The following is a 57,671-nucleotide window of genomic DNA, read 5'->3' on the forward strand; positions in this document are numbered from 1 at the left end:
TGTTTAAGTTGCGGAACGAGGCATTCAATAAGCAATAAATTTGGCGTGATCACCGCCATATCTTCGGTGAGTATTTCAACCAATTAAAATGACACCTATCCTAATTTTTGCACTTTTCGGACAAATTGAGATGACATCCATCCTAAATTCTCTATCTTGAGCATCCTGATCAAAAAATATTAAACGATAGAGGAGCATTGGGATCGTGGATGGCACGGACGGCTGCGAAAGTTAGTAGTGCTTAATTTCAATACTAATCCACTTTGCAAAACGTATTAAATTTTCGATTCACATGTTTAGTTAAAAGTTGTTTGTTTGCGGTCTGAATTGCAGACTCGAATATCAAGTTAGGATAATATATTAGCTCGATTTATAAGTAGGTAGTGTTATGGATAAGCTTAAAAGCGTCGACTTGTTACTGGGCCAAGCTATCGAAACGGTAGTTGATACTTCAAAACTAATTGAAGATTCTAGTTCATTGGATACGCGGAAAAATATGGTTGATATTGGCACAGCAATTCACTCTTTGTGGGAAATAAGAACTCGTATCTATGAGATAGACCCTTCGTTAACTCCGGATGTAGTAAACGACTTCAAATCCAACGAATTAGACTTTAACCGACTGGATGAATTAGCTTCCAAAGCTGAGGGGTTTGAAGGGAATGGTGATTTGGATAGTGCTCGAAATTATTATATGAAATTACTAAAAGAATCATCGCTAAACCATTTCAGATTGTTAGCTGAAGCAGGTTTGTATAGGACCACTGCGACCAATAAATAGTGAAATTGTTTACATCGGTTAATCAGCCACTTAGAACTTTTCGTTACAACTGATTTGCTATAGATTCTATATGAATATTTTGGTCTGTGTACCGAATGATTGAAGCTACAAGTCGGTTATCAAAGTGGTGAGTATCGAAACCTCGACTGACAAACCATGAACGAAGCGCTTGTTTCCGAGACATAATACCTCATATGACGTTTACCTTGCGGGCCACCATACGGAGGATGATAGTTGTAAAAGACTCCTATTCAGTGGAATTGGCCTCTAAGCTGTATTAGTGTGATTACCAAGGGATTCTGTCGGTCTAATTACCGAGCGACTTTGCCGTAGTGACCTTAGCAAGTAATACCTATTTGGGCAATCTGATCGAAACAAAAAAACGAAACACAGATCAATAATTGTCTTATTCGAAGGTATCTACCACTGCTAAAGCACTCGTTCGTATGATTTAGGAATTTGTATCAAGAGCGCAACAAGCGTCCGTGTCAGAATTCGGAGCTGCTAATTTTTTTCAACACCTTGATTGTTTCCATGTGACTAGACTCCATCTAAGCAATCCCTTATTCTTGAGTTTCTTTTACTAAACAAGCATTTAAATAAGGACATTGAATGACCAAGTATTTCTGCACGATTTTTTTTATTGTCACGGCTTCCTTTAGTGCGTATGCGGATTCATTTAAAGAAAATGCTGTTGAGCGGCATTTACCTTTTCAAAAAATACCAATTTCATCTTCTGTGTTAAATGAAACCGTTGATATCTATGTTCAATTGCCTTTCAAGTATGAAAGTGAATTCAATCAAAACTATCGTTATCCTGTTCTTTACACTTTAGATGCACCTGTAGGGTTGCCTCTTGTATCAGGCGTTCTTGCCCCGCTGAATGGCTACAATAGCGCCCCTCAAATGATCATCGTTGGGATCTCTACTTCCAACAGAGGCAGAGATTTTACACCAACATCTGATCCAAATTACGAAGAGCATAGCGGCGGGGCAGATAAGTATTTAACGTTTATTGAACAAGACGTTATCCCATACATCGAGAAACACTATCGGACAGAAAAATTTAGAATACTCTCTGGGCATTCATACGGCGGGCTGCTTGTGTCACATAGTTTTCATAAAAGGCCAAACTTGTTCCAAGCGCACTTTGCCAATAGTCCCTCTGTGTTCTGGGAGAGCGGAAAAACCGTTAGCGATCTCATTAAGTTCGTAAAAACGAATCCCATGCACAAAAATTTTCTATACATGAATATAGGGAATGAAGGTAACCCAGAATCAGATTCCCCAGAAGGTTTTCAGATGCTCTCAGGGATTCAAAAGATAGAGAGAGAACTTGCGAATTTAAATACACCGAACCTGCGTTACAAATTTGAATACTTTCGAGAAGAGCCTCATCAGAATACACCGATTTACGGGACAATTGGGGCACTCAGAGGTTTGTACCCTCAGTGGTCTATTCCATATGAAACATCAGTTGAAGGCTACGAAAGTGTCCTAGCGCACTTCAAAAAGCTATCAACCCTATATGGGTATCAAATTGAACCAAAATCCTGGCAAATGTATGATGAAGGCATAGGACAACTCACCTACTTAGAAAATCCTGCTGAAGCAATTAAGTATTTTAGCTACAACATCAGTCAGGAGCCATCTGCATATAGCTCTAGGCTTCATATCGTTGACGCCTTTGTAAAACTTGGTAAAAAACAAGAAGCGTTAAAACATTTAAACATTTTGTTGCGCAGAGATGATTTAAGTGATGAGGAACGTCAACAATTGACCGAGAAAAAGTCGAATGTAAATTTGATGTAAGTTTAACCAAAATAGCGTTGACACCCATCCTAACTGTTACGGAAATTATCAATTAGATCATGATGGCAAGTGAGTTTTATAAATAATGAATCACGTAAAAACTGAGCTACATTAGCAAGATGAAAGTAAAAAGAGAAAGTCAGTAGGTCGATGGCAATTGTACTGCTTTGTTTATTATATAGAAGGGCTGTGTACACGATGCATTGAGAAGGGGAAGCCCTTTTAACCTAAATAAAAGCCACTCAAGTACCCGTAATCCCGTCCAAAACGCCAATTAAAACAACACCAAATTCCCGCTTTATATTCTGCATAAAATACAGTAATCAATTGAACCGAAATAGGAACTCAGCTATGGTTTATCCATCAATAAAAATAAATTAAAACGAGTTATTCTACAGTCTCGTTAAGCACACATGGAGGTTTCGTGAATCTTAATCAAGTTACATTGCCAGTTAAACACATGAATAAAGCGACTGAGTTTTATTTAAAACTAGGTTTTACCCAAATTGTCGATACTCCCCATTATGCCCGTTTCGAATGTCCTGACGGAAACTCAACCTTTTCACTTTTATTAGAAACTGGTAGTTTTTTAAATGGCGTAGTAATCTATTTTGAGCATGAAAAACTTGATCAGTGGGTATCTGATTTAAAATCTATTGGCATCGAGTTTTATCAAGAGCCAACAGATCAAAGTTATCTGTGGCGTGAAGCAATATTGCACGATCCATCTGGTAATAAAATCAAACTGTATTGGGCGGGAGAAAACAGGCTTAATCCACCATGGCGAGTAGATAAACGTGCCTATCAAGCACTTCAAAAGCAATAAAAAAACAGTTGGTTAAGTTCCGTGCATCTTCATATTTTAACCAACTATTTTTGTCCGATCATGTGGACGTTAAGGCTGTGGAATTACTCTTTTTTAAGAAAAACAGCCTGTTTATGGGTTCCAAATAATACCTAATGCTTTAATAGCGCTTAGAGTTAATTACAGGATCTCGTTTTTAATTGAATTTGGCTGTTGGAGTTATTTTACAGTCTTGTTAGTTGCCAAGGATAATAATGAGAACATTTCAGCTTTTAGGTTTTATACTTGCGATTGTTGGGTTTATTTTAGGCTACGTGATGCTAGCCCCAATTGATGGTGAAGCATCCGACGCTTCAGCAGGAGGAACAGGCATAGGCATTATGTTTATGGTGTTACCTATACTTGGTTGGTCTGCGTTAATATTAGTGCCCTCTTCAGTAGCATTGTTCAACCATAAAGTAAGAGAACGCAGTTATTTCAGAGGCAATTTTTGGCTAAACCTTTGGAAAGTAAACCTAGTTATTTCTTTTGGATATATTGCCGTTGTTCTATATTTTGCTTACATATGGTTTAAGGGCAGCATTGGCAATTAATAAGACTTTAAATGCCTAATACCTTTAATTCATTCTTACCTACTAACATCTAACCCAAACTAAGGACTAATAACCATCAGGTTTAACACCATTAGCATTAAACCTGACAGTCAAACTCCCCAGCCAACGTTAATTAGTCGGCATTAAATAAATCTCGCGTACGCTGTTGCGCTGGTTTGCTTCAATGGTAAACAGTACGGCGTCGGCTACATCTTGTGGGTCGAGTTTGTCGGGTTTAGCTTCATCAAAAAACGGGGTGTTTACCATGCCTGGTGCGATGGTAGTGCATCGACCGTTCCACTCGCTCATTTCCTCTGCTAAGTTTTGTCCAAAGCCATAAGCAAACCATTTAGTTGCACCGTAAATAGAGCCACCAATTGGCTTACGACCAGCGGCAGAGCTGGTTAATATAAAGTGACCTTTATTTTGGCGTAAATGCGGCAGGGTTAATTTTGCAGTCCACAGTAGGGCTTTAATATTTATATCAATCATAGTTGACCACTCATCGGGGTCACCTTTTTCGGTGCCAGCGGTTGAAACGCCCATACCCGCGTTAGCAAAGGCTACGTCTAATCGGCCAAACTTTTCAATGCCTTTGGTAACCACGCTTTCAAGCGCAGTAAAGTCGGTTGCATCTGCGGCTACGCTCAGTGCGTTATCTGATCCTAGTTCGACAACAAGTTGGTTAAGTTGCTCTTCTCTACGGGCGGTTAATATAACTTTATGACCGTTGTTTACTAAGGTTTTTGCCGTTGCTTCACCAATGCCACTAGAAGCGCCGGTTATGAGTACTATTTTTTCTTTTGCCATATATAACCTCTTTAATGAACGTTAAAAACTTAAAATCACCATAACAATAAACGATTAACCTACATTGAATAGTCACTATAAATTAGCGATAAATAGCTGTGTTTTGTACTTCAATCATCATGTTTTTTAGGCCGTTATTAAAATTGAAATAAGTGATTAAAAAAGATAGGTTTAAATTTTTTATTCTATATACTCGCGCCACTTCTTTTGAAGTCGGTTTTATTAGATTTAACCATTATTTTGCTGAGTGTCAGCAACATTTATCGGAACAAACATGAAAGATAAACTTTTAGCGTTTTGGCAAAGCCATTCAGAAACAATCATCACTTTAGGGTACAAAGTGATTTTAGCGTTGGTGATTTTAATTGCGAGTGCCTTAATTGCACGCTCGGTTAAAAAAGCGATTAAAAACGCTAAATCGCCATTAAAAAAAGTGGATAGTACGCTGCTTCCTCTTTTATCGAGTATTGCTGGTTATTTAGTTTATATAATTGGCGGGCTATTTATTTTAGATATTTTTGGCGTAAACACGGCCAGTTTAATTGCGCTAATGGGTGCTGCTGGTTTAGCGATTGGTTTAGCCCTTAAAAATACGCTGAGCAATATTGCTGCGGGTATTATGCTGCTAATACTCAGACCTTTTAAAATAGGCGACTTTGTTGATGCCAGTGGCACGTTTGGTACTGTGAGTGAAATAAACCTATTTACCACTATTTTTAAAACCACCGACGGCCTTTATATTGCATCCCCTAACGGCAAAGTATGGGGTGGAAATATTAAAAACTTTACCCGTAATGGCAAAAGACGAATGGATATAGTGGTGGGTATTTCGTATGCCGACTCTATTGACGTTGGCTTAAATGTACTTAAAGAATTAGCCGCATCAGAGAGCCGATTACTCGCAGAGCCTGCCCCTAAAGTAATGGTGACATCAATAGGCGAAAGCGCAGTAAACATTCAATTACGTGCGTGGGCTGTTAATGGTGATTATTGGCAAACCGTGTGGGATTTAAATAAGCGCGTTAAAGAAGCTATTGAAGGTGCTGGGCTGAGTATTCCATTTCCGCAGCGTACGCTGCATATATCTGAGTCGATGGCCTCAGCAATAACTGTAAGTAATACCAACCCGTAATAATGCTTAATCAATTTGAGGAATTAAATCTGACGCTAACTGCGTTAAAAATTTCTAATATACGACTGCATGGATGCAGAAAGTAGAGCAATGCAGGAGCAATTAGTAATGACAACTAAATAACGAAATTTTTCCTTGTTATCAACATGATTGCCTTACCTCAAAATAGACCACTTAATTAAGCGAATTGGTATAAGGACGCTTAAATTTTATATTAAGTTTGGTGATAAATTAGTATGACGTTTATTTTAATTGCTACAGATAGATCAGGAAATCTACTTTTTTAAGATAAAGCAATATTACAGCTAATAAAGGCATAAAAAGTTAACCCTATATGGGTAAACGAAAGTGAATTTATACACTTTATTATATGACGAGTTTGGTGATATTAACGATTCAATAATACATGAATCGTATTGCATTTAAATCACATAGCTTTATTTATAAATGTTTTTATTCAATGGTATAGAGTTAAACTAGCAGGCCATTGATACCACCAAAACTATTACCGTATCGGTTCCAACCTAGGCCGAATGCGTTTGCTATGTCTAAATATACATTCGACATTCCTGCGTTATTCGCATTAATTGCAATACCTCTATTAATTGCATTACCCGCACCGCCTGCTAGGTATACTCCGGGGTTTTCTTGCTGGTGATTTCCGCCGCCCACCTCTGACATGACTAGTATTAAAGTGTTGTCGAGTAAGGTTCCACCATAAGCGGTATCGGGTCGAGCAGCGAGTTGATCCATTAAGTAACTGACCATTATATTATACCAGCGCGTTTGAGCACTAAATAAATTGGACTCGTTGTGCGAACTAACATGCGAGCGGGTTTCATTCCAGTAAAGTCGTGCACCACTGCCAAATTCGCCCATATAAGGGCGAATACTTGGAAAGTTAATTTGCAAAGATTCATCTTGTGCGCCCATAAATTGAAAACCTGCAGTACGTGTTACATTGGCTTGAAATGCCATTGCGATATTACGCATTTGTGCTCGAGCAACGGCTTCAGCTTCCTCATTTATACCGCTCATACCTACGTTAGGGCGGCTAAAACCAGTGCCATCGCCAATGTCGAGTGAACTATTTAATACATTTTTATAGTAGTCAAGAGATGCTTCGTGTGTGAGTAGCTTACCTTGCTGTTTTATATTTAAAGTGTTGTTTTTTAATAGATCAAGGTTTTCGTGAAGCGACTCTATTACTCTTTGACGACGTAAGTCGACAGGTGATAAGCCGTCTTGATTATCACTGTTAACAACATCAGCGAGTAGATTGTCATAGATCATTTGTGGATTATCGGGCACGTCAATTTTGTTGCGATTAATATTGGTAAACGGCATGTATTCGGAGCCTTTAGCCTTACTTGACCAACAGCCAACGTGTAGATTGTTGGTTAAGTTACCGCCCAGTGCATTACCTATTTCACTGTCAAATGAAGGGGCACCATCTACACCACCAGAAAAAATACCACGACACGCTTCTGGGTGGCCTGAGCTACCACCTTGGCCTGCATAGGTTAGATTTTTGATGGGAACTAAGTTGTTTATATGCTTGTTTAATGAACTCAGTGGGCTGGTGTCTAAACTGCTGGCACTTAATCCTCCAATATCATATGAATGCCATTTATCACGGACACACCCATTAGGGTAAAATACCATAATAAAGCGTCTAGCTTCACCGGCAGCAGCAAAGACTTTAGGTGCGAACGCAAATTGGCTAGCAAAGGCTGTGGTAAGCCCCGCTTTGGCTAGTATGCGGAGAAAATCACGACGTTGCATTTTATTTTTTAAAAACTTCATTTTGATGCCCGCTCCATTATTTGCGTAAGGTGTAGTTTTTGGTTTGAGTAAACTGGATCATCAGATCGAGTAACGTTGCGTTTGGGTCATCTTTAAATAGCTGGCCTAATACTTGTACTGTGCAGGTGTCCTCGCTGGTTTCGCGTTGACCACGTGTATAGCGATACCACTGACGTGCGTAACACGATTTACCGTGCGCGCTGTCCGCGATTAATTCAGCAAGTTCATCAATGCCTTGATAGGGAACTACAGGTTCGCTGGCTGATAGGAAAGTTTCAGCTGAGAATAAACTGCCAATGTAACCTGATGAGTCAATAAATTTAACTTGCCCATCGCCAGTGGTTTCGGTTGTGGTATAAACTCCGATCTCGTTGTAGTTTTCAAATCCGAACCCTATCCCGTCAATGTATTGGTGGCACGACTGACAATCATTTTGTAAATGAGCGGTTTCAAATCGTTCTCGTACCGTTAAACTTGGGTCGTCTTGTGGCTTTAATACTGCCCCAATAGGTGGCGGTGGGAAGTCTTGACACATGAGATTACGGCGAACAAATAGTCCTCGTTTCACTGGATGCGTTTTTTCTGATGCAGATTGCAAAGTTAAAATCCCAGCATGGCCTAATATGCCTCGACGTTCACTGTTACCTGCATCTACCTCGTTACTTTCGCCAGTGCCATCGTTGTAATTGACTTGCTGCCATTGGTCGCCACCAGGCCACTGCAAGCCATAATGTTCTGCTAATTGCTGGGTCATAAAGCTATAATCTGCTGTGAGTAATTCGCGATATTGCCCTCCACCAAATACAGTACGACGCACAAATTCAATGGTCTCTTGTTTCATATCTGCTTTTAAGCTGTCGCTAAGTGTCGACGTTTTAATATCCTTGTCTAGGTCTAGCCAGCCTGTAATAAAACGTTCGAAAGCTGTTTCTGCACGAGCATCTTGTAGCATGTTGCCAAGTGTTGCGGCAATTTGCGTAGGGGTACTGAGTTCGCCTGCATCAGCCTTTGCCATTAGTTCGGGGCTTGGTGTTGTTGCCCAGTATGTATACGATAGCAAGGTGGCGATTTCGTAATCAGTTAGTTCAAAATAACCAGCGCCATTGCTCTCGCCTACTTCTGAGCGATATAACATTGCTGGGGCTGATAGTATTGCTGACAACACGCCTATATTGCCATGCTCATTATAAACCGAGGTCAAGTCGGTTAATTCCGTTGGCGTTAACGGACGACGAAATGCGCGTTTTCCAAAGTCATTAATAAAACAGCTGATATCGTTACAATTTAAAGTCAAACTATAAATATTATCGACCATCATAGCGGCTGTTTCTGCTGCAACAACGTAGCCTTTTGCGTAATCATTGGTAAATAAAGTATTGGCACTGGTTTTGAAACCGTTTACTGGAATATCCGCAGGGATACGACCAGAGGTGACATCTACGTTGTTTTCCAAGGCGAATAAATCACGAATTGAATTGTTGTATTCTAAAGTCGATAGCAAACGATAGCTGCGATTTTGAGGAATTAAGTCATCTAAGTCAGTTGAATTACATATGTTAGTTGGGGCCGTGTAAGCTTCGGCTAAAATTAAGCTCGCGGTAGATGTGGCACAGTCACCAGTACAAGCTGCTGCATTACCGAATGGCATATTGTTTTCGATATAAGCCGTTAAGCTGTTTAAGTCATAACGATTAATAGCATTAAGTAAGGACTTTCCTCCGATATTTTGAGCGCCATCACTGCCGTGACAACCTGCGCACCCTTGATTATTATAAAACGTACGTCCCGTTAGATAAGGGTCGCTTACGCTATTAAATACAGCTAACAAGGTGTATGACAATGCATCACCCACTACTAATTGCGTATTCTCTTGACTTGGGTTGACTAAGTAAGCGACACCAGAACCTTCCCAGCCAGAAAATTCAAGCCCAGTGGCTGCGGCGTCTGCATTGATATTGACGACTGTACCGGTGGCAAAGAGCTTACCTGATAAATTGGCACTGTTATTTAAAGTAACCGTGCCATTACCGACCTGAACTTGGCTCCCTGTTTCAACTCCATTACTGGTAGGTGCGGCGGTTAACCATGTATCGTCGTACCACATTGGGCTGGCAATATTAGCCGTTAAATCAGCTGTTTGATTTACTCCGTTATTGCTGAATATTATATTAATATTCCCATTACTGTTTGCCCATGTGGCTGGGAGTGTTAAGCGCAGCCATGTATCACCAAATAAGTTGGCAGACGTATTTAACTCGTTTCCCGGCCAATCTGCTGATCGAGTTGTTAATGTCGCATTTTCATTAGACCAAATATAAGCACTTGGTGTATCCCAATTACTTGGCACATTAAAGTAAACATATTGCCCAGCACCTTGGTTAACAACTGTTACGCTCGCTGTTTGTGTTTGATAGGTTGCAGTAACAATGGCAGTACCTGCCGTATTACCCGCAGTCATTAGCCCTGTTGAGCTGACACTGACAATAGATTCGTCACTGGTTAACCAGTTTGCGGCTAAGGTGATGCCTTCATTTTCGCCATTCGTGTAAGCTACAGCTGCTAATTGCTGGCTTTCACCCGCAATTAGGTTTGGAAGGGGTGTACTTATAATCGAAATTTGATCTATTGGATCGGCGTTTTTTGTGGTTGTATTCGTGGTCACCGCGATACTATCAGTATTCGTGCCACTGGCAATTAGCTGATAATAATAGGTTGTGTTGCTCGTTAGGCCGTTATCAAAAAATTCATTGCTGTTTTGGCTTAATGTTATTATTGGGCTAAAGGGGCCTGCGTTATTAATTGAGCGACTAAGGATGTAGCTTTGTTCGTCATCTGCTACATCATTCCACGTTAAGATGATTGAGTTTGACCCAGTTGAAGTGGCACTAAAATTGGTGGGTTGATTTGGCGCACCAAGCACCGTTATATCAATGCTTCCTATTTGTCCCATATAGTCAGCCCAAACAGTTGTATTACCTGCGTTACCGGCCGTTGAGGTGACAATTGGTTCACTCCCTAAAGGGTTAAGTATCTCAGTATTACTTGATGACCATGTAACAGGGTTGGTTGGTATGCTTTCAAATCCATTATCGTACATTGCATATGTGGAGAGTGTGACGCGGCTGTTTGGTACAATAGCAGTTTCGTCAATGGGCTCATCCAGTGCTACGATTAAGCCTGTTTGTGTTGCACTTTGTCCGTCTATCCAATCTGCAATTAGTTGGGCTGCAAGTGGATTCGTTAATGTGCTTCCTTTAGGCATGCGGTTGGCATCGTCTGTTTGATAGATATGTAATAAACTAGCGCTATGGTTAAAAGGTAACATGCGATAAACATCGGAACGTTTAACATTCATAATATCCATTTTGTTAACTGGCGTATCGTAATTTAAATCCATTAGGCTGCCATCATGACAGTGAGCACAGTTGGTATCTAAATAAGCACGCGCTCTTTTGTCTAAGTTAGCACTCGTATTTTGTGGATCTGGGTACGCAGTAAAGCTGTCTGCGCTAGCAATAGGGGGACCAAACAAGGCGAGTTGATTAAAAAGATTGATTTGATTAGCAACCACGCCTTGATAATTAAAATCACGATTTAATTGCGCAGTGCTTATTGCAAGCGGTTCTTTACTGCCAGTACCTAAATGGCATGAGGTACATTCAGCGCCTGATCTTACTTGGCGTATTATGTTACGCAGTGAGCCATTATAAAATTGCTCAACCGTTTCGTTAAACGCTTGTGTGACTAAATTGGCATCAGTACCTTGTGCGTTCCAGCGGTAATTTGCCGATGCCCAGTTGCCTGCATTTTGCTTAAATAAAACAGAGGTTTCAAAGGGGGTCGATCTTGTCGTACTGTCTTCAGTTGATTCTATCTGGGTCGGCAAAGATAGGTGTTTAACCAATACGCTGCCAATGGGTAAATTCCAAATATCATCAGGGTTAAATTCGACCACACTCTCATTAGGAATAGCAACAAAATGACGGGCTATTAAGCCGTCGAACCAACCGTCAGAGTTTACATCGTATTCTATCACGCCATGGACCGGGTATTGATGAATTAAATCGGCAAATAATCCCGTTTTTGATAGTTTATTAGGAATAACAGCTGCTTGCGCATCGCTGTCAACCATTCGGTAAATAATTGATAATCCGCCGTACTCTGCGCCATGCGAAGTGACAAATATAGCCTCGCCACTCATATCGGTGCCAAAAGATGAAATATTACCCGCAAAGGCATCGCTCACTAGCTGGTTTGTGTCGCCTTGAACAGCAGACCAAATCTTTTTACTGACATAATCACCGTATATGAAACGCCCATTTAGCGCGGGGAATGCAGTGCCACGGTAAACGAATCCGCCAATAATAGAGACTGATCCTGTATCATGTGCATAACCACCAACAGGTGCAATTAAATCATTACTGCATGTTCGTGTGTTATTTGGATCTCCCCCATCACTCCCTCTGTGATTAAGCCCTTCACAAATAGGCCAGCCATAGTTACCACCCGCTTCAATAATATTGATTTCTTCAAATCCAGCTTGCCCAACCTCGGTTTGCCACAGTAAGTAAGGTGCTTCACTGTCAAAGCTAAATCGCCAAGGGTTGCGGTGACCATATGACCAGATTTCGTCACGCACATTAGCATCATCTATAAATGGATTGTCGGATGGGATATCGTAATACAATCCTTTGATGTTAGGTGTTTCGCGCATAATAAGGCGAATAAAGCTGCCACGTAAATTAGTGGTTTGTTGTGAGCTATTATTGGTTCTTGGATCGGGTTGAGTAGGTGTAATGGCTGTATCACCGTATGCACCATCGCCAATACTCATATAAAATTCACCTGTTACGGGGTGAAATTGCATCATACTGCCTTTATGATCAGGACCAGGCTGCGGTATGCGTAATACCTCAACACGAGCACTTACTTGTGTTGGATTACTAGCATCATTTAAAGTAATTCGCTCTAGTACGCCATCACCAAAGGCGCCGTTATCACTTTCTGTATCGCTATTACCTTCTATATAATAAATATAAGCAAAACGATTACTTGCAAAATTAGGGTGAAATGCAATCGCAAGTAAACCTTGTTCGTGATAATCGCGGACCTCACTACTAATGTCGATGAGTGTATTTACTTGCGCGCTAGTCACGTTTGAATTGTTAGGGAAAACAAATACCTTACCTGACTTATCGACCACATAAATTAAGTCATTTAGACCGTCATTGGTCACCATAACCGGCGAGCTAAAGGCGTCATTTAGTGCAGGAAAAGCGAATTCGTATTTATAATTACCAGACGATACATTTCCTGTAAGTGGGAAATTTAGGGGAGCTGAGAGTTTAGGCCTTTCTGGCATACCTTGCGTGACATTTACGACTGTTAGGTTAAATGAATCTTGATTACCATTAGCCAAGGTAACAGTCACATTGAATGTCCCTGTTGTACTTAGTGTTGGCGTAATGACACTTGCCCCTGTTAAAGTGCCAGTCCACGCTGTACTTTGCCAGCTTGCGTTATCAATATTACCCAATGAATCAGCACTTTCAGCAACTGTTAACGCTATTTTTGTATTCACATTGACGCTGCGATCGCCGCCCGCATGGACGTTTGAAGTGATCAACATGCCACATGAGGCTAAGCTCATCCATTCATTATTTTTATAACAGGCATTGGGCGTAATCATGGCTAAATCGTTAGTTTGGCCATTACCAATGCCATTATTAAAAATAACGTTCATTGAAGTTAATTCAACCATTGGATCGTAGCAGACATAGTCGCCGACTTGTGTCATTGCTTCACCTGGCCAGTTAAAATTATCCAGTGTGTCAGCAGGTGTCGAGTCCCACATGTAAATAGTGGGGGTTTGATAATTAGCCGTATTATCGTAGCAAATACTCGTTGCGGTGACCGTTTGTGTATTTTTGGGAATAACGGTGACCACTATTGTATCACTGCTGGTTGCGCCTTGATTATCAGTTACGGTTAAAGTAATCGTATAACTTCCCGGCGTGTTGTAAACAGCTAAAGGAGATATTCCCGTTAACTGATTACTCCAATTGTAGTTTGTAATATTACCATCGGGATCAAATGATGCACTGGCACTAAGTGTGAATGTAATGCCTTCAATTACTTCAATATCTTCTCCTGCATTGGCAGTCGGAGCAATGTTAGGGAGTGGACTCGAGACCGCTAGTGCACAATCAGCGAGCGATTTCCAAGTCCCACTTTGCCAACAATTATTAGGGCTATTCATTAATAAATCAGGCGTTTGTGGATTACCGTCATTACTAAAAATGAGGTTAATACCGTCTATAGGAACCCCTGGGTCATAACAATAAAAACTGCCCTCAATAAACATCTCGTGGCCTGGCCAATTGGTATTGTTAACGGAACCAGTCGGTATTGAGTTCCATAAATGAAGCGTTGGGTTGTTGTATTTATTTGGATTATCAAAACAAATTGCGGTGGGGTTAACTGCGGCCAAAAGTGGTTTCGAAACGAAAAGAATACATAGAGATAATAGGAAAAAAAGTGTATTTAAGGCCAAAAAATAATTAAAAGAGGTAAAGCAACGACATCGCTCAACCTGACGACAGCTCTCACTAATATTATTTGTAGACATTATTACCACCTGCTTAAGACTATTAACTTTCGATAGTTAACAATATCACAACATATTTATTTACAAAAATGAGCGATCAAAGCAAAAGCAGATAAAAGTAATGAAGAGTTATTCAATTTAATTTGAGTTATATTTGTTTTAAAACATGGTGTTAATTATTATTTTTACGTTATTGATATGCTTTTTATTGCTCGAGAATTAACTTTTTATGCGTAATCTTAAAGCAAATTGAGGTAAGGTATATTCTTTATTAAAACGTTGAAAACAATCGCCTTTTGTTTTTCTTGAGCTGTAATATATTTTATGCATACGTATTCACTTGGTTAACATTAAATATTCATTAAATTAACGTTGCAGGATCGTGGCTACTTCGGTGCTATTTTATGTTGGGAGTCTTAACTTGTTAAACTTTAGAAGTGTTATCTCATTTCCTTCACTGTTTCATAAAATGAATAAAGAGCCGTTATTATCTGAGTTGAAGTAACCGTGAAACTAAATTGCTTTGTGATTTTATTCTATATCGACAGAGTATGTTTATTTTTAGAGTTAAAATTGATTCAATGTAGGGACGCTCTAATTGCGGCGAAAGGTCTGTAATTTAGTGAACTTTATGATACCAATTTTATTACAAATATGGTCATTTTAACGTGTTAGACAACTCATTAAATACTTTAAATCATTCATATATAACAATCAACTACCAGAGTTTAGGTCATTGTTAATACGCTGTTTTATAGCGCTATAATGGGCCGCTAATTTCATAAAGTTAGCATAACTGATCTTGCGTTATTCCATCTCACAAGGGATTAAGTGAAAATCGGGTAATAAAGAGCTAATCGCCCCTAGAACGAACCCAAAGGCACCGCATGTTTGGCATTTATACTGCGTTATTACCTCTTTATGAGGAATAACTACTCGAAATAGGCGTGGCCTACTAAACACCAAACACGTTACTGCAATTTAATTTCGAAAGAGCTTTCTCAGTTTAAATTACGATTGATTAACCTTCTAATTGAAAGTCGTACACTGAACCTAAATTTAGTAGCTGTGTAAGCTCATCAAGTGCTTGGTAGCTTTCGGTGAGTAGCGCTGAGTCTGCAAAGTCACTTGCGCCTAATTTGTCGCGGTAGTTACGTTTTGCCCAGTCACACAGTTGTGTGTATTTGGTATCAGTTAAAATAACCTCTGGGTTTACTGCAGCAAGTTCTTGATCGTTAAGAGCTACACGTAAGCGCAAGCAAGCTGGGCCGCCGCCATTTTGCATACTTTGGCGTAAATCAAAAAACTGTACTTGGTTTACTGGGTTATCAGCCATAATCATTTCTTCAATGTAGGCGTTAACTGCGCTGTTGCGTTTACATTCTTGTGGTGCCACTAACAGCATTGAACCATCTTCAAGGCTCACAAGCTGGCTATTAAATAAGTAACTACTTACGGCATCGGTAATGCTTACTTTATCGGTAGGTACTTCAATAATATAAAATTCTTTATTGCCCACATACGCTTCGCGAATATCTTGCAGTGCCAAAGCTTGGTTTAAAAATGCTTGCTGGTGGCACAGTAATACATTGGCGTTACCTACTGCAATTACATCGTTATGAAACACGCCTTGATCTATTACGTCTGGATTTTGCTGTAGTAAAATTTGGCTTGAATCTTTTAAGTTATGTAAACGGCAAATTGCTTCTGAGGCTTCGAGTGTTTGCCTTGCAGGAAACTTAGCTGGTTTTGGTAATTGGCTGTTAAACGCGCTGGCACCAAATACAAACATTTCAAGGCCTTGCTCGCCGTGGCTGTCACAAAAACGAGTATGGTTTGCTGCACCTTCGTCGCCAAAAAAGCCTTGGTCGGGTAAATGGGTATGGTGCGCAAAGTATTTGTCGTTATTAAACATCGCTTTTAATAAGCGCGTAGTGGTTGCAGGCTCTAATGAACGATGAAACTTATTATTTAAATTAGCTGAAGTAAAGTGTACTTTGCCGTCGGTTGTATCAGGAGATGGCGATACCGTAGCGGCATTGGCTGTCCACATTGCAGACGCTGAATAACACGCGCGTAATAAAATAGGATCTGCTTTAAATGCTTTATGAATTACTTGTGCATCGTTACCGGTAAAGCCTAAGCGGCGCAGTACGTTTAAGTCGGGGCGCGCATGAGGGGCAAATACACCTTGAGTTAGGCCTTTGTCGTGCATGGCTTTCATTTTTTCAAGGCCTTGAAGCACAGCCTCTTGAGGATTTGAAAAGCTTGCTGCGTTATTTAACGAGGCAACATTACCATACGATAAACCAGCGTAGTTGTGAGTAGGGCCAACTAAGCCATCAAAATTAACTTCCAAAGCGTGCATACACGTTCCAACTAAAATTTTTCAATAGGGTGCAACAATACAACGCAATAGGGTTGCTTGCAAAGTTATAAACGCAGTGTTTTTACTAATTTTTTCGATGTTTTTAAATGTGGAGTTTATTACAAGGGGGTTGTTTTTATATTGAACGATTAATTTGAAGTTTAATTAAAATGTACACATAAATTGCATAGTGTGCAAAAGCTTAGCCTAAAGTAGATTTTTACATTTAAGCTTTATGCCAAGCCTTTACACAATACGATGTTACTTAACATAGACGCGCTCTTTGTCAGCGGTGGTATGGGTATTTGTTGGATCATTAACTTGCCAAACGCTAATGTCTAAACGCCATAAAAGGTAAAGGGTATGGTATAAGTTGAACATGGTTTTTCCTTAGTATTTTCACTGAACACATCAGTTTATAGGAAGAAGTATGCCAACATTAACTTGAATATTTTATGAATAGAAATCAGGTATTTAGTATTTAAGTGTAAATACGTACTAAAGCATTAGCACCAAAGCGGTGATGTATTTTTAAAATGTGCACCAGTGTGGTGTGTTTTTAACAAAAAGCCCTGCAACTATTGGGTCACTTAAATGTGCAAGGCTTTTTAAAAAATGTAGTCACTTAATAAGTAAATTAGCGGCCTACTTTTCCTTTTACTAAAGGCTCGAACGACATTACTTTAAACTTACCGTGGCTTTGATTTTTGCCATTATTAAGTACAGGCGAATTATGTAAATCGTCAACGGTAAAGTATATTTTATGATCAGCCCCGTAACTAAAGCCATCAGGCCAGCTCAAACGTTCGTCTTTAAATAATACTTCGTAGTTGCCAGTGGGTTTAACTACGCCAATTGCGCCATTGGTTATGTCGGTTACATATACGTTACCGCCGCCATCAACAATAATACCGTCTGAAATTGGCTTAGTGCCGTAACGCGTAACTTTGTCTTCAAGCGCTTTAGCCCAAAGGCTCTCGTTATTTATATCGCTGGTGGCAATGCGGTAAACCGACGTGCCCGACATTGAGCCAAAGTAAAGCCAGTCTTCGTTAGGGTCAAGCGTAATAGGGTTAACACCTAAGCGGGCAGGTTGTCCGCCAAGGCTCATTGTGCGCCCATCAATAACCATATCGATATTTTCGGCTGTGGTGTAATGGCTATTTTGTAATACTCTGCGTGCTACACCTGTTTTAAGGTTTACCGTAATAATAGCGGCTTGGCTGCCTTGGGCTGTGTCGGCAATGTATACAACGCCATGCTTATTATCGATGACTAAATCGTTTAAAAACGAGGTGTCGGTAATGGTCGGTTTAGCCAGATAAATAATTTTGTGCAGTTGCTCTTTGTTTGTATCCCAACCTACTAAGCGCCCAGCGTGATCGGGCCCTGAAGTGTCGAGCATCCATAACACGCCATCGCTTGATACGTTTATGCCAAGTACGTCGTAAAAACCTTTACCGTTATTGTACGCGTATGCCCACTCTTCATTAGGGTAGGGTTTAGTTGTACCATCGCTTAAAAGCTCCATAATTTTTTGCTTTTGGCCAAAAAAGCCATGCACAGATAAAAACTTTCTACCTGATGGGGTAATAGCAATGTTGCCCGGTGGGTGCTGCGCATCAAATGTGGCTACTGTTTTTAAATCAGCATTTTGGCCAGCGGTGTTAGCAGTTACGGCGCTGCTACCTAAAAGTGCCGTGCTACACGCCGCTGCTAATAGTAATTTTTTAATATGAGTCATTTTTAAAACCTTTTAAAACACGTTTATTGTTTAAAAATTAAGAGCCTAATCGGCTAAGTCGTTTACTACTAAATCGAGCAGCTGCATTAACTGCTTCGCTTGTGTTGCATCTACACTATCAAATTTACATAAAATATTTTTAGGAATATCTACTGCTTTTAACTTAAGTGATTGGCCATGCTGGGTTAGCTGCACTAGGCGTTTGCGTTTGTCGTGCTCATCTTTAATAACAGCCAGTAATGATTTGTCGCTCATTTTTTTGAGTATTTGGGTCATAGCACCGCCGTCTATCGCGGTTTTATCTATTAGCTCTGCAATTGTTATTTCGTCTTGCTCCCACAGCGCCATCATTACTACGTATTGCGGGTAAGTTAAATTTAGCTCGTTTAAAGGCTCGCGATACGCACGCGCAATGCTGTTAGATGCCATGTATAACCGATGGCATAACTGATTTTTTAACTTTAATTGCTCAAATGGCATAACGTTATCCTTTATTTCGATACATGCTATTTTAATTTGCATGCAAAGTATTTGCAATCTCTAATTACTTGTTCTATTATTTTGCACACAAACTAAATTAATTACTAAACTTTGGAGTTCATTATGAATGTATTACAAAACGTAGCTTACACTGCAAAAGCAACTGCAACTGGCGGCCGTGAAGGCGTAGCTAAATCTGATGATGGTCGTTTAGATGTAAATTTATCAACACCTAAAGGTTTAGGTGGAGACGACGGACAAGGCACTAACCCAGAGCAATTATTTGCCGCAGGTTATGCAGCATGTTTTATTGGTGCACTTAAATTTGTAGCAGGTAGTGAAAAAATAGACTTACCAAGCGACACGCATATTGACTCACAAGTATCTATTGGCGCGATTGAAGGCGGTTTTGGTATTGCAGTAAAACTTGCTGTATCACTAGGTGATATGGATAAAGCTGCAGCGCAAACGCTTGTAGATAAAGCACACCAAGTATGCCCATATTCAAACGCAACACGTGGCAATATTGAAGTAGAGCTTTCAGTTATTTAATAACTAAATAAAGAAAAGTTATAAAAGCACACAACGACAATTAGTCGTTGTGTGCTTTTTTGCGTTTAAGGCATAAAAATTAAATATACGATAAATCGTATATTCACTATTCCATATATTGTTATTTTGTTTTATTGTGTATGCATAAGCACAGTGAGGACAGTATGGAACAATTCAACCCACTTCAATTTTATAAATGCCTAGCGGACGATACGCGTTTAAAAGCAATGTTGCTTATTAGCGACCAAGAAGAGCTATGTGTATGCGAACTGGTTGCTGCACTTGAGCTAAGCCAACCTAAAGTGTCTCGCCATTTAGCACAGTTAAGACAATGCGGATTATTGAGCGACCGTAAACAAAATCAATGGGTTTATTACAGTATTAATAAAGCCCTGCCAGAGTGGGCTAAAAATGTATTAACGCAAACGCTTACTGCTAACCCTTCATTTTATGAAAATGATTTAACGCGCTTAAACGCTATGGGTAATCGCCCTGAACGTATTACTAGCTGCTGTAACTAACTAATAAATTAACTTATTAAAGGTATTTAATTATGACTATTAAAGTAGGTATTAACGGTTTTGGCCGTATGGGGCGTTTAACTCTGCGTGCAGCAGTTGATTTGCCAGAAATAGAGTTTATTAAAGTAAATGATGTAGCGGGCGATGCTAAAACCCACGCACATTTAATTGAGTTTGACTCAGTACATGGGCGCTTAGCACAACAGGTTTCTAGTGATGATAATAGCTTTTGCGTGGGTAAGCACACGATTGCAGTTACCAACAACAAAACCATAAACGAAACTGATTGGTCAGATTGCGATGTAGTAATAGAGGCCAGCGGTAAAATGAAAACCACCGAGCTGTTAAATCAATATTTAGCACAAGGTGTTAAGCGTGTTGTGGTAACAGCACCTGTAAAAGAAGACGGTATTTTAAATGTAGTAATGGGTGTAAACGATGATCTTTATAACTCCGATGAGCATAAAATTGTTACCGCTGCCTCGTGTACGACTAATTGTTTAGCGCCAATAGTAAAGGTTTTGCAAGAAAAAGTAGGCATTAAACACGGCTCAATGACTACTATTCACGACATTACTAATACTCAAACAATTATTGATGCACCTCATAAAGATTTACGCCGTGCGCGTTCGTGCGGTACAAGTTTAATACCTACTACAACCGGTAGTGCAACGGCTATTACGCATATTTTCCCTGAGCTAAAAGGTAAACTAAACGGTCATGCCGTGCGTGTACCTCTTACTAACGCATCAATTACCGATTGTGTTTTTGAACTTGAGCGAGGTGTTACACAAGACGAAGTAAACACGTGGTTTAAAAACGCTGCAAATAACGAGCTAAAAGACATTTTAGGCTACGAAGAAAAGCCGCTTGTATCTATAGATTACAAAACAGATCCGCGCAGCTGCACTATTGATGCGCTTTCAACCATGGTAATTAACAACACTCAGCTAAAATTATACGCTTGGTATGATAACGAGTGGGGTTATGCAAACCGTACCGCTGAGCTAATGCTTAAAGTTGCACAGAGTGATTTGGTTTAATCTCGTTTAAAAAGGTTTAACGCTATGCTTGCGCAGTTGGCTAATTTACCAAGTTCTATAAAGCAATATTTAATAATTACCGGTAACTATTGGGCATTTACTTTAACTGATGGTGCACTACGCATGTTGGTGGTGCTGTATTTTCATCAGTTGGGTTATGGTGCATTTGCGATAGCCATGTTGTTTTTGTTTTATGAAATATTTGGGGTGATCACCAATTTAGTAGGTGGTTGGCTTGGCGCGCATTTAGGGTTGAACAAAACCATGAATGTAGGGCTTGGGCTACAACTTGTCGCTTTAGCCATGCTTTGTGTGCCAGGGGATTGGCTAACCGTTGCCTATGTTATGGCAGCGCAAGCACTGAGTGGCATAGCTAAAGACTTAAATAAAATAAGTGCAAAGAGCGCCATTAAGTATTTAGTACCGCAAGACGATGCAGGGCAAAACCAATTATATAAATGGATTGCCATACTTACCGGCTCTAAAAATGCTTTAAAAGGGGTGGGCTTTTTTTTAGGCGGCTTATTACTAACTGTATTTGGTTTTGTGGGAGCATTAATAAGTCTAATTATTTTACTTAGTGTTGCGTGGGTTATTAGTTTAATTTTTTTAAAAGGCGATATTGGTAAAGCTAAAAACAAACCTAAGTTTAAAGAATTATTTTCTAAATCGCGGGCAATTAACTTACTTAGCGCAGCGCGTTTATGCTTGTTTGCAGCGCGCGATGTATGGTTTGTAGTTGCACTACCTGTTTACTTAGCCGCTCAGTTTAACTGGGATCATTGGTGGGTCAGCGGCTTTATGGCTTTGTGGGTAATTGCTTATGGGCTGGTGCAATCGCAAGCACCGCGAATAACTGGGCAAGGTGATTCAACTTCACATTCGGTCAAAAAAGCATACTGGTGGGTTGCTTTATTAAGTGGTGTAACTGGCATTTTGGCGTTGTTGATGCAATTGGATATAGCGGTACATTTTACGCTTGTAATAGGCTTACTTATTTTTGGTGGAGTATTTGCTGTAAATTCATCGCTGCACAGTTACTTAATAGTAAGTTTTGCTAAAAATGATGGGGTGTCACTCGACGTAGGCTTTTATTATATGGCCAATGCGATAGGGCGTTTGCTTGGTACGGTGCTTTCTGGTTGGGTTTTTCAAGTATATGGGCTTAGTGCGTGTTTATGGGTAAGTGTTTGTTTGTTAATAATGGCGACAATTACGACGGGATACCTGAAAAAGCAGTAAAAACCCAATTAATTGTATTAAATTCAAATTGTTTGATGATATTCATAGCTTCATTTTTTAAAACTACTAAACTATAGCTGTAGATTTAATCAAAAGGTGTATGGAATGCGGGAAATATCGTTAGCAAAAAAGTTACTCTGGCTTACCGTCGGGAGTATATTTATTACAGTATTGGTGCTTTCTAGTGTTTTATGGTGGCAATTATCATCAAGCAATGAGCAGTTAGCGAGCAAATCTGAAGAGTATATCGTTGCTGAGGTTGAAGAAAAACTTAATGCTAATGCTGCAGTATATGGTGAACGAATTGCTGGCTTTGTTAACGAGGCTTACCGAGTTCCGTATTCATTAGCCGCATTACTTGGTGATGCTGCAAAACAAAATACGCTAAGTAGAGATACAGTTGTAAGCATAAACCGCTCTATTTTAGAAAATAATACACTTTTATCTTCTATTTATTCTCAGTTCGAAGCTAATGCTTTTGATGGGCAAGATGCTCAATTCCAGCGGGGCTTTAAGCATTCTGTTGATGGTGATGGCACGCTCGAAGTCTATATTACTCGGGACGAGAATGGTACGGTAGAACAGCAAAAAGTGGCTAATGCAGGTGACAAATATATAACAAATTTGAACGAATTTGGACTTCGCGAAGCTGAATGGTACTTATGTGCAAAGGATACGCTCACACCATGTATTATGGAGCCTTACCTTTACGAAATTCCGTCTGGTGATTCGGTAATGTTAACGTCATTAACAGTGCCAATTTTAAAATCTGGGCAGTTTATTGGTTTAGCTGGCGTAGACTTAACACTTCCTACTTTTCAAGTGATGACTGAACAGCTTTCTAAACAACTCTATAACGGTAAAGCAAAAGTAACATTATTGAGTGATATAGGCTTAATTGTTGGCAGTAGCCATTATAAAACTAAACTAGGGCGTCCACTAAAAGAAGCGATTAGCTCATCGTTGTACAACGATATTGAAAAGTCAAAAGGACAAAGCGGTATTTTTAAGGTTAATAACGAGTACCTTGTTAATTACCCTATCAATATTAAACTTGCCAATAAGCAGTGGTCTTTAATTATTGAAGTACCAACAGAGCTTGCGCTCGCAGGTCCTGAAGCGTTGGCTGAAAACATGCAAAAAACTGCAGCATCGTTAGGGTCTATTATTTTAGTAACCGGTTTAGCTATAGCTGCAATTGCATTTGTTATAATGAAATTAGTGGTTGGCGGCATCGTTGCACCGCTTCGACAAATTCAACAACGTGTTGATAACCTTGCAAGCTCTGAGGGTGATTTAACGCATACATTGCATGTTGATAGCCACGCTGAACTTATTGCATTAGCTGGTGGGTTTAATCGATTTTTAGCAAAACTACGTGATTTAATTTCTGAACTAAAAGCGGTGTCTGAGCAAACCAAACAGCAAGGCGAGATAGCGCAACACATTGCGATAGATACAAAGCAAAATGTGCAATCGCAATTTCAAGAAATTGAAAGTGTCGTAACGGCTATGAACGAAATGAGCGCAACAGCACTCGAAGTTGCCAGAGCATCAGAACAGTCAGCGCAGCAGGCAGATGAAATTAATGGCTTAGTGGTTAGTAGTGAGTCGAGCTTATCGTCAGCGATGAGCCAAGTTAAAACTATGTCTGAAGAAATTAAAGAAGCTAACCAAGCGGTTGAAAAAGTAGCATCGCGTAGTAAAGATATTACGCAAATTTTGGATGTGATCCGTACCATTTCAGAACAAACTAACTTATTGGCACTTAATGCGGCAATTGAAGCTGCACGTGCTGGTGAACATGGCCGAGGCTTTGCGGTAGTTGCTGATGAGGTAAGAGCGCTTGCGTCTAAAACGCGTTCATCGACTGACGATATCAGTAAATTGATCGATAGTTTGTTACACGAAGTTGGCAATGCCTCAACTGTAATAGAAAAAGGCGTAGTGCGCGCACAAAGTGCTGTTGATGAAACCTCAATTGCATTTGATGCTCTTCACAGTGTAGTGGTTAAAGTTGATGAAATAACTAATCAAATTACACATATTGCCACGGCAGCTGAAGAGCAAAGTTTAGTAACTGAAGAAATAAATCGTAATTTAACACTTATATCAGATGCAGCTTCGCAGCTATCCGATTTATCGGCACAAGCAGGCGATAGCAGTGAAGTACTCAACAAGCTTGTAACGCAACAAGATTCAGAGCTTAATAAGTTAAAAACGTAATATTGAACGTCAAAAAATAAAAAGGCAGTAATTAAATTACTGCCTTTTTTAATTAAAACAAGCGGTTTATAGGTTTTTCATGAGCGCAAACATTTGATTGATCATAGGTTGGGCCAGTAGTTCAACGCCTGGGCGATTAAAATAACCACGTAACCCTGTAAACTGAATCTGAAAAAAACGTGCGTACTCGATAGCTGTTAATTTATCGCTCAACTCATTTTTTGCTATTGCTTGCTCAAAAAGTACAGTGAGATAACCTTCAAACTTAGCCGCTAAATCTAAACTCAATTCATATAAACTACTGTTTTTATCGGCAAACTCATTGTTAGCTTTTACTAACATACAGATTGCACTCGGGCTACAATCTTTGTTTTTAATTACCACATTTTCTACAAATGCACGTAAGCCACCTAAGGTTGTGTCTGACGAAGATAAAAAACCGTCAATTTGGCTTTTCATTTGCACCGTATAGTCTTTTAGTGACTCACTATATAGCCCCTCTTTTGAACCAAATGCAGAATAAATACTGCCTGGGCGCATATTAACGGCTTCTTGTAAGTCTCGCGTTGAGGTTGCATGAAAGCCTTTTTCCCAAAATAATTGGCTGGCAACACGAACAACATTTTCGCGTTCAAATTTAACCTTATTAACCATTTTATTCTCAATTAATTTGAACAGTTGCTCAATTTTAACTTGAACAGTCGCTCAAAATCAAATAGTATGTGTTTCGAAGTTATATAAACCTAATTATTTTTGGAGCTAAACATGGCAGAATTTACTTTATACACGGCAGAAAATGCACCAGAAGAAGCAAAACCACTTTTAGCTGATTCAGTAGCAGCATTTGGTATGCTTCCTAACTTACATGCAGTAATGGCTGAAGCACCAACATTACTTAAAGGTTACCAAGTACTGCATGACTTGTTTCAAAAAACGTCATTTAATGCAGAAGAGCTAACAGTAGTATGGCAATCAATTAACGTAGAGCACGACTGTCATTACTGTGTTCCTGCTCACAGTGGTATTGCAGCGGCAATGAAGGTTGATCAAGGTATTGTTGACGCACTTGTTAACAAAACACCACTTGAAAACCCTAAGCTAGAAACTCTTCGTGAAACTACACTCGCAATGACACGTGAACGTGGCGTGATCAGCGATGAGCAAATCGAAAAATTCTTTGCCGCAGGTTACGCTAAGCAACAACTACTTGAAATTATTGTAGGCTTGTCTCAAAAAGTAATGAGCAACTACACTAATCACCTTGCTGATACACCAGTAGATGATGCATTTAAAAAATACGTAAAATAAATACGGTTCTATAAATGACAATAGGCAGCTTAGGCTGCCTTTTTTGTGTTTATAAATTGCGATTATTTAAACTTAACGGCTTTTGTACTGCGTGTATAAATACGTTGTTCGGGCTTTGTCCACTCACCCTTTTTTAAATAAGAGATTGATACAATGAATTTATCGTCTTTTAAATCACTTGTAGACTTAACCTTAGTCACTCCCTCTTTACTGCCTGTTACTTCTTCGTAGGCTACAAACTGAGTCGGGCTTAATACTGTTATAGTGCCTTTTGTATAAAAACCTGCTGTTGTGAAGTAATAAAATACGAGTGACTTTTTTTTGCTATCATAAAAAATCGTCGATTCGCCGCCATATTCACCCTCATTAATAGAGTGCATAGTACGAATAGCTTTACCGTTTAGCGTACGTTCCCACCTGCCGACATCCTGAACTGGCTTTGCGCCTGAGACTACCTTAAAGTCGGTTTGCCAAGTGCCTAAGTAAGGCAGAAATATTGCTAGCTCTTTATCGAGGGTTAAGTTGTTTTCGTCCGCGTAACTAAAAGTAAATGAACAGAGGAGCAACGCTAAGAATAACGCTTTAAAATGTGTCATAATTTAACTCTTATTTTTAAATTCTGTGCGTTCAGTATAGGTGATAATTAATTGATAAAAAAAGCCTTAATAACAATATCGAGTCTTTTTATTACTTTAACTTGGCTAGCTTACATGCTTAGCTACATTGCTCTTTATATACCAATTTATCTCAGTATTTTGAGTGTGTTAACATTTTTAATGTATGCCTGGGATAAGCGCAAAGCAATACAATCGGTACATAAAAAAGTAAACCGTACGCCTGAGCGCACGTTGCAATTACTTGCTCTGTGTGGTGGTTGGCCAGGTGCATTATTTGCACAACAATTACTACGTCATAAATCTAAAAAACGTCGTTTTATATTTGTGCTGTGGGCATGCATTGCAGTTAATTTAGGTGGGTTCGTGTATTTTTGGTTGAATAGGGGGTCTTTACTCGTTTGACTAAATAGAAGGTTTGCTGAGCTAACTTAACCTGAACTTTGGTAAATAATATATTACTCAGAGTTCAGGTTACTTAACAGTATAAAAGGTTTACTGTTCAGATTGACTTGTTAGTGCTTCATCTAATCCAACAGTTAAAATAGTTTTTTTGTCAACAACGACCCATTTTCTGTAGGTTTGGTATCCAGCCCTGCTGACTTCAATATCGTATTTGCCTTCTTTTAGCTCAATGGCATCTTGATAGACCGGGTTTATGTTCATAATACGAACGCGAGCATCTGCGGGAGTCGTAATAACGGTTAATGAAATTGGTGCTACAACTTCTTCAACATCTACTTTGGCTTCGGTAACAACCTCAGTGACGACTTTATCAACTGTTGAGGTGGTTGAACAACCGCTTAGTAATAGGATGGCTGCAAGTGCGCTTAAGTTTTTCATCGATACTCCATTAAGTAATTTAAAAATGTTGAAGGTTACGAAAAATCTTGGAGGAGTGTCTTAAAAGCTCAACTCGTCGTCCTTGACTCTCGTTTAAAAAGCGGTGGATAGTCTAATATGTATCCACCATATATTCAATTATAGTTATTTTCTTATTGCTACGCTCATCATCTAAACAAACTCTGAGTTAGTAGCCTAACTATTTTATTTACAGCATACTGTCTAACGACTGCGTAATGGCCTCACTTCTTTCGACTAATTGCTCCGCAGTTCGGTACATTTTTCGCTTCATTAGAGTATTAGCCATTGTAATATATCGCTTTGACAAATCTTGTTTTAATGTCACTAGAAGAGGAAAATCAGTTGGTAGATCAGCAGACTCTAAATTAATAAGTTCTTCAAACTCTAGTAGCTGCTTGTAATCCTCAATACCTTCCAATTGTTCAGAGTAACGTTGAAATCTTGGTTGATAAAAAACGATAGCATCCGAGAGTGGGTAGGTAATTTGCTCACCTATCGCTAATTTTTTCTGATAAAAGGTCAGTGCATCAATTGCAGATTCTCTTTTGAGTAAATTTGGGAAAAGGAGTTCAGCTTTTTGATTGCTGGTAAATATCGCTTTGCCAACATTTAAGAGTGCTTTTTGCGCAATTACGTCATCTTCTTCTACTGCTTTGTCTAACGCTATTTTAAAATTATCAAAATGTAAGGAAGAGGGCTCGTACACGTAGGTATTATCAACTTCTTTTAAGTCTTGAATTAGCTGCGGGATATTATTATTGTCACTTTCGTTATAACGAGACTGTTCTAACAATAAATTAATTCTCGATGTGATATCAAAAATTATTGACTGACGCTCTCTTAGGATGCTCTCTAACTGCACTGAAAGTTTTTCTGAGTCAGGGTAGTAGTCGAGAGCTTTAGAGTAGATTGAAATTGTTTTATCAAAATCTTTAAATTTATTTGAATTACTATTATTAAAGTTATTAGCTCTTTTATCAAAACTGCCTAATATGCTCGTTTGATTTACTCTTAATAGGCCCTGCTTTAATACTTCGTACTGCGGAGGAATTTCAGCTAACTTATCTAAAATATGAGGCCCATTCCAAGACATCCAGGTTTCTACTTGTTGATTAATTGCGTTCGCATTATCAAGTTTTGCCTCTAGTTGCTTTACTTGCACAGTGTTAGCTAATTGATATTGAATAGCTACAATAACTAAAATAACGGATGCTGCGACTAAACCGATCGCTGGCTTTAAATTAGACTTAAGTTTTTTAGAAATAGGTAATAAAGAACTTTGTCGTTGTGACGTTTCTAACGATAGTGCATTATTTATACTTTGCCATAACCAAAGTGGACAATTGCTTGGACGTTTAGCAGTGGTACTCTTTGGTAGTTTATCGGCTGCAACTCGATTAAATGGATGTTTACTACTTAATAGTTCAAACGCAATACATGCGTATGAAAACACGTCATCTTTAACGGTAGCACTGGCACCATTTAGTTGTTCAGGACTTGCGTAGGTCGGTGTATAACCGCCAATATCGCCCAACTCAACATTACTTCTAACGGCATACGCATCTTCAATGTTTTTATGCTTTGCGATACCAAAGTCGAGTACTTTTAAGTCCCCATTACTGTCAAATATGATATTGGATGGTTTGAGGTCATTATGAATCACCCCTCTTGAATGCGCATATATAAGAGCATCAGCAAGCTGTTCTAAAATCACTTTCGCTTTTTTAAATGCCATGCCTGAGGGCTTGTTGCGTTTAATTATTTGTTCTAAAGTTTCTCCCTCAACAAGTTCCATTGTGACGTAATATAAATCACCATCGGAATCTGCTGAAAACACTTTAACGATGTTAGGGTGGGAGAGCTGTTGTGTTTTTGCTGTTTCGTCTTTTAGAAGAGTAATTGCTTCTTCTGAGTATGAAAACTCTTCTTGCAACACTTTTAAAGCAACAAATGCTTCAGCACGATTTACATTTTCTAAGAAGGTATCACGCGCTCTGTAAATGTAGCACATGCCGCCTTGTCCAATTAGTTCTTCAACCAGGTAGCGATCGGAAATCTTTTTCCCGATGAGGTTAATCTTATTTTTAGCAGAGGTTCTTTTTTGATTAGAATCAAGTGATGCAATTTGAGTTTTGTCACTCGGGTTGTTAATACCGCTCATTATAAATCCTTTTATTGTGTTTATTTAAATAATTACAAAGGTAAGCTTTATACTTATTATCAATTTCCCTCTGATATTGTCGTACATTTTTACAAAAAATCTCGACTATAGCAATGTTTCAATTATTGAATATTTATATCTAAATTTTGAAACAGCTAATTTATACGCTATCGGGAATATTTAACAAATGTAACTTTATAAAAATATAAAAAATAAACCCACTTTTGAGCACATACTTAAGTAAAAAAGAGAGTTTAGGGCGTCAATGAATGAGATTAAGTAATCAAGATAAATCAATTGAGGTTTTACTTTTTCATTTTATAGAGAACGGATTTTGGCCGAAATGTAAAAATATTAACGGCCACAATTGTTCAGTATATCGATTAAGTTAATATTTATTTTTACAGTATTTTATGGCTCAATAAAAGTCAGTCTATATTTATATATTAATTTCAATGTTGACAATAGTTTCTCTTCTACTTTATCCTACCGACAATAAAGATTTAAGGGACTGACTTATCAAATGGAACTGATACTAAACATAACTAGTTATCATAGACTCTCACCTGAAATTGAAGCATCTAAGACTGTAGTAGATAAACTCATCTTTGGTCGCTCTGAGGCTTGTGATTGGCATCTGCCCGATCCTGAAAAAATAATATCAAGTAAACACGGACAAATCGTAAAAGAAGGTGATTCTTTTTATATTTACGATAATTCAACGAATGGCACCTTTATAAACTTTGCTGTAACCCCACTTGGTCAAGGAAATAGGCAGGTTCTTGCTGACAGTGACGTATTAACTATTGGCGACTTTCAAATTGATGTTAAGTTGGTTGATGATCGCGTTTCACCAGTGAGTAATACCGATTTTTCGGCCAGTCAAAACAGTGATAATAATTACCGTGCGGATAGTAAAGATTCATTTTCACAATCGCATCAGTTTTTAGACGAATCTATTTTAGATGAATCAATGCCTGGAGTTTCTATGGTGCAAGAGCCCTTTTTGAACTCAGGTAACCAGATCCCAGAAGATTGGGATGATTTATCACGCCTGATGAACCCAGAACACTCCGATGCATCAAAACATGACTCTGCGAATGTTCAAGAGTTAAAAACGAATTCTCCACGAGTACAATCGGAAAGTCGAAAAATAGCCCCTAAAGAACAAACTGTCGAGACTGCATCACCAAAAATAGCTGCAAAAAACAGTACTGCGTTATCTGATGCATTTTTAAAAGGTTTAAATATAAAGCCTGAAGTACAAAATTCGTTAAATACAGAAAAGCATTGGTTTGAAATGGGGCAAGGCCTTAATTTATTACTCAATGGCCTTATGGACTCTTTACGTCAAAGAGCGCATGTAAAAAGTCAATTGAGGTTAAATCATACAATGTTTCAAACTGAACAAAACAACCCTTTAAAATTTTCTGCTAATATAGATGACGTTATTCAGAATTTATTCATAAGGAATAGTGCAAGCTTCCTTTCGTCTAAGGAGTCGATAAATGAAAGCTTTATTGACTCTCGCAGGCACGAACATGCGTTATTAGCCGGTGCAGATGGTGTACTTAAAGGGATATTAGACCAAGTTTCTCCCCAACAGATAAGTCAGCAAGCAAATGATAATTCTAACGTATTAAAAATTATCCCTGGGCAAATTGAATCTAAATGCTGGAAGTTATATCAGAGTTTACATGATGATTTGTCACAAGACGTTAGTTCCAAAGGGGCAATGGCTATGTCAGATGATTTTTTAAAGGCATACAACGATAGACTTAAAGAAACGCTTTAGAAAGGAAATTAAACAATGTATAAAATTAAGCTCTACTTAATGAGTTTTAGTTTACTATTTTTAGTACTAGGATGTTCTACCGTTAATAAACTTGTTCCGCCTTCAACAGATCTGATTATTAATGTATCTAAGAATGTTAATCCTGATACGTCGGATAGACCTTCACCTGTAGTTATGAAAATATTTGAACTTAGTTCTCGAACTATTTTTGATACACAAGATTTTTTTAGCCTTTACGATACGCCTGAAAAATTATTAGGGCCTGATCTGTTAAAAAAAGACGAGCTTGAATTACAGCCAAATACAGTACAAAAATATAAAATGAGTCTCAATCGAAACACTCGCTATGTGGGGGTTGTGGTTGCTTATAGAAACATTGATCAGGCAAGATGGAGAGCTGTAATTGAAGTTGATCCTACCGGTTATGATGATATAAATGTCAATGTAGAAGCTATTGCTACATACATGAGAGAGAAATAAAAAAAGGATTTGTAAAATGGGTGATAACACTCGTGTTGCTTGGACTGAAGGGATGTTTTTAAGGCCGCAACACTTCCAGCAATCAGATAAACATATTGCGAATGTAATCCAACAAGTGTGCAGTGGTAACCTTGCAGATCCTTGGGGAATACTTGAGGTAGCAATTGATACTGAACTGCTAAAATCGGGTCAATTTGCGATTGAATCACTGTCGGCAATTACCCCAGATTTACTACCGATAGATATGCCTCAGTCAACTTCTTTGCCTGAGCCATTAGTGGTCGGCAAAGATATATATGACGAGATAGTTTATCTTGCAATACCGGCATTGAAAAATAGCGGCATAAACTTATCTGCCCCAGAAGAAAATATTGTAACTCGTTATAAATTGAATGATTTATCAGTGAGTGACGATTTAGTGGGGGCGCAATCTCAAGAAGTTATTCAAGTCGCTAAAATATATAGTAAGTTAGTACTTTCCTCTGATGATCACTCTGGTTATATATTGCTGCCTTTAGCAAGAATTCTAGACGTTAGTAATGAAGGGCAAATAAAGTTAGATAATAAGTATATACCGGCATCTTTAAAAGTAGGGCAATGCAAGCCTCTTTTGGGTCTTGTTCGCGAAATTGGTTCAATGATCAAACAGCGCTCAGAAAGCATCGCCGTTAGATTGTGTCAAGGATATGCAGGAAGTACATCAGTTGCCGACTTTATTATGCTGCAAACATTGAATAAGTATGATGCAGTATTTGACAACTTATTATCAGTCAATAATATCCATCCAAATATCTTGTATATTAGGTTGATTGAGCTTGCCGGAGAGCTGTCGACGTTTAGTACTGTTAATAAACGAGTTCCTAAGCTCCCTAAATACGATCATAAAAACTTGGGTCAAGTGTTTAGCGAAGTCGTTAACTTCTTATATCAGTCGTTGAGTCATGTTATTGAGCAAACAGCAACTGAAATAAAGTTAGAACAAAGTAAATTTGGAATTTCATTTGGTGCATTAAACGATAAGTCGGTGCTAAATTCAGCTCAATTTATTCTAGCAATAAAAGCAAGTGTCCCGCATGAAGAGTTACGTAAAATACTGCCATCACAGATAAAAATAGGCAGCGTAGAAACTATACGTGATCTTGTTAATAACCAAATACCAGGAATAACAATCAGTAGTTTACCTACAGCCCCAAGACAAATCCCATATCATGCAGGTTTCCATTATTTTGAATTAAATAAGCAGGGAGAGCATTGGGATAAGTTGCGCTCTAGTGGCGGAATTGCCATTCATTTATCAGGTAGCTACCCAGAACTACAATTAAGCCTTTGGGCAATTAGAACTTAATTTTAAAGGAAGAGTTTCAATGGACGAAACCATTATCAAACCACGCCCTGGTAGATTAGGACGTGATACCTCTAGTAAAGCAAATACTGACAGTGATGCTGATAAAACGGTGATGTCTGTCGAATCGCCATCGACAAAGCTACCAAGTAGCGTCAAAGTGTCTATCTTTAAAAACCCTCTTTTAGAAGCTGCAACTGACTGTTTTTCAATAGTCATATCTATTAGTCAATCAGCCGAAATGACAAATTTAGCAGCTTTAAAACATCGTTGTGTTGAGGCCATAAAGCGGTTTGAAGTTGAAGTTCGCAACCAAAATTTATCTAAAGATATCATCAACAATGCGCGCTACTGCCTATGTGCTATTCTCGATGAATCGGTATTAAATTCAAAATGGAGCTCAATGGAATGGGCAGATGAAAGCTTATTATCTACATTCCATAAAGAAACATTTGGTGGTGAATATTTTTATACATTACTCGATGACGCGCTGTTACAACCTGAAAAAAACAAGCAATTTTTAGAGTTACAGTATCATTGTTTAAACCTTGGTTTTAAGGGCAAATATAGATTAGATACTGTTGGTGATAATAAAGTTGAAGAATACCGTTCTCAGATGTACCACCTTTTAAATCAATTAGATGGGCCAATCAATAACAAGTTATCACCTAATTGGAAGGAGCGAGTTGCTGCAGGTGTTGAACTTAGAAATCAAGTACCGCTTTGGGTGATTTTTTCTGTTTTAGGGCTCGTGTTACTTGCCGTTTATTTATTTATCAATATGAAACTCAATGATGATGTTTTTGCTATCAATGAAAAACTTGCCGTTATTCATCCACTCGCAAATGAGCAAACTGTCGATAAAAAAGACCAGCAACTATTAGTTTTAGAGCAGCTACTACAAACCGAAATACAGAGGGGGATTGTGGTTGTTAAAAAAAGTAATGATCGGATCAGAATTTCCATCAAAAGTGAAAGTTTGTTTAATCAAGGTAATTCACAGTTACTGCCTTCTTTTCAGCCTATTCTTGAGAAACTTGCACTTAGTTTAGAGGGAACAAAAGGCAGAATATTAATTACGGGTCACACAGACGACACGCCTATTAGTACCGACAGATACCCCTCAAATTGGCACCTTTCTTTAGCTAGAGCAACACAAGTTGCTAATTCTATGGCTAAAAGTACTAACCTTAGTGGCCGTTTATGGCCTGAAGGTAAAGGGGCCGCAGAGCCAATCGCCAGCAATTCAGATTCAGCTTCTAGGTCATTGAACCGACGAATTGAAATCGATCTATTATTTTAATGAGGCTGATATGAGTTTCTCGCAAAAATTTAAAAAAATGACATACGCTCTTACATCTCGTACCGCGATGCTAATTATAGGTTTCCTAGCTTTATCATTATTGATTTGGTTTGGTGGTCCTTTAATTGCAGTGGCAGATTACGTCCCTTTAGCAAGTATTGCTGCAAGGTTGCTAACAATATTGCTTATATTATTGCTCTTTTCTGTGACGAAAATTTATCGTCTTGTGCAGCAAAATAAAAGAGATGAAAAAATGGCTGATGAGTTAATCGATAGCGATGACTCAGGCGGCAGTGAAGTAAACGAAGAAATCACGACTCTAAAAACAAGAATGAATGAAGCTATCGACTTGTTAAAAGATGTTAAGTTGTTCAAAGGTAAAAATATTTACCAGTTGCCGTGGTACATAATGATCGGCCCTCCTGGCGCGGGTAAAACAACCGTTATTAATAATTCAGGATTGGATTATCCATTAAAAGATAAACTGGGCGTTGATTTAGTTCATGGCATCGGTGGTACACGAAATTGTGATTGGTGGTTTACTAATAAAGCGGTATTGATCGATACCGCCGGTAGGTATACAACTCAAAATAGTCATGCAAAACATGACTCACGAGCATGGGAAGGGTTTTTAGGTCTATTGCGAAAGTATCGTCCACTTAGGCCAATTAATGGTGTGATGATCAGCATGGGTATATCTGAGTTGATGAGTCAGACTAAAACTGAGCGTAACTTGCATGCACGTGCAATAAAGCAACGGCTACAAGAGCTTCAAAATCAGCTTGGGATGACATTTCCTGTCTATGTTATTTTTTCTAAGGTTGATTTAATTGAAGGATTCAGAGAATTTTTTGGCGAATTAACGGAAGAAGAATGTGAACAAGTATGGGGAGTTACCTTTGAGCTTGATCTTGCTAAAGACACCCAGGTAGAAGCGTTTAATAAAGAATTTCATACTTTAATTTCTAAATTAACAGAAATGCTTAATCGCAGATTGATAAATGAAAGAAACGAAGCGATTAGAGCTAAAATATTCGAATTCCCTAGGCAGCTAAGAGTACTTCAAGGTGTCGCTGATGGCTTTTTAAAAGAAATATTTACACCTAATGCATATGAAGAGCTGCCCATGTTTAGGGGCGTTTACTTAACGAGCGCAACTCAAGAAGGAACGCCTTCTAGCTTTTTGAATGATGTTAACTCAGGTAAAACAGATTATATCAATCAATCAAAAAGCTTTTTTATAAAAAATGTTTTAGAAAGCGTGATTTTTCCAGAGCAAAATTTAGCAAGTACAAATAAACATCACGACAAACAAAATAAATGGCTACGCGTTGCTAGTATCTCATTAGCTGTTATTGCGCTATTTGGCTTTTCAATTTCTTGGTACTTTAGTTTTGCATGGAATAGTAATCTAATTGCAGAAACTGAAGAGGCTATTTCGACATATCAAGAGCTTGATTCAGCGTCATTTGATCGAAATAACTTAGTGGTTTTAAATGATAGGTTAAACGCGCTGAGAAATTTACCAGCAAGTGCGCCATTTTTAATGGACTCGGAAGAGTCACCATCATTTGGTTTTAATAAATTAAATGAAATTAAAGCATCTTCTGTTAATGCTTACGATCGTTCTTTACAAACTTATTTAGAACCATTTATCAGCAATACCCTTATAAAAGAAATGGCAGCCCATCCAGAGCACCTTAGTTATTTATATGAGACTTTGAAGTGTTATTTAATGCTATTTCAACCAGAGTATTTTGAAAGTGAAGACATTACAGCATGGTTTGATGCTTACTTAGAAAGAAACCTTCCGGGTGATAAGAGTATTCAAATTAGAGATGAATTAATGGGTCATATTTCAGCTTTGTTGAACAAAGGTATTAATCAAACTGATGTTGATAACCAAGCTGTACGAACTGCACGCGCTGAATTAACTAAGTTGCCTATAGCAGAAAGAGCGTATCAACGTCTGCAAGCTGACTTTCTTAATAGTAGTATTCCGCCGTTTAGATTAACCGATATTGTTAGCTTTGAAAGTGCGCAAAAATTTACGTTTCGTAATAATGGTGAGCTAACTAGAAATATCCCTGGGTTGTACACATTTAATGGATTTCACGGTATTTTTAACGTTGAAAAAAGTAAAATGTTAGGTAATTTAATGGCCAGTAGTTGGGTGTATGGTGAAGAAGCATCAGGCACTTACGATATTTCAAAAGATGAAATAGAAAAGAAATTAGAGCAGCGTTATTTTCAAGACTATATTCATTATTGGCAGTCGTTCTTAGATGACTTAAGTCTTAATCAATATAGCTCACCGGCAGAGGGCGTTAATATTACGGATGTATTAGCGGGTTCAGAAGCGCCAATTAAAAATATTATTACTGCAGTTCAAAAGAATGTTCAGCTGACAAAACTACCGGTATCGGAAAATCAAAAAGTAGCAGGTAAACTGGCTGCTAATGCTGCTGAAATTGCAATGCAAACGAAAGCAAATAGGATCAAGCGATTTTTACCTGACGAAGCGCCTAAGTTCGACATAAAGTTGCCAGGTTACCAAGTCGAAGAAGCATTTGAAGATGTGATAAACATTGATTCTCAACAGCTCGATAATATTCAGAAAAATCTGCGAGAGCTTAATATTTATTTAACCAAGCTCGATCGAGGCGATCAGCTTAAATATTCAATAAAAGATCAAATTAGTGGTAAGAGTAAACCAAGCTTTATACGTCAATTAGAGTTTCAAAGTCGAGATTTACCTTATCCATTTAATAGCTGGTTATTAGATATAAGCAGAGACACTAGTAATATCACCAAAAATAGTGCAAACAGGCACCTGAACGAAATTTGGAAAAGCAAAGTTTTAAGAGAATACAATGCTGCGATTGTGGGAAGGTACCCTTTCTCTCCACAGGCAGATAAAGAAGTAAATATGAAAGACTTTGCTCGCTTTTTTGGACCAAGTGGAACCATTGATAGCTTTTTCAATAGCTATGTTGCGCCTAGCGTTGATATAAGCTCAAGTCCATGGAAGTTTGAAAAAGACATTGGTATTAGCAGTGAAACATTAAAAATGTTTGAACATGCTTATCAAATCCAAACCGCTTTTTTTGATGGTGGAAGTAATACCCCTCGAATAGAATTTGGTTTACGAACATTTAAACTGGATAAAACAGTGTCTAGCCTTATGATAGAAATTGATGGACAGTCAATGACTTACCGACATGGTCCATTAAAAGTAACAAATTTTATTTGGCCTGGAGCATCTGGTCAAAGTAAAACAAGAGTGGTGTTTACGCCTCCAAATGGTGGCCGCTCAATTAACACAACTTATCAGGGTGAATGGTCACTTTATAGAATGCTTGATGAGCTTAGCGAAAAAAGAAGCCAAACTCGTAACGATCTAGAGCTGCACTTTTCAATTATGGGAAATAATGCAAAAGTCGAATTGTTGCCTAAATCAATCAGACATCCATTTTGGAATACAAGCGTAGAGAAGTTTTCATGTCCGACACGATTATAAATATAGGTTATCTTGGTAAAGTGCCCTCTTTAGGCGACTTTGTTCAAGATAACGTTTCTAAGGCATTTTCTGAGCATTGGGAGCAATGGTTACAAGCAGCCATTGCTGTTAGTAAGGAGCAGCTAGGAGAAGCATGGCAGGATAATTACTTGGTAGCGCCTGTCTGGCACTTTGCCTTGAGCCCTAATATAGTTGGCGACAACGGGGTTATGGGAACCATAATACCGAGTATGGATGCGGTTGGAAGGCATTATCCTTTTACTCTATTGAGTGAGACGCAAAGTGACCCTATTGCTATATTAAACTCAGGCGTGTTTTCTTTAGAGTATGAAGATGTGGTTTTAAAAGTATTAGAGGGCTCGGTTGATCTTTTTTCGTGGAGAAAAGAGGTCACCCAAACGCTTAATATAATGACGGCTGAAAAAAAGCAGGTCAGCTATTCTCATTCACCCGATAAAAACAAAGCGGGTGAGGCGTTTGAATTTTCAGGTACTGAGCTGTCAGATAATGTTTTAGAAGATGCAATGCATGCCATATTACATAAGAAACATGGTGATTATAGCGTTTGGTGGACACATGGTTCATTTAACATCAAACCAATGGTGCTTATTACATCTGCACTACCTCCTGTAAATCAAGTTGCAGCCATGTTAGATGGTAGGTGGAAACATTGGGAATGGAATTATACGCAGGTAAAAAATAGTGATTAGTAAATTTTGTACAAGTTATGCCATTACCCACCGAGGTGTTGTTAGGCAACTAAATGAAGATGCCCATGTAGAAATTAATAGTCATAACCTGTGGGTTGTTGCTGATGGCATGGGAGGCCATGAAGCCGGTGAAGTCGCAAGCCAGTTAGTTGTTGATGTTATTAGGACAAAAGTTCAAGAGCTTGAATTAGATGTTTTAAGTATTTCTCATATTGTGGGGGCGATTGAAGAAGCAAATAGACAGCTCAGTGAATACAGTGCTTCTTATCTAGATAATAAAACGGCGGGCAGTACGGTTACTGCGTTATTTTTAAAAGATGGGAACTACCATATTTTATGGGCTGGTGATAGCAGAGCCTACTTATTACGTGATGGTGAGCTTCAGCAGATATCAAGAGATCATAGTCAAGTAAATGACTTGATTGATGAAGGGGTTATTTCTGTTGAAGAAGCGAAAAATCATCCTCTATCTAATGTAATAACACGCGCAGTTGGTGTTATGGAAAATGTAAAAGTGGATGTTATTAAAGATAAAATAAGAACCGGTGATATATTTTTACTTTGTTCTGATGGGCTAACTGGAGAATTATCTGATGACGATATATGCATGTCTTTAGAACCAAATAGTATTATTGATTCGGGTATGGCATTAATGCACTCTTCTTTAGTTCGAGGTGCAAGAGATAATGTGACATGTATTTTAATTAAATATGATGAAACAAAAGATAATCAAGATATTAATGCGATTAATAATATGGATGAGGCGACGATTCCTTTATTTACTAAATAACATATTGATTATTTTAAATAAGATTGTTTTAAATTATTTAAATGATGTTATTTGAAAGTATACTAAAAATTGATTGTTTATATATTGGCAATAATGAATTTTTAAACACAATTGTAACTAAGCTTGTATTTTAATATAAAGAATGTAATATAAAATCCGCTCCGCTTTATTGGAGTTTTATGGATAATTATTAGGACAATGGAATGTTTTTATTAGATGAATATATCTCCCCTATTTCAGACACTGAGATTGCAGGTATTGATCCCCGCTCAGATGTCTCTCCTACGTCTACATATTATGCTTTAAAAGATTTGAGAAATCAGCTCCGAGCGGCTGAAAGAAATGCATTGGTTGATGAGCAAGGTATCTCCTCTTTGTCGCGAGACTGGTTACCTCTCCTTGAGCAATGTAGCAAAGCAATAAAAACCGAAAGCAAAGATATTGAATATTTGGCATGGCTAATTGAAGCAATGTGTCGTATTTACGGCTTTAAAGGCTTGGCGTTTGGCTTTAAAGTTGCTCATAACCTAATTGAAAATCACTTTGACGATTTATACCCTACACTCGACTCAGATGATGAAATTTGGGATAAAGTATCAGCACTAGTGGGGTTAAATGGCTCTGCGGGTGAAGGTACGTTGATCATACCAATAAAGAGTATTTACTTAACTGATAGTGTAAGTATGAATTCTTATTCTTTTTGGGAATATCAACAAGGATATGATGTTTCTCGTTTGAGTGATGATAAAAGAGAGAAAAAAATTACTCAAGGTGCAGTTGACTTCGAATTAATAGAAAAAAGTGCGGCAGAAACCAGTACTGATTTTTTTGTCTCTCTAAAGTTAGATATTGAAGAAGCGATTGAGCAATTTTCCACGCTTAGTGAAGTAATGGACAGAGTGACAGGTCAACCACAGCCGACTTCTAATATAAAACAGGCACTTGAAGTGAGTTTGGCGGCACTAAAACACGTTGCTGCAGATAAGCTTGAAGCGGCAGAACAAGCGCTAGCTGAAAAGAATGCTAGTGAAAATGTTGAGCTAGAAACTGAGAACGATGCGGGAGTCGAAGGCGTAGTTGAAAAAGCGAATAGCAATGAGATTAATTCTAGAGAAAATGCAATAAGTAAACTAAAAGAAATAGCCACATTCTTTAGAAAAACAGAGCCTCACTCGCCGATGTCGTACACGATAGAACAAGTAATTCGATGGAGCGAATTATCGCTACCTGAGTTATTAAATGAACTAATTACAGATAGTGATGCTAGGACTGGGTACTTTAAGTTGTCTGGCATTAAAATCAGCGAAACTGAAACATAAGTAAAAGGAGTTCTCAATGAGTATCCATGATAAATTAAAACGAGTTCGTAAGCCTAGAGTACATATCACTTATGATGTGGAAACTGAAGGCGCAGCGGTTAAAAAAGAATTACCATTTGTTGTTGGTGTGATGGGGGACTTTTCAGGAGATAATGCTGATGCCTTAAAGCCACTTAAAGACAGACGATTTATACAAATAGATCGCGACAACTTTAATGATGTTTTAAAGCGTATGAGTCCTTCTCTGAATTTATTAGTCGACAATACATTAAATGATGAAGGTTCTCAGTTTGAAGTTAAGCTTAACTTTAAATCGATTGATGACTTTGAGCCAGCAGCTGTTGTAAATCAGGTTGAACCATTACGTAAATTAATGGAAACACGTAATAAACTACGCGACCTAATGACTAAAATTGACCGCTCAGAAGAACTTGAAAATGTATTAGAAGAAGTACTTAGTAATACCGCAAGTTTAGACTCTATCGCTAAAGAGCTTAAATTAGAGGAGACTGAAAAATGAGTACAGAGCAACTAAGTACAGAATTAGAGTCAACGACTGAAGTGAGTTCATCTTTACTTGAACAAGCTATTGGTGCAACTAAGCAAACAGATGCGAGTCGCGCAGAAGAGTTACTTAAAACACTGACTGAAGAAGCCTTGAAAGGGACAGTCCAGTGGAATAAAAACATGACTGTGACGTTTAATGAAGCAATTCAATTAATCGATCAAAAAATATCAAAGCAGCTAAGTGTTGTTATGCACAGTGATGAATTTCAAAAGCTTGAAGGTTCATGGCGTGGATTACATCACCTAGTGATGAACTCAGAAACAAGTGGCACACTTAAAATTCGTGTTTTAAATATGAAGAAAAAAGAACTTCATAAAGATTTAAGTAAAGCGGTTGAATTTGATCAAAGCCAGACGTTTAAGAAAATATACGAAGCTGAATTTGGCACACCAGGTGGTGAACCTTACGGCACAATCGTTGGCGATTTCGAATTTACTAATCATCCTGAAGATGTTGAAGCACTTAGTTTAATGTCTAATGTTGCAGCTGCAGGCTTCTGTCCATTTATTGCGGCATCGTCGCCATCATTATTTGGTTTCGATAACTGGGAAGAATTGACAAAACCTCGCGATTTAGAAAAAGTCTTTGAATCATTAGAGTATACAAAATGGCGCTCATTTAGAGACAGTGACGATTCACGTTTTGTATCTTTAACAATGCCTCGTTTCTTATCTCGCCTGCCGTACGGTGCTGCTTCGAAGCCAGTGGAAGAGTTTAACTACGAAGAGTTTGAAGTTGAGCCTAAAGATGGTCGTTCGGTCAGTACTGAAAATAAAGACTATTGCTGGAGCAACGCAGCGTACGCTATGGCAACAAATATGACAAAAGCTTTTGCTCAATACGGCTTTTGTACTGCTATTCGTGGTGCTGAAGGTGGCGGTAAAGTAGAAGGCCTACCAACACATATTTTCACTAGTGATGACGGCGACCCAGATCTAAAATGTCCGACTGAAATTGGTATAACAGATCGTCGCGAAGCAGAGCTAAGCAAATTAGGGTTTTTACCACTTTGTCATTATAAAAATACTGATTATGCTGTGTTTTTTGGTGGTCAAAGTTGTCAAAAACCACAAATTTACTCTACACCAGATGCGACTGCTAATGCTGCAATTTCAGCTCGATTACCATACTTAATGGCGACGTCTCGTTTTGCGCATTACTTAAAAGTGATGGCTCGTGACAAAATTGGTAGCTTTATGGAAGCAGAAGACGTTGAATCTTGGTTAAATCGTTGGATACTATCTTACGTTAATGCGACAGAGGGCGGTGGTCAAGATATTAGAGCACGTTACCCTTTAGCTGATGCAAAAGTATCGGTTAAAGAAATTCCAGGTCAACCTGGTGCTTACAATGCTGTTGCCTGGTTAAAACCTTGGTTACAAATGGAAGAGCTTACTTCTTCTTTACGCCTTGTAGCTAAAATTCCTGAGATTGGTTAACTAACCTCTCTCTAGCGTTAAGGATAATGCATTAGAATGAATCACGAAGAGTTTTCATTTATAAATCAAGACTTCACTTTTCAACAAAAGTCGCAGTCTCGAATAAGTGATAATGAAGCTTTGCTTGATAGGTTTTTAAACGAAAAAAACCTAGATAAAGCATTATTATTATGGCTTGAAGGCTCTTCTGATTCACCTATTTCATGGAATAAGGAGTCTTTAGGTCCCTATCTACAACGTATTATAGTTGAGCTTGATCAGCTGATATCTAAACAACTAAATATAATTATTCATGACAAACGCTTTCAAAAATTAGAAGCTAGCTGGCGTAATATGTGGTGGCTTTTATTGCAGAGCGAGCAATACGATAAAGAAAATAAAGTAAAAGTAAAAGTATTAAACTGTAATTGGATGACCTTATCTAAGGATGTAAATAAAGCGATTGATTTTGATCAAAGCATGTTTTTCCAATTATTATATCAAAGCGAGTTTGATAGTGCCGGGGGAGAACCTTTTGGGGTTGTTATTGGCGATTACGAAATAACAAATACCTTTTCTGAAGGAACGACTTACAACGATATTGATACAATAAAAGAGATATCAAGAACGGCGGCTGCCGCTTTTTCTCCTTTCATCTGTTCCGCTTCACCCAATTTATTTGGCGCTGATAGTTTTTCTGACTTAGGTTATTACTCCGATCTTTTTAATCATTTTGAACAGCCTGAATATGCAAAGTGGCAGAGCTTTAGAAAGATGGAAGAGTCGCGATTTATCGGCTTTACATTACCGCATGTCCTCGTTAGGCCACCTTATAGTAATGACGGCAAACGCCATCAAGATTTTTATTTTAAAGAGCAAATTGTTGACCCTGAAACAGATATGCTTTGGGGAAATGCTTCTTTCCAGTTCGTATCAACAATAATAAGAGCTTACTGTGAGAGTGGCTGGTTTGGTCATATTCGTGGCATTGAACCAGGGAAAGTTTCAAAAGGGTTAGTGACAGGGCTAGCACGAGACAATTTTGCTAATGATACATATCAAAAAGAGGCTAAACCGCCTTTGAATTTATTGGTAACAAGTAAGTTTGAGAAACAGTTTTCTGAGCTTGGTTTTATTCCTGCTTCATCGGTTACAAATACAGAACACATTGTTTTTTATAGTAATGCGTCTGTTCAAAAAGCAAAAAATTATGACTCAAGTGCTGCAAATATAAATGCGCGTTTATCTTCAATGCTGCAGTATATATTGTGTGTTTCTCGTTTTGCGCACTATTTAAAATTATTAGCACGTGATCGCGTAGGCTCATACAGTACTGCGCAAGCATGTGAAAGAGATTTACAGGCTTGGGTAAATAACTATACCACAGCATCAGATTCAGCTTCTGAGCAAATCAGAAGCAAATACCCATTAAGTAATGCAAAGATAAAAGTTAGTGAAAATAAGGCTAATCCAGGGCATTACTTTTCTGTTTTGCAGTTACAACCACACTTTCAATTAGATCAAATGGTTTCTAGCATTAAATTAATAACTGAGCTTAGTCCTCACCATAAAATAAAGGAATAGTAATGAAAAAAATACATAGCTTAATTCGTGAGGGGAAACTCACTGATGCATTGTCATGCTGCGCAACTGAGTTGCAAGATGAACCTTTAAACTTTGATATTAGAAGTATTTACGCAGAGCTACTTTGTATTAATGGTGAACTTGAAAAAGCAGATAAACAATTAGATTTTATGGTTCAAAAGAACCCAGAATTTGCCGTTGGTGCGGTCAACCTTCGTCACTTAATTCGTGCCCAGCAGTCGAGAGTTGATTTTTATCAAGGCAATGGAATTCCTAAACTGTTTCATGATGCAGATGAACTCGACACTTTATTTTTAAAAATGCATGTTGCTTTACTCGAAAATGAAGTTAATGAAGCCGCTGAGTTAGCCCTAAAAATGGAAGCGCTTAGAGCTACAATATCACAAGATGATTCAACTGGAATTCGAGATCTTGATGATACCTTGGGCCCATATTTAGAAGTGTTAGGTACAAATGGCGAGTTTTATTTAGCCAATTTTAATGAAATAGAAACATTAAGAGTACAGCCTAACGAATCACTACTTGAAAGTATTTGGTTACGAGTGGAAATAACAATTAAAGATGGCCCATCAGGTACAGCTCATTTACCGCTTGTTTATGCAAATTCAAACAGCGACATTGAAAAGTTAGGGCAAGTGTCTGATTGGGAAGAACTTAAAGACGAGTTTATTATCGGTAAAGGAATGAAAATGCTATTTGTTAATGATGAGGCAATCACTATTCCTAACTTAAAAATAAACGCACTCGAAACAGCCTAATTTATATTTGAATAATCATGATTGAACATAAGCAACAGCTTCAAGCATCAATTATCGATAAACTTATCGATGATGAGCCCGACTTTCAAGATGCACCTTCTCGCACCGAAGGGATAACGATTAGTGAACTCAGAAAAAATGTGCGAAGAGACATAGAAGCGTTGCTTAATGCGCGAATTCAATGGCATACATGGCCATCACAATATGATGAATTAACAACATCTTGCTTATCATATGGGCTTCCTGACTTTTCGAGTATGTCAGTAAGCTCTCATGAAGGACGAACATTATTGTGTGAGACGGTCAGAGATACGATTTTAAAATTTGAACCACGATTTCTTGAGGTTGAGGTGTTTACTGATGAAGAAGTGCCAATTAATAGAGTACTCAATTTGCGAATAAATGCGCTTTTGTATGCTGATCCCGAGCCTGAATTCATTAGTTTTGATTCTGAAGTTGAGCCAGTTAACTTAGGCATGAAAATTATTGAGGCATCTTTATGAACGATGAATTATTAAAGTATTATAATCGTGAATTAGCATTTGTGCGCCATTTAGGTAAAGACTTTGCTGATAAATATCCTAAGGTTGCGGGGCGATTAAAGCTTAGTGAAGATCATATTGAAGACCCTCATGTATCGAGACTAATAGAATCCTTTGCTTTTTTAACCGCCAATATTAGACAAAAGTTAGACGATAGTTTCCCTGAACTAACGGATGCCTTACTGGGTCAGATGCTGCCAGATTATCAAGCACCAATACCCTCAATGTCGATAGTTAAGTTAGAAGCCGAAAACCTATCTACCACGGGTATTGTGATACCTAGAGCGAGTGAAGTAGAAACAAATGTTGAATCTATGAAGCAATGTAAGTTTCAAACCTGCTATGAAACTTACTTATGGCCTGTAGAAATAACAAGCGCTCAGTTTGACAACAGCCCATTTGTTGCGCCTAAACCGAGGTGGCATGAAAAAGCAAAATCAATATTTAAACTTGAGTTAACTGGTGAATACAAAGGTGTGTCGCTGGCAGAAACAGGACTTGAGAAACTACGTATATTCATCAATGGTCAATGGCACCATACGTTAAAAGTGTATGAATTACTTTTTAAGCATTGTATTGGAGTTGCGATTGATAATGGCGAAGAAGGGATTAAGTACGTATCAAAAGATCAACTTAAAGCTGTTGGTTTCGACGCAAACGAAGCCGTTGTTCCTTATTCACAGCGCTCTTCTTCCGGTTATCGTTTATTAGTTGAAAATTTTACTTTCCCAGAGAAGTTTAGATTTTTTGAGTTACAAGGAATTAAGTCGTCACTGCCTAAAAAGTCTAATCAATGTACTTTGTATTTTTACTTAGATACAGAATCAGCTGAACTTGAAAAACAAGTTGATAAAAATATGTTTTTACTTGGTTGTACGCCAATTATTAATCTATTTGAGCAAGAGCTAGAGCCAATACGACCAGAAATAAGTGAATACGAGTATAAATTAACACCCCGCTATATGGACTCAGAAATATCTGAGGTGATTGGCCTTTGTGAAGTAATTGCTTTTGATCATAAAGGGAATAAGCAGATTGTATCCCCTTTTTACGGACAAACGCACCCTAAATACCAGGGGCATGAAGACTTGTTCTGGCACATACGAAGAGAAACTGCATCTTGGGCCGGTGGTTATGTTGAATCAGGAACTGAGACATTTTTATCACTTGTAGATGCGACGTTTGAAAACAGTGCAATGGAATACGGTGAGGGAAATACAGTATTAACTGTTCGTGCAAATTGCAGTAACCGAAATTTACCTGCAAGTATGCCTTTTGGCGATGATGAGCTTGGGCTACTTATGCCTGAACGTGGTGATGTAATTAAAAAAATCCGCTGTTTAATTCCTTTTACGCATGCAGTTAGGCCAATTTTAGCTGACGCAACAAGGTGGCAATTAGTTAATCATTTAACACTAGATGCTTTTAGTGGTGATGATGCATGTGTCAAATTAAAAGAAGTCCTTCGTCTTTATGATTTTAGAGCTTCACCGCAGACAAAAGGCATGATTGACAATATCTACAGAGTATTAGTTACCTCTTCAACTGCACGAGTAGTACAAAGTGGTAGGGTGAGTTTTGCAACGGGGAGTGATATTGAAATTACCTTTGCTAATGATGACTTTTCTGGCAGCGGCATGTTTTTCTTTGCCTCTATTTTAGACCATTTTTTTGCACAATTTGCTGCAATTAACAGCTTTACGCGTGTTAGCCTCAGATTAAAAGAGCAAGAACAAATATATTATCAGTGGCCAGCTAGAGTGGGTGATAGTCCTCTTTTATGATTAAGCATATTATTTCTCAAGCATCGCAAATAGACTTTTATAAAGCCGTTTTCATAATAGAAAACCAGCTTAAAAAGGATGGCTTAGAGCACCGTCACGTAGGCTACGATAGTAACCCAAAGCACGAGCTTATTAAATTTACGGCAACTCAAAAGTTTGGTTACCCAGGTAACGCGATTACAAAATTAGAGGAAACAAGTTTTGAAGATGGCCTCCATAAAGTAAATATGCAGGTATCTTTTATGGGCTTAACAGGTTGCTCAGGTGCGCTACCACAATTTTACAGTGAATTGGTTATGCAACGCCTGAGATATAAAGACACCACTATGCGTGATTTTTACGACATGTTTAATCATCGCCTAATTTCTCTGTATTACAGAGCTTGGAAAAAATATAAACCATCACTGAATCATATAAATAAAGATAAGAATAAAGACCCATACACACAAATTTTAGGTTTGTTAAGTGGAGGTTACAACGAACATCAACTTCATTTTTCTGGTTTATATAGCCGAAAGATAAGAAATGCATCGGATCTAAAAAGCATTCTTACTTCTTATTTAGGGTGTGATGTTGCGATTAAACAAATGATTGGCCAGTGGCATGATCTTAAGCCTCAAGAACAAACACGCCTAGCTAGTCAGGCACTCTTTGAAGGGCAACATGCACGCTTAGGTGTTGACACTGTGATTGGTAAGCAAATATGGGATGTTTCATCAAGCATTGAAATTCATATTTCTTCAGATGACCCCTCGAAAGCTAAATCGTTATTACCTAAAGGGTCTTTGTTTGAGCTTAGCAATAAAATTATAAAAGATTATGTCGGAAATTCAGTTCAATTTCGGTTAATTATTGAATCTGATTTTCATGAGTTAGAGGCGGTATCGCTTTCTAAAAATAATTGTCAACTAGGCGCTAATAGTTTTTTAGGCGCCGGTAAAAACACATTTAAAAATAAACCTACTAAGTTATCGTTTAAAGGATAATTAAAATTAAAAGGAATAGTGTATGTCTTCGATGACACTGAATAAGCTCGTTGAAAAATTGAGTCCCGACTGTAGAAAGAGCCTAGAAGCTGCTGTTGCAATTTGTAATAGCCGTAGTCATTTTACTGTTGAATTAGAGCATTGGTTACTTGCTATGATTGAACAAAAATTAGATGACGTTAGGCTTATATTTGGCTCATTCGATATTGATATTGATAGAGTTCAACAAGACTTAAATCAGTCGCTTGAATCATTAAAAACAGGTAGTGAGTCTTCACCTAGTTTATCCGTTCATGTGACTAGCTTATTAAAGCAATCGTGGTTAAGCACAAGTATAGAATTTACAGATAACCAAATTCGCAGTGCTTATGTTCTTTATACACTCACTAAAGACGATACACTTTCGAGCTTAGTGACTCGTTGCAGTAAGTTATTTAATAAAATTGAACCTGGGCAACTCTTGCATGCCTGGCCAGAAATAGTTGCCCAATCAGAAGAGCGAAACCATTCGGTACAAAGTGCAACTGCACAAACAAACTTAAGTTCTAAAACCCCTAGCCTTGACCAGTTTACTGTTGATTTAACGGCGCAAGCACTGGAAGGAAAAATTGATCCTATTTTAGGAAGAGATTTTGAAATTCGTCAAATGGTCGATATTTTAACAAGGCGTAGACAGAATAACCCTATTCTTACCGGTGAGGCCGGTGTTGGTAAAACGGCTGTTGTAGAGGGACTTGCACTTAGAATCGCACAAAAAGATGTACCCGCAGTGTTACAGAATGTGAAAATTCATAGCTTAGACTTAGCTTTGCTTCAAGCTGGGGCTGGTATGAAAGGTGAATTTGAAAATCGCTTAAAATCTTTAATTAATGAAGTGAAAAATGCGATTAATCCAGTAATTCTTTTTATTGATGAAGCGCACACTATGATAGGGAGTGGTGGTACCGCTGGTCAAAATGATGCTGCAAATTTATTAAAACCAGCACTCGCTCGAGGTGAATTACGTACAATCGCTGCGACAACATGGGCTGAGTATAAAAAGTTTTTTGAAAAAGATGCCGCATTAACTCGTCGTTTTCAGGTTGTTAAAGTTGAAGAGCCAACACCAGAAAAAGCAGTGGCTATGTTACGCGGATTAGTGCCTGTAATGGAACGCCATCACAAAGTATTTATTTCTGAGCAAGCATTAGAGAGCGCTGTTCACTTATCTCATCGCTATATAACAGCAAGACAATTGCCAGATAAAGCGGTTGCATTGCTCGACACTGCTTGTGCGCGTGTTGCCATGAGCCAAGCATCGACCCCCAGTAATATAGAGCAACTTGTCAATAGATTAAGTGAGATTGAAACGCAAGTACAGATGCTAAACCGCGAACAAAAAACGGGGTTAGATCATTCAGAACAATTAGATACGCTAAAAGCTGAGTTAGTTGATATTGAAAAGCAACTTGAGCCATTAAATGAGCAATTTAAATTAGAAAAAGAGATTGTTACAGATCTCAACAAAGCACTCGAATCAATAAACTCCGAAGAGGATGAATCTTCAGCACAGATGCTTGAAAGGTTAAAAGAAAGTAAACATAAACTTGCCTCATACGAGCATAACATGGTGCATTGGCAAGTGGATGAAGAGTTGATTGCACAGGTTATCTCTGATTGGACGGGAATACCCGTAGGGAAAATGCATGAAGATGAAATTCATGGCATTTTAAACCTAGCAAGCCAAATGAAAGAGCGTGTAGTAGGACAAGATCATGCACTTGATTTAATCGCTAAGGTTGTACAAACGTCTCGTGCTCAACTAGCCGATGAAAGTCGACCAAATGGTATTTTCATGCTCGCTGGCCCTAGTGGTGTTGGTAAAACAGAAACAGCCTTATCACTTGCCCAAGAAGTGTATGGCAGCGAAGAAAATGTCACCATTATTAATATGTCTGAATTTAAAGAAGAGCATAAGGTGTCTTTATTGCTCGGCTCACCTCCTGGTTATGTCGGATATGGCGAAGGCGGTATTTTAACCGAAGCAGTAAGAAGGAAGCCCTACAGTGTTGTGCTGTTAGATGAAATGGAAAAAGCGCACCCAGGTGTTCAAGATATTTTTTATCAAGTATTTGATAAAGGTACAATTAAAGATGGTGAAGGGCGTGACATCGATTTTAAAAATACAATTATTATTATGACTTCAAATGTGGGCACAGATACCACAATGAGCTTATTTGAAGATGAAGAGAGTAAACCAAGTATAAAAGGTTTATTAAAAGCATTACAAGACGATTTATTAGGTTCATTTAAACCTGCATTTTTAGGACGGATTAACGTAATTCCTTATATTCCATTGAATGATAATATACTGACTGAAATCGCAGGGATTCAAATAGATAAAATAATTAAAAGAGTTAAAAAGAATTATGACGCAAAACTCACTTATAAAAGTGATGTTGTTGAGTATATTATTGCTAATTGTCAAAATGCAGGGTCGGGTGCAAGGAATATACATACGATTTTGCAAAATAAAGTATTACCTTTATTATCTGAAGTTTTATTATCTAGCATGGTAGATGGCAACAAAGTTAGTAGTATATTGTTGTTAATTAAAGATAATGAATTTGAAATTGGATTAAATTAAATTTATTTTTAATATAACTGATTAATAAGGTTGTTTCTTTAGTTTTAGGGCATTATAATTTTGGTGTCTTAGGTAACTACATGGAATTTTTGAGACATTGTCTTCATCTAGGGAAAGGAATTCTGAAGACCTTTTCATTGCTGTTATAAAGATAATGATTTCAAAGGAATTTTGGGAAACCAAAGTAAATAATCCAGTATTAATGGATAACATTGTTTAATTAAAAGGAGCATTATCAAATGCAAGCAAATACATATTTAAAATACGGTTCAATCAAAGGCGAAACTACTGCTGAGTCTTTCAAAGATTTAATTACAGTTTTATCACTTGATTGGAACGTAAGCCGTGAAATTAGCTCAGCCACTGGTACAGCGATGGATCGTGAATCTAGCTCTACTCGTTTAGGCGATGTAACAATTACTAAACTTCAAGATAAAGCGTCTCCTGACCTTTTCAAAGAAGCAACTATTGGTAAAGGTTTACCAGCTATTTTCCATATCACTAAACAAGGTGATAAAGTTGAAGAAATCATGAAAATCGAACTAACAGATGCAATGATTTCTAGCTATTCAGTATCAGTACAGAACGATCGTCCAATTGAAACAATCACTATCAGCTACACTGAAATGATGATGACTGTTACACCGACAGACGACAAAAATAACATTACTGCGCCACTTGTATATGGTTACAGCGGTGTTAAAGGTCAACAAATGTAATATTTGTTGTCTAATAATGGCTCTGGGCTTTGCTCAGAGCTTTTTTTGATCTCTAGGATGGGAAAAGCAAGGAATGCAAAAAGCAACACAAGATAAAAACGTAATTCAAATTAGCACCCCTGCTGGTAAAGACGCCCTCTATTTAACTCGTTTTGTCGCCCAAGAGGCAATGTCTGACTTATTTGTTATGTCAGCTAATATGTATACGATTGGCAAGCAAATAGCACATGAAGACTTAGTTGGTAAGCCTGTTTCTATAAAAGTAAAAAATGCTGAGGGTGGCGGCGAACGTTATTACCATGGCATAGTCAGTCATCTTGTTTCAAATGGCAGCCGTACAGCGGATGTCGATGAACAAAAAAATTATATTGACTATCAAGCGACAATAGTTCCTTTTGCGGCGTCAATGCGCAACCGTAAAAATAGTCGTATTTTTCAAAAGAAAACAATTAAAGATATTTTTGCAGATTTGTTTGGCCAACACGGTGTTGCCTTTTCAGACAAAACAAGCAAAACCTACCCTAAATACGAATATTGTGTTCAATATCAAGAATCAGATTTTGATTTTATACAACGCTTACTTCAACACGAGGGCATTTTTTACTTCTTTGAACACTCAAACAGCAATCATACACTTGTATTAGCTGACGATGTTACAGCCTACGAAGTGTGTGGAGAGGCAAAGGTAGTTTATTCAACCGGACACCTTAGCGAGTCGCATGTATCACGCTGGCAAGGTGGTTTAAGCATTGCCCCTGGTAGCTTTAAACGTGTTGGGTACGATTTTAAGCAACCCTCAAGATACCCTGATGGAGAGCAAGCAAATCCTGAGTTGCCAACACAATCGGTATCAGAAATATTCGAATATACAGGTGAGTCTGAATGTCACCCTCGTGCAGCAAGTATGGCATCGGTACAGTTAGAGTCATTGCAAAGAGACATGAAATTATCAAGCGGTAAAAGTGATTGTCGTTCTTTTACCGTGGGTAAATTATTTGGTTTTAAAAAACATGAAGATCCTAGATTAGAAGGTAAAACCTTTGTTATAACGTCAATGATGACGTCAATAACGGTGCCTAATCAATCAGGTGGTCAGCAAAGCGCGGCAGACGAGGTTTACTCAAATCACTTTGAATGTGTACCAAAAGAAATACCATACAGAGCACAAATTAATAAAAAGAAGCCTGTAATCAATGGTGTGCAAACGGCAATAGTGACTGGCGACAGTGCTGACGAAATAATGATTGATCAATTTGGTCGCGTTAAAGTGCAGTTTGACTGGGACCGAGAAGGCAAAAAAGATTCGAAAAGTTCATGTTGGATACGTGTTGCTCAAAATTGGGCTGGTAAAAAGTGGGGCGCCTTTTTCTTTCCTCGTGTAGGGCAAGAAGTACTTGTTGATTTTATAAATGGTGACCCAGATCAACCTATTATTAGCGGCGCAATTTATAACGCTGATTTAATGCCTCCGTATGCATTACCCGCTGAAAAAACACAAAGTGGGATTAAAACACGATCAACAAAAGAAGGTGGCGCTGATAACTTCAATGAGCTGCGTTTTGAAGATAAAAAAGGCAGTGAGCTTTTATACATACAAGCTGAAAAAGATAAACAACTATATGTTAAAAACGATCAAAATGATAAAACCGATAACGACCATAATGTTGAAATTGGTAACGATCGAAAAGTAGATATAGCTAACAATGACAGCTTAAAAGTAGCTAAAAACCATATTGCTGATATAGGTGAGAATGATACTTTAAAAGTAGGAAAAAAATTAAATATCGAAGCCGGTGATGAAATTATTATTAAAACAGGATCTGCTCAGATTAAAATGAGTAGCAGTGGTAATATAACTATTGAAGGCACTAATATAAATATTAAAGGTAGTAATATAAAAGTGGATGGCAGTGCCATTACTTTATCTGCCGGTTTAATTAAATTAAATTAATGCAATTATGGAAATAATAAATAGTTTTCAAACAGGTTTGAGAAATGGCATTAATAACAATGGGCATGTTGTATATTGTCGTTATGGGTTGCCTCATTTGATTTGTTTACCAGTTAATAGGCCTGATGATCCATTGCTAAATCCTGCATTAAGTCATTTAAAGGCAATGGATGGCTACTATGCACAACAGTTTTTTGTATACTTGCATACCTCGTTAAATAGTGAGGATGTTGTATCAGGGTTATATCAGTATGTAATGCAAAGCCCTGTGGCGCTTTCGGATTATACTAAAAGTGAACTAATTGATGAATTATCTCGCTTAGTTGCACACAATAAATTATTAATTATTCCTTTATACGAATAATAGAATTACTTAAAAATCAGTAATAAGACAAGGAGTCTAAATGGGTAAGCCAGCAGCTACAATTGGTCATATGCATGTGTGTCCTAAAACTACCGGCACAGTTCCGCATGTTGGTGGTCCTGTTGTTCTAGGCTCTAGCAATGTATTAATTGGAAGTATGCCCGCAGCTCGCAAAGGCGACATGATGGTATGTATTGGTCCACCCGATAGCATTAAGTCAGGATCTGGCTCAGTTAAAATTAATGGAAAACCAGCCGCAAGAATGGGTGATGATAGCTCCCATGGTGGAAAAATTGTTGTTGGTAATCCGACTGTATTAATAGGTGGCTAACGTTGCTATCTAATTACTTAAGTAACTATGAAGCTCAATTGCTGGTAATTAGTAATGCGCAGCTTTGCCCGTTTACTTCTGTAGGGCATGTTAAAACACTCAAAAAAAGGCTACTAGAGTTATGTTGGTTAAATGCTAAACGTAATAACTTAAGCCAAGTATTTGTTAAGCCAAATTTAGAGCAGCTAATTGCATTTCAGGAAAGTGGACAGACCCATAATTCTATTTCTCAAGCTTGTATAGAAATAATGGCAAACCTTCCTCAAACCGTAAATATTAAGTTTATCAACTGTGTGCTTAACGAGCCTGAGTTACACGCGGTTGCAAAGTTAATTATACGTAAAGTTTTATTACAGCAACACAGCCTCAACCTTGTGCCTTTAATTGATATAAGCACTTTGTTTTTAGCTTATAGCACTGAGGATAAAATTTCAGACCAAGCTTTGAGCGCAATTGAAGAGATTTTATTCGTCACAAGTAAATCGAATACCAAAGAACTAATAAATATTTTTGATAATTTAACCAAAAATGGACTTGTTAACTCACCGTTAATGTCTCTTTTTTTACTATCGCTAAGTCTTGAACAAGTTAATGTTGTTAGTAACTATGCAAGCAACATTGTATCTGTTGATCATACTTTGCAAGTATTACTACAAAGTGGTTTTGTAAAGCTTATCCCGCTTGCTAATACTGTGCTGCATCAAGTAAAAAAGCCAGAGCAAATAGTTGCCTTGATTAAACGTATTCTTGGTGAAAAATTAGATGTACTCGTAAACTTTGAAACACAAATGCAAGCGAGAAATGGTAATGAACAAGCCTGTTTAGATTTTCAGCGGCAGTTACAGGCTAACTGGCCAAGCTATGAAAGCCAGATGTCTTCGCTGAGGTTACTTGCAGGCAGAACATTAAATGAGCCATTAAATGCGATAGAGATGTCAGCAATGGATTGTCAAAGCCAAGCGGTATTTAATCTATATACTTATTATCAGTCTGTTGCCGCTAGAAAAGAAAACTCAGGAACATTGTTATGAGTGCTTTTAGTGTATCAATAGATTATTTATCAATGCCTGCGACGACAAGTGTAGATGAATTACTATATGGTGATGTGACTGCCGCCCTAGAAGGGAAAAAATGGCAGTCGTGGGATGTATGTATTTACGATTGCATCGTAAAATCGAAAGAGCTAATTAATAAAGTAGAAGACTTTAATACGCCGCTTGTTTGGCTTTTGCCTGCATTATCTTATCAAAGTGAGCTTAAGCAATTACTTGAAAGCAGTTTAAAGCAGTTATACCCAGATCATGTTGAACACTTATTATTTTATGGTGTAACGAGTGCACATGTCGCAGTTGCTTTAACTAAAAAAAATCATTGGAAAAAAGTAAATATAATTGCGCTTGATGCAACTTTTAAAGCTGATGCATCAGGGCAATACAGCTACCAAGGTGTTGGCGGAGTATTTGCAACACTTGAGGCAAAAAAAATTGGGTGGTCGCAAGTAAACTACGAAATAACACCCTCGATTGATTTTGTTAAACATAATCAATTAAACGGTATGTTTACTCGAGTGGCTGAGCAAGCTCAGCAGTCTATTGATATTATTTTTGCGCCAGGAAATGGCATTAACCACGACAGTGAAGTGTGGTTAAACGATTTACAGCTGCTCAGTGCGTTAATTAATGAGCAGACACATTATGAGCTGCCTAATTATAAGTTAGGCCAAATTGGTGCGCTGGAAGGCGTTGTTAATTTATATCAATTAGCAACGAGTCCCGTTATTGAAAATCATTGCAAACACGCTCTTATGATTTCGCAAGAACAAGCAAAGCACCAAGCAGTAGCATCATACTTATGGATAAGTGAGGAAGCACACAACTAATGCAAAGTAATACAGTTGTTTTACAAGGAAAAAGTTACCCTATTTGCCTCGTTGCTGGTAAAGGTCAAACGCCATCTGGTTATGCACCTGTAGTAGCTAACACGCCTGAAAGTGCTAAAAAGCAAATTGCTCAAGTTGGCAGTACATTAACAAGCGATGCAACTAAACGTCTCGACGTAATTAACTTGCTCAACACTGCCGGTGTGAAATGTCCTCGTAGTGCCACAGCACGTGAAACTGCCAGTGTACTTTCGCAAGCGTTAGTTGCAGGTACTGTGAGTTGCTATCACCAAAAAGCAAAGTCGGCTATTCAAGTCAGCGATAATACAAATGCTGGCTCAGCAGGTAAAAAATCAGCTAAAAAGGGCGAGTCACCCGCGTCAGGAAAAAGTGCCGCGCAAGCACCGGTAACAAATACGGGGGGGGCAAGCGATTCGACGCCAAGTGAAACACCCATTACTGAGCAAGAATGCCGTTCAGATCCGGTTTCAATGCTATCGGGTGAAGAAATACTGCCGCTAATTGATTTTACTTTAGCAGGCAGTCGCCAATTAGTGTGGCGACGTTTGTATCGCTCATCTCATGCTGATGTGTGCACAACAATGGGAAATGGTTGGCGCCACGATTTTATGGCAAGCCTTACTGAGCATTACCTGCCGCCACCAAAAGTAGGCCCTAAGCAAAAAGGGACTTACTGGTTAGAGTACCAAGATGAGCACGGCGCTAAACACCGCTTTGAAAAAGTAAAGCCTGGGCAATCGAGCTATCAGTTAAGTAGTAACCTTGCGCTACATTACCAAACAAATGGTAAGCAAGTACTTGTAACACCAGATGACCAACACTTGACCTTTAAAGCCGGTGAAAATTCATGGTTACTTGAAAAAATAATCAATGAAAAAGGCCAAAGTATTGGTTTTTATTACGATGCTAAAGAGCGCATAAATCGTATAGAAGTAAATAAAGCACGTGGCTGTATTATTAGTTACAACCAACAGGGTTTACTAAGTAAAATTGCGGCTTACCACACAGATAAAAATAATAAACAGCAGCTTATATACCCTGTACTTGCAAGCTATGAATATGACGAAAACAACAACCTTATTCAAGCAACTAATCAGCAAAACGAAACTGAGCGTTACGCCTACAACGCCGCTAATTTATTAACAAAGCGTACCCGAGCCAGTGGCTTTAGCCACCATTTTGAGTGGGATAGCTACTCACCCAGCGCTAAATGTATAAAACAGTGGGGCGATAACAACACCTATACTTACCAGTTTGAATATAACTTAGAGGCTGGTGAAACAACCTGTATAGACTCTCGCGGCCACAAAGAGCACTTTGTACATAACGCACAAGGTAAACTGGTAAAGCATACCGATCCTAACGGCAATGTTTGGCAATATACATACAAT

At 38.2% G+C, this 57,671-nt stretch carries 45 protein-coding genes (1 of these 45 running past the window's edge); 35 read left to right on the plus strand and 10 right to left on the minus strand.

Annotated features, from left to right (window positions below):
* The first annotated feature begins 388 nt into the window (after window positions 1-388).
* From NRL14_RS14055 to NRL14_RS14070, 4 genes are all read left to right on the plus strand, one after another.
* Entirely contained in the window at window positions 389-781 is a 393-nt protein-coding gene (locus NRL14_RS14055; RefSeq protein WP_033028434.1) for a hypothetical protein, read from the plus strand.
* Window positions 782-1,393: 612 nt separating this feature from the next.
* Window positions 1,394-2,593 carry an alpha/beta hydrolase-fold protein gene (locus NRL14_RS14060; RefSeq protein ID WP_306724931.1) on the plus strand — a complete coding sequence of 400 codons (1,200 nt, stop codon included), beginning with the start codon at window positions 1,394-1,396 and terminating at the stop codon, window positions 2,591-2,593.
* A gap of 424 nt (window positions 2,594-3,017) precedes the next feature.
* Window positions 3,018-3,419: a VOC family protein gene (locus NRL14_RS14065; protein ID WP_306724932.1), complete on the plus strand. Its 402-nt coding sequence runs from the start codon at window positions 3,018-3,020 to the stop codon at window positions 3,417-3,419.
* A gap of 233 nt (window positions 3,420-3,652) precedes the next feature.
* The gene (locus NRL14_RS14070) at window positions 3,653-3,991 is read left to right on the plus strand and encodes a hypothetical protein (RefSeq protein ID WP_007377121.1); all 339 of its coding nucleotides are present in this window, start codon (window positions 3,653-3,655) and stop codon (window positions 3,989-3,991) included.
* A gap of 129 nt (window positions 3,992-4,120) precedes the next feature.
* On the opposite strand, the gene NRL14_RS14075 is transcribed toward NRL14_RS14070, so the two are convergent.
* A complete protein-coding gene (locus NRL14_RS14075; RefSeq protein ID WP_306724933.1) occupies window positions 4,121-4,801 on the minus strand; it encodes an SDR family oxidoreductase in 681 nt (226 codons plus the stop codon).
* Between the two features lie 274 nt (window positions 4,802-5,075).
* Here NRL14_RS14075 and NRL14_RS14080 point away from each other — a divergent pair, with 274 nt between their 5' ends.
* Window positions 5,076-5,933: a mechanosensitive ion channel family protein gene (locus tag NRL14_RS14080; RefSeq protein WP_306724934.1), complete on the plus strand. Its 858-nt coding sequence runs from the start codon at window positions 5,076-5,078 to the stop codon at window positions 5,931-5,933.
* A 471-nt stretch (window positions 5,934-6,404) separates the two neighbouring features.
* On the opposite strand, the gene NRL14_RS14085 is transcribed toward NRL14_RS14080, so the two are convergent.
* The 5 genes from NRL14_RS14085 to NRL14_RS14105 form a co-directional block, all read right to left on the minus strand.
* Window positions 6,405-7,739: a DUF1552 domain-containing protein gene (locus tag NRL14_RS14085; protein WP_306724935.1), complete on the minus strand. Its 1,335-nt coding sequence runs from the start codon at window positions 7,737-7,739 to the stop codon at window positions 6,405-6,407.
* 16 nt (window positions 7,740-7,755) lie between these two features.
* Complete coding sequence (locus tag NRL14_RS14090) at window positions 7,756-14,229, minus strand: starch-binding protein (RefSeq protein ID WP_306724936.1); 6,474 nt, start codon at window positions 14,227-14,229, stop codon at window positions 7,756-7,758.
* 1,138 nt (window positions 14,230-15,367) lie between these two features.
* Window positions 15,368-16,714 (minus strand): N-succinylarginine dihydrolase, encoded by a 1,347-nt coding sequence (gene astB / locus NRL14_RS14095; protein WP_306724937.1) that lies wholly within the window; start codon window positions 16,712-16,714, stop codon window positions 15,368-15,370.
* A gap of 637 nt (window positions 16,715-17,351) precedes the next feature.
* A complete protein-coding gene (locus NRL14_RS14100) occupies window positions 17,352-18,458 on the minus strand; it encodes an L-dopachrome tautomerase-related protein (protein ID WP_008137799.1) in 1,107 nt (368 codons plus the stop codon).
* 45 nt (window positions 18,459-18,503) lie between these two features.
* Window positions 18,504-18,938 (minus strand): MarR family winged helix-turn-helix transcriptional regulator, encoded by a 435-nt coding sequence (locus NRL14_RS14105; RefSeq protein WP_033039792.1) that lies wholly within the window; start codon window positions 18,936-18,938, stop codon window positions 18,504-18,506.
* Window positions 18,939-19,061: 123 nt separating this feature from the next.
* On the opposite strand from NRL14_RS14105, the gene NRL14_RS14110 reads away from it, so the two are divergent.
* The 5 genes from NRL14_RS14110 to NRL14_RS14130 all read left to right on the plus strand — a co-directional run bounded on the left by NRL14_RS14110 (window position 19,062) and on the right by NRL14_RS14130 (window position 24,522).
* Entirely contained in the window at window positions 19,062-19,490 is a 429-nt protein-coding gene (locus NRL14_RS14110; protein ID WP_024611591.1) for an organic hydroperoxide resistance protein, read from the plus strand.
* A 164-nt stretch (window positions 19,491-19,654) separates the two neighbouring features.
* Window positions 19,655-20,011 (plus strand): metalloregulator ArsR/SmtB family transcription factor, encoded by a 357-nt coding sequence (locus NRL14_RS14115; RefSeq protein ID WP_008137792.1) that lies wholly within the window; start codon window positions 19,655-19,657, stop codon window positions 20,009-20,011.
* 32 nt (window positions 20,012-20,043) lie between these two features.
* A complete protein-coding gene (locus NRL14_RS14120) occupies window positions 20,044-21,054 on the plus strand; it encodes an ArsJ-associated glyceraldehyde-3-phosphate dehydrogenase (RefSeq protein WP_306724938.1) in 1,011 nt (336 codons plus the stop codon).
* A 24-nt stretch (window positions 21,055-21,078) separates the two neighbouring features.
* The gene (gene arsJ, locus NRL14_RS14125; RefSeq protein WP_306724939.1) at window positions 21,079-22,296 is read left to right on the plus strand and encodes an organoarsenical effux MFS transporter ArsJ; all 1,218 of its coding nucleotides are present in this window, start codon (window positions 21,079-21,081) and stop codon (window positions 22,294-22,296) included.
* A 105-nt stretch (window positions 22,297-22,401) separates the two neighbouring features.
* The gene (locus NRL14_RS14130) at window positions 22,402-24,522 is read left to right on the plus strand and encodes a methyl-accepting chemotaxis protein (RefSeq protein WP_306724940.1); all 2,121 of its coding nucleotides are present in this window, start codon (window positions 22,402-22,404) and stop codon (window positions 24,520-24,522) included.
* 66 nt (window positions 24,523-24,588) lie between these two features.
* On the opposite strand, the gene NRL14_RS14135 is transcribed toward NRL14_RS14130, so the two are convergent.
* Window positions 24,589-25,176, minus strand: a complete 588-nt coding sequence (locus NRL14_RS14135) for a TetR/AcrR family transcriptional regulator (RefSeq protein WP_007377108.1) — start codon at window positions 25,174-25,176, stop codon at window positions 24,589-24,591.
* A gap of 111 nt (window positions 25,177-25,287) precedes the next feature.
* On the opposite strand from NRL14_RS14135, the gene NRL14_RS14140 reads away from it, so the two are divergent.
* The gene (locus NRL14_RS14140; RefSeq protein WP_007377107.1) at window positions 25,288-25,830 is read left to right on the plus strand and encodes a carboxymuconolactone decarboxylase family protein; all 543 of its coding nucleotides are present in this window, start codon (window positions 25,288-25,290) and stop codon (window positions 25,828-25,830) included.
* A 62-nt stretch (window positions 25,831-25,892) separates the two neighbouring features.
* Here NRL14_RS14140 and NRL14_RS14145 read toward each other — a convergent pair whose 3' ends face one another.
* On the minus strand, window positions 25,893-26,426 hold the full coding sequence (locus tag NRL14_RS14145; RefSeq protein WP_149606010.1) for a hypothetical protein: 534 nt from the start codon (window positions 26,424-26,426) through the stop codon (window positions 25,893-25,895).
* Window positions 26,427-26,477: 51 nt separating this feature from the next.
* Here NRL14_RS14145 and NRL14_RS14150 point away from each other — a divergent pair, with 51 nt between their 5' ends.
* Entirely contained in the window at window positions 26,478-26,849 is a 372-nt protein-coding gene (locus NRL14_RS14150) for a DUF1294 domain-containing protein (RefSeq protein WP_306724941.1), read from the plus strand.
* Between the two features lie 90 nt (window positions 26,850-26,939).
* Here NRL14_RS14150 and NRL14_RS14155 read toward each other — a convergent pair whose 3' ends face one another.
* Window positions 26,940-27,287, minus strand: coding sequence for a hypothetical protein (locus tag NRL14_RS14155; RefSeq protein WP_007377104.1), 348 nt, complete (start codon window positions 27,285-27,287; stop codon window positions 26,940-26,942).
* A 208-nt stretch (window positions 27,288-27,495) separates the two neighbouring features.
* Complete coding sequence (locus NRL14_RS14160; RefSeq protein WP_306724942.1) at window positions 27,496-29,469, minus strand: serine/threonine-protein kinase; 1,974 nt, start codon at window positions 29,467-29,469, stop codon at window positions 27,496-27,498.
* 523 nt (window positions 29,470-29,992) lie between these two features.
* Between NRL14_RS14160 and tagH the strand changes: the two genes are divergently transcribed.
* The 23 genes from tagH to NRL14_RS14275 all read left to right on the plus strand — a co-directional run.
* Complete coding sequence (tagH, locus tag NRL14_RS14165) at window positions 29,993-31,264, plus strand: type VI secretion system-associated FHA domain protein TagH (RefSeq protein WP_306724943.1); 1,272 nt, start codon at window positions 29,993-29,995, stop codon at window positions 31,262-31,264.
* A gap of 15 nt (window positions 31,265-31,279) precedes the next feature.
* Complete coding sequence (gene tssJ / locus NRL14_RS14170; protein ID WP_007377101.1) at window positions 31,280-31,744, plus strand: type VI secretion system lipoprotein TssJ; 465 nt, start codon at window positions 31,280-31,282, stop codon at window positions 31,742-31,744.
* Window positions 31,745-31,760: 16 nt separating this feature from the next.
* Complete coding sequence (gene tssK, locus NRL14_RS14175) at window positions 31,761-33,089, plus strand: type VI secretion system baseplate subunit TssK (RefSeq protein ID WP_306724944.1); 1,329 nt, start codon at window positions 31,761-31,763, stop codon at window positions 33,087-33,089.
* 19 nt (window positions 33,090-33,108) lie between these two features.
* Window positions 33,109-34,389, plus strand: a complete 1,281-nt coding sequence (tssL, locus tag NRL14_RS14180) for a type VI secretion system protein TssL, long form (protein ID WP_033028450.1) — start codon at window positions 33,109-33,111, stop codon at window positions 34,387-34,389.
* 10 nt (window positions 34,390-34,399) lie between these two features.
* Window positions 34,400-37,909, plus strand: coding sequence for a type VI secretion system membrane subunit TssM (gene tssM, locus NRL14_RS14185; RefSeq protein WP_306724945.1), 3,510 nt, complete (start codon window positions 34,400-34,402; stop codon window positions 37,907-37,909).
* Window positions 37,891-38,619 carry a type VI secretion system-associated protein TagF gene (tagF, locus tag NRL14_RS14190; protein WP_007377097.1) on the plus strand — a complete coding sequence of 243 codons (729 nt, stop codon included), beginning with the start codon at window positions 37,891-37,893 and terminating at the stop codon, window positions 38,617-38,619. The genes tssM and tagF overlap by 19 nt, the downstream gene beginning before the upstream one ends.
* Window positions 38,612-39,409, plus strand: a complete 798-nt coding sequence (locus NRL14_RS14195; protein ID WP_007377096.1) for a PP2C family serine/threonine-protein phosphatase — start codon at window positions 38,612-38,614, stop codon at window positions 39,407-39,409. Before tagF ends, NRL14_RS14195 begins: the two co-directional genes overlap by 8 nt.
* Window positions 39,410-39,612: 203 nt before the next feature.
* Entirely contained in the window at window positions 39,613-40,728 is a 1,116-nt protein-coding gene (tssA, locus tag NRL14_RS14200) for a type VI secretion system protein TssA (protein ID WP_007377095.1), read from the plus strand.
* A 16-nt stretch (window positions 40,729-40,744) separates the two neighbouring features.
* Window positions 40,745-41,248 carry a type VI secretion system contractile sheath small subunit gene (tssB, locus tag NRL14_RS14205; RefSeq protein WP_007377094.1) on the plus strand — a complete coding sequence of 168 codons (504 nt, stop codon included), beginning with the start codon at window positions 40,745-40,747 and terminating at the stop codon, window positions 41,246-41,248.
* Window positions 41,245-42,735, plus strand: coding sequence for a type VI secretion system contractile sheath large subunit (gene tssC, locus NRL14_RS14210; RefSeq protein ID WP_007377093.1), 1,491 nt, complete (start codon window positions 41,245-41,247; stop codon window positions 42,733-42,735). The genes tssB and tssC (NRL14_RS14210) overlap by 4 nt, the downstream gene beginning before the upstream one ends.
* A gap of 36 nt (window positions 42,736-42,771) precedes the next feature.
* Window positions 42,772-44,298, plus strand: coding sequence for a type VI secretion system contractile sheath large subunit (tssC, locus tag NRL14_RS14215; protein WP_007377092.1), 1,527 nt, complete (start codon window positions 42,772-42,774; stop codon window positions 44,296-44,298).
* 2 nt (window positions 44,299-44,300) lie between these two features.
* Window positions 44,301-45,077: a type VI secretion system accessory protein TagJ gene (locus tag NRL14_RS14220; protein ID WP_007377091.1), complete on the plus strand. Its 777-nt coding sequence runs from the start codon at window positions 44,301-44,303 to the stop codon at window positions 45,075-45,077.
* A gap of 17 nt (window positions 45,078-45,094) precedes the next feature.
* Window positions 45,095-45,580, plus strand: a complete 486-nt coding sequence (gene tssE, locus NRL14_RS14225) for a type VI secretion system baseplate subunit TssE (protein ID WP_007377090.1) — start codon at window positions 45,095-45,097, stop codon at window positions 45,578-45,580.
* Window positions 45,577-47,403, plus strand: coding sequence for a type VI secretion system baseplate subunit TssF (gene tssF, locus NRL14_RS14230; protein WP_033028452.1), 1,827 nt, complete (start codon window positions 45,577-45,579; stop codon window positions 47,401-47,403). Before tssE ends, tssF begins: the two co-directional genes overlap by 4 nt.
* Window positions 47,400-48,389 carry a type VI secretion system baseplate subunit TssG gene (gene tssG / locus NRL14_RS14235; protein ID WP_033028453.1) on the plus strand — a complete coding sequence of 330 codons (990 nt, stop codon included), beginning with the start codon at window positions 47,400-47,402 and terminating at the stop codon, window positions 48,387-48,389. Before tssF ends, tssG begins: the two co-directional genes overlap by 4 nt.
* A 22-nt stretch (window positions 48,390-48,411) precedes the next feature.
* On the plus strand, window positions 48,412-51,015 hold the full coding sequence (tssH, locus tag NRL14_RS14240; protein ID WP_306724946.1) for a type VI secretion system ATPase TssH: 2,604 nt from the start codon (window positions 48,412-48,414) through the stop codon (window positions 51,013-51,015).
* Between the two features lie 239 nt (window positions 51,016-51,254).
* Window positions 51,255-51,734 carry a type VI secretion system tube protein Hcp gene (locus NRL14_RS14245; RefSeq protein ID WP_007377086.1) on the plus strand — a complete coding sequence of 160 codons (480 nt, stop codon included), beginning with the start codon at window positions 51,255-51,257 and terminating at the stop codon, window positions 51,732-51,734.
* Between the two features lie 73 nt (window positions 51,735-51,807).
* The gene (locus tag NRL14_RS14250; RefSeq protein WP_096794296.1) at window positions 51,808-53,685 is read left to right on the plus strand and encodes a type VI secretion system Vgr family protein; all 1,878 of its coding nucleotides are present in this window, start codon (window positions 51,808-51,810) and stop codon (window positions 53,683-53,685) included.
* A gap of 7 nt (window positions 53,686-53,692) precedes the next feature.
* A complete protein-coding gene (locus NRL14_RS14255; protein WP_007377084.1) occupies window positions 53,693-54,049 on the plus strand; it encodes a hypothetical protein in 357 nt (118 codons plus the stop codon).
* Window positions 54,050-54,089: 40 nt separating this feature from the next.
* Window positions 54,090-54,380, plus strand: a complete 291-nt coding sequence (locus tag NRL14_RS14260; protein ID WP_007377083.1) for a PAAR domain-containing protein — start codon at window positions 54,090-54,092, stop codon at window positions 54,378-54,380.
* Window positions 54,381-54,382: 2 nt separating this feature from the next.
* The gene (locus NRL14_RS14265) at window positions 54,383-55,411 is read left to right on the plus strand and encodes a hypothetical protein (protein WP_306724947.1); all 1,029 of its coding nucleotides are present in this window, start codon (window positions 54,383-54,385) and stop codon (window positions 55,409-55,411) included.
* The gene (locus tag NRL14_RS14270) at window positions 55,408-56,259 is read left to right on the plus strand and encodes a hypothetical protein (RefSeq protein WP_306724948.1); all 852 of its coding nucleotides are present in this window, start codon (window positions 55,408-55,410) and stop codon (window positions 56,257-56,259) included. Before NRL14_RS14265 ends, NRL14_RS14270 begins: the two co-directional genes overlap by 4 nt.
* Window positions 56,259-57,671: the 5' end (the start) of an RHS repeat-associated core domain-containing protein gene (locus NRL14_RS14275; RefSeq protein WP_306724949.1), read on the plus strand. Its footprint extends 3,345 nt past the window's final position; the window shows 1,413 of its 4,758 coding nt (coding positions 1-1,413); it begins with the start codon at window positions 56,259-56,261; its stop codon lies beyond the right edge, outside the window. The genes NRL14_RS14270 and NRL14_RS14275 overlap by 1 nt, the downstream gene beginning before the upstream one ends.

The organism is Pseudoalteromonas sp. 20-92 (assembly GCF_030847595.1).
Classification (GTDB): Bacteria; Pseudomonadota; Gammaproteobacteria; order Enterobacterales; family Alteromonadaceae; genus Pseudoalteromonas; species Pseudoalteromonas fuliginea.

Bases quoted from the DNA above. Each gene is read 5' to 3' on its own strand.
- NRL14_RS14055 (WP_033028434.1), top strand. From the start codon at position 389: ATGGATAAGCTTAAAAGCGTCGACTTGTTACTGGGCCAAGCTATCGAA.
- NRL14_RS14060 (WP_306724931.1), top strand. From the start codon at position 1,394: ATGACCAAGTATTTCTGCACGATTTTTTTTATTGTCACGGCTTCCTTT.
- NRL14_RS14070 (WP_007377121.1), top strand. From the start codon at position 3,653: ATGAGAACATTTCAGCTTTTAGGTTTTATACTTGCGATTGTTGGGTTT.
- NRL14_RS14075 (WP_306724933.1), bottom strand. From the start codon at position 4,801: ATGGCAAAAGAAAAAATAGTACTCATAACCGGCGCTTCTAGTGGCATT.
- NRL14_RS14080 (WP_306724934.1), top strand. From the start codon at position 5,076: ATGAAAGATAAACTTTTAGCGTTTTGGCAAAGCCATTCAGAAACAATC.
- NRL14_RS14085 (WP_306724935.1), bottom strand. From the start codon at position 7,739: ATGAAGTTTTTAAAAAATAAAATGCAACGTCGTGATTTTCTCCGCATA.
- astB (WP_306724937.1), bottom strand. From the start codon at position 16,714: ATGCACGCTTTGGAAGTTAATTTTGATGGCTTAGTTGGCCCTACTCAC.
- NRL14_RS14100 (WP_008137799.1), bottom strand. From the start codon at position 18,458: ATGACTCATATTAAAAAATTACTATTAGCAGCGGCGTGTAGCACGGCA.
- NRL14_RS14105 (WP_033039792.1), bottom strand. From the start codon at position 18,938: ATGCCATTTGAGCAATTAAAGTTAAAAAATCAGTTATGCCATCGGTTA.
- NRL14_RS14110 (WP_024611591.1), top strand. From the start codon at position 19,062: ATGAATGTATTACAAAACGTAGCTTACACTGCAAAAGCAACTGCAACT.
- NRL14_RS14115 (WP_008137792.1), top strand. From the start codon at position 19,655: ATGGAACAATTCAACCCACTTCAATTTTATAAATGCCTAGCGGACGAT.
- NRL14_RS14120 (WP_306724938.1), top strand. From the start codon at position 20,044: ATGACTATTAAAGTAGGTATTAACGGTTTTGGCCGTATGGGGCGTTTA.
- arsJ (WP_306724939.1), top strand. From the start codon at position 21,079: ATGCTTGCGCAGTTGGCTAATTTACCAAGTTCTATAAAGCAATATTTA.
- NRL14_RS14130 (WP_306724940.1), top strand. From the start codon at position 22,402: ATGCGGGAAATATCGTTAGCAAAAAAGTTACTCTGGCTTACCGTCGGG.
- NRL14_RS14135 (WP_007377108.1), bottom strand. From the start codon at position 25,176: ATGGTTAATAAGGTTAAATTTGAACGCGAAAATGTTGTTCGTGTTGCC.
- NRL14_RS14140 (WP_007377107.1), top strand. From the start codon at position 25,288: ATGGCAGAATTTACTTTATACACGGCAGAAAATGCACCAGAAGAAGCA.
- NRL14_RS14145 (WP_149606010.1), bottom strand. From the start codon at position 26,426: ATGACACATTTTAAAGCGTTATTCTTAGCGTTGCTCCTCTGTTCATTT.
- NRL14_RS14155 (WP_007377104.1), bottom strand. From the start codon at position 27,287: ATGAAAAACTTAAGCGCACTTGCAGCCATCCTATTACTAAGCGGTTGT.
- NRL14_RS14160 (WP_306724942.1), bottom strand. From the start codon at position 29,469: ATGAGCGGTATTAACAACCCGAGTGACAAAACTCAAATTGCATCACTT.
- tagH (WP_306724943.1), top strand. From the start codon at position 29,993: ATGGAACTGATACTAAACATAACTAGTTATCATAGACTCTCACCTGAA.
- tssJ (WP_007377101.1), top strand. From the start codon at position 31,280: ATGTATAAAATTAAGCTCTACTTAATGAGTTTTAGTTTACTATTTTTA.
- tssK (WP_306724944.1), top strand. From the start codon at position 31,761: ATGGGTGATAACACTCGTGTTGCTTGGACTGAAGGGATGTTTTTAAGG.
- tssL (WP_033028450.1), top strand. From the start codon at position 33,109: ATGGACGAAACCATTATCAAACCACGCCCTGGTAGATTAGGACGTGAT.
- tssM (WP_306724945.1), top strand. From the start codon at position 34,400: ATGAGTTTCTCGCAAAAATTTAAAAAAATGACATACGCTCTTACATCT.
- tagF (WP_007377097.1), top strand. From the start codon at position 37,891: ATGTCCGACACGATTATAAATATAGGTTATCTTGGTAAAGTGCCCTCT.
- tssA (WP_007377095.1), top strand. From the start codon at position 39,613: ATGTTTTTATTAGATGAATATATCTCCCCTATTTCAGACACTGAGATT.
- tssB (WP_007377094.1), top strand. From the start codon at position 40,745: ATGAGTATCCATGATAAATTAAAACGAGTTCGTAAGCCTAGAGTACAT.
- tssC (WP_007377093.1), top strand. From the start codon at position 41,245: ATGAGTACAGAGCAACTAAGTACAGAATTAGAGTCAACGACTGAAGTG.
- tssC (WP_007377092.1), top strand. From the start codon at position 42,772: ATGAATCACGAAGAGTTTTCATTTATAAATCAAGACTTCACTTTTCAA.
- NRL14_RS14220 (WP_007377091.1), top strand. From the start codon at position 44,301: ATGAAAAAAATACATAGCTTAATTCGTGAGGGGAAACTCACTGATGCA.
- tssE (WP_007377090.1), top strand. From the start codon at position 45,095: ATGATTGAACATAAGCAACAGCTTCAAGCATCAATTATCGATAAACTT.
- tssF (WP_033028452.1), top strand. From the start codon at position 45,577: ATGAACGATGAATTATTAAAGTATTATAATCGTGAATTAGCATTTGTG.
- tssG (WP_033028453.1), top strand. From the start codon at position 47,400: ATGATTAAGCATATTATTTCTCAAGCATCGCAAATAGACTTTTATAAA.
- tssH (WP_306724946.1), top strand. From the start codon at position 48,412: ATGTCTTCGATGACACTGAATAAGCTCGTTGAAAAATTGAGTCCCGAC.
- NRL14_RS14245 (WP_007377086.1), top strand. From the start codon at position 51,255: ATGCAAGCAAATACATATTTAAAATACGGTTCAATCAAAGGCGAAACT.
- NRL14_RS14250 (WP_096794296.1), top strand. From the start codon at position 51,808: ATGCAAAAAGCAACACAAGATAAAAACGTAATTCAAATTAGCACCCCT.
- NRL14_RS14255 (WP_007377084.1), top strand. From the start codon at position 53,693: ATGGAAATAATAAATAGTTTTCAAACAGGTTTGAGAAATGGCATTAAT.
- NRL14_RS14260 (WP_007377083.1), top strand. From the start codon at position 54,090: ATGGGTAAGCCAGCAGCTACAATTGGTCATATGCATGTGTGTCCTAAA.
- NRL14_RS14270 (WP_306724948.1), top strand. From the start codon at position 55,408: ATGAGTGCTTTTAGTGTATCAATAGATTATTTATCAATGCCTGCGACG.